This window comes from Stenotrophomonas sp. Ps181, assembly GCF_025697425.1.
Classification (GTDB): Bacteria; Pseudomonadota; Gammaproteobacteria; order Xanthomonadales; family Xanthomonadaceae; genus Stenotrophomonas; species Stenotrophomonas sepilia.
Genome location: NZ_JAHWBI010000011.1, coordinates 1 through 54,619 on the forward strand (window position 1 = coordinate 1; position 54,619 = coordinate 54,619).

Here is a 54,619-nt window from a genome sequence, read left to right on the forward strand (position 1 = left end):
GCCAACTCCACGGCTTGGTGCTTGAACTCATCGGTGTAGCTACGACGGGTGATACGGGACATAAGGGGCCTCCAAGTGCGATCAAAGTATCGCTTCTTGGCGTCCGCTGACGGGGGGCCAGATCAGTGAGCCGCATGGATGCGGCGACCGAGCCTACAGGGACGTATTTACGGCGTCCCCCGCAACCGGACCCACCCCGCCTCCCCACAGGAAACCCGCTTGGGCTGTTGCTGTTGCTGTTGCTTTTGCTGGGGTTGCCGGCCAGCGGCCGGCACTACCGCAGGTGCAGGGCGCAGCCCTGCCGATACCCAACCTACTTGGCAGCAGCGATCTGCTTTTCGATGTCGGCGGCGGTCACCGGACCGAGGAACGTATGCGCCAGCTTGCCCTGCGGGTCCAGCAGATGCGTCAACGGCAAGCCGCGTGGCGTGGCGAAGTCCGCCGGCGGATCGAACGGGTCCACGATCACGATCGGATAGGTCACCGGATGCTTGGTCAGGAACGACTGCATTTCCGGCACTTCGATGTCCTCGTAGGCCAGGCCGACCACTTCGATGTTGCTGCGCATCGCATGCAGGGCCGACAGCTCGGGCATCTCCTTGCGGCACGGCGCGCACCAGGTGGCCCAGAAGTTCACCACCACCCACTTGCCGCGATGCGCGGCCAGGTCGTAGTCGCTGCCGTCCACCGCCTTCATCTTCAGCGTCGGGAACTCGGCGGTGGTACGTTCGGCCGGGGTCTCCTCCACCGCTGCGGGGGTGGCCGGGGTCGGTGCCTGTGCCGGTGGCTGGCTGCTGGCGGGGGTGGGCTCCTGGGCCGGCTTGCAGGCCGACAGCGCCAGCAACAGTGCCAGCGGCAGCAGCAACGGGGTCTTGCGGGTCATGGCATGTCTCCGGAATCGGTGTAGATATCACTGACCTTGCGCTTCAGGCGTTCGCGCAGGGGCAGTCGCAGGTCATCCAGCGCCGCCAAGGCGGCACGGCCCAGGCTGTCGTCGCGGTACGGCAGGTGCTGCTCGGCTACCGGGATGCGCAGCTGGGTGCATTCGTAAAGATCGGCCAGGCTGACCTGGTCCAGGTCGCGCGACAGCAGCCACTCGCCGCGCTCATCGCGGCGCAGCAGGTCGATCTCCTGCAGGTTGCAGATCAGGTCCTGCAGCAGTGAATCGGTCAGCATCGGCTCCAGCCGCAGGATCTCGTCATCGGCCAGGCCCTTGCCCTTGGCCCGTGCATGCTGGAAGCGGCCAAGCAGGCGCAGCAGTCCATAGAACTCATACCCCTGCGGCAGGCGCAGCTCAACCGGCTGGTAGCGGAAGGCGGCCATCGAGGAGGCCAGCGACGCACCCAGCAGCACCGCCACCCAGCACAGGTAGATCCACAGCAGCAGGATCGGCACGAAGGCGACCGTGCCATACAGCTTCTGGTAGGACTGGAAGCTGCCCAGATAGGCGCCGATGCCCCACTTCACCAGCTCCAGGATCACCGCCGCCAGGATCGCGCCGGGTATCGCGTGCCGCCATTTCACGGTGTGGTGCGGCACCACCCGGAACATCAGCGTGATGCAGACGAACTCGATCAGGATCGGCGCCAGCCGCAGGGCCAGTTCGGCCAGCCAACGGCCCTCCTGGGTACCGAACAATGGCAACGCGAACACCCTCGCCGACACCGCCAGCGACGCAGCGGCGAGCATCGCGCCCAGGGTCAGCACGGTCCAGTAGACCAGGAAGCGGGTCAGCTTGGGCCGGGTCGAGCCGACCCGCCAGATCTGGTTGAAGGTCTCTTCCACGCTGTTGAGCGTGATCAGCAGCGATACCACCAGCGCGATGAAGCCGGCGGCGGTGAGCTGGCCAGCACTGGCCGAGAACTGCCGCAGGTAGCCCTCGGCCGCGCGCGCGGCGTTGGGCACGAAGTTGGAGAAGACGTAGTCGCTGAGCTGATCGCTCCAGCGGTCGAAAACGGGAAAGGCCGAGAGCACGCCGAATACCACGATGGCCAGCGGCACCAGCGCGAACACCGTGGTGTACGCCAGCGCCGCCGCTGCCTGGAACAGGCGGTCGTCGAGGAAGCGATGCCACAGGAAGCGGCCGAAACTGATGGCCCGTGCGCGATCCCGCGCGCGCTCCATCCACAGGTTGAGCGTATCCAAAGGTTCCATCGGTGGAAGGGTACCCGATGCGGAATGCTCGCAGGATAGCCATACTGGTGGCCACACGACGAGGAGAAGCGGGCACGATGGGCGAGATTCTGGTGCTGTATTACAGCCGGGGCGGTTCGGTGGCACGGCTGGCGCGCCAGATCGCGCGGGGCATCGGCGAAGTGCCGGGCATGACCGCGCGCCTGCGCACGGTGCCGCCAGTGGCCGCAGTGACCCAGACCGCGCAGCCGCCGGTGCCCGACGATGGCGCCCCCTACGTGAGCGTGCAGGACCTGGTCGAATGCCAGGGCCTGCTGCTCGGCAGCCCGACCCGCTTCGGCAACATGGCCGCGCCGGTCAAGCATTTCCTGGATGGGCTGGGCGCCGAATGGGTCAATGGCACCCTGTCCGGCAAGCCGGCCGGCGTGTTCACCTCCACCGCATCCATGCATGGCGGGCAGGAATCGACCCTGCTGTCGATGCAGGTGCCGCTGCTGCACCATGGCTGCGTGATCGTCGGCATCCCGTTCACCGAACCGGCGCTGAGCCATACCACCAGTGGCGGCACACCCTATGGTGCCAGCCACGTCGCCGGTGCCGCCGACGACCCGCAGCCGACCGACGACGAAGCCGTGCTGGCGCGCGCGCTGGGGCGCCGGGTGGCCGACATCGCGCAGCGGCTGGCCCGATGATCGCCACACCGCGCACGGTCCTGCTGCTGGCCCTGATGGGATTGGCCGCGCTGTTCGCCGGCTGGTTCATCAATGACAAGCACTGGCTGGCGACCCAGCTGGTGTTCACCGCGCCGCCGCTGGCGCTGGCCATCGCCGTGCGCCTGGGCTGGCGCAAGGCCGGATTCTGGGCCTCGGTCCTGGCGCTGGGCTGGTTCAGCCACGGCGTGATGAGCGCCTGGAGCCATCCGGAAACGCGCTGGCTGGCGCTGATCGAGATCGCGCTGGCCCTGCTGGTGATCTTCAGCGCCAGCCTGCCCGGCCTGCGCGCCCGCTTCGGCAAGCAACGCTGACGCTGCGCCCGCTGGGCCGTATCATCTGCATTCCTGGCCCCGCGCCGCAGTACCTGTCCTGGTTTCGCGCATGCACATGATGGAAGAGCTCCTGGTCGTCACCACCGGTGGCACGATCGACAAGATCTACTTCGACGACAAGTCGGACTACCAGATCGGCGATCCGCAGATCGGCATGATCCTGCGCGAGCTGGGCGTGACGTTCCGCTTCAACGTGATTCCGATCCTGCGCAAGGATTCGCTGCACATCAACGATGAGGACCGCGAGCTGATCCGCGCCACCATCGCCGCGCAGCCGACCCGGCACGTGCTGGTGACCCACGGCACCGACTCGATGGTGCAGACCGGCAAGGTGCTGGCGACGATCCCGGACAAGACGATCGTGATGACCGGTGCACTGAGCCCGGCACGCTTCCGCGGCTCGGATGCGGAGTTCAACATCGGCTGTGCGATCGGTGCGGTGCAGTCGCTGCCGAGCGGCGTGTACATCGCGATGAACGGGCGGATCTTCGACCCGCAGCACGTGCGCAAGAACGTGGCTGCGAACCGCTTCGAGTCGGTCTGAGGAACCGCGGCCGACCAAGGTCGGCACCTGCCAGAGCGCTGCCCTTGTAGTGCCGAGCCATACTCGGCAACCGCATGCCAGCGCGGCAGAACGGTCCGCAGCCGGAGCAGCCGAGCATGGGCTTGGCTACAGAAGCAAGAACGCCCCGGCCGGAGCCAGGGCGTGCCCATGGAGAGGGTCTTGGGCTCAGTACTGGGCGTTGAGGGTCAGGCCCGAGAAGGTGCTGTACGCCTTCACCCGCACATACCACGTGCCGGCGGCAGGGCTGTTGATCGTGCAGGTCTCGCTGTTGCCGCTCAGGTAGGGACGGCAGGTGTAGCTGGTATCGGTCGGGGCACTGCCCTGGCGCACGTACAGGTCGGCATCGCCGCTGCCGCCACTGATCGTCACGCGCAGCTGGCTGCTACCGGCCGGAACGGCGACGGTGTAGTTCAGCTCGGCACCGGTTGCAGCGCCCAGGCCGGTCACCGGCACGTTGTTCTGCAGCACGTTGCCACCCGGGTTCGGGTTGCCACCGCCGTTGATCGCCGCAGCCACGGCCGCGTTGGCGTCGACGATGCCGGCGCCGCAGCCACCCGAGCAGGCACCCGGCAGCGGGCGTGCAGTGCTCTTGATGATGCTTTCGACCTGCGCCGGGCTCAGCGGGCTTGGCGCGACCGACTGCATCAGCGCAACCACGCCGGCCACGTGCGGCGCCGCCATCGAGGTGCCGTTGTACGACGCGTAGCTGGCGCTGCCCGGCGTGGTGGTGCCGGTGTTGAGCGTGGACAGGATGCTCTGGCCCGGTGCCGAGATGTCGATGCCGGTGCCGTAGTTGGAGAAGCTGGCACGCGCACCGGCCGAGGTTGTGGCCGCCACGGCAATCACGTTCGGGCAGTTGGCCGGCACCGACGAGGACACGTTGGTGTTGCTGTTGCCGGCGGCGACCACCACGGTGGTGCCACGGCTGACCGCGCCGTTGATGGCGTTCTGGTAGGTGGTGGAGCAGCTGCCGCCACCACCCAGCGACATGTTGATGACTTCGGCCGGATTGGCGTTGGCCGGCACGCCACTGACGGTGCCGCCAGAGGCCCACACGATCGCGTCGGCGATGTCGGAGGTGTAACCGCCGCACTTGCCCAGCACGCGCACCGGGACGACCTTGGCATTGAACGCAGTACCGGCCACGCCGGTGCTGTTGTTGGTCACCGCCGCCACGGTGCCGGCGACGTGGGTACCGTGCCAGCTGGAGTTGGAGGCCGGGATGCCCGAGCCGCACTCGTTGGCGCCGTACCAGTCGCCCTCGTCATTCGGGTTGTTGTCGCGGCCGCCGCCATCGCGCGCCATCGCGGCATCGCTGATGAAGTCATAGCCAGGCAGGATGTTGGCGTTGAGATCGGGATGGTTGGTGATGCCGGTATCGATCACGGCCACCACCACGCCGGTGCCGGTGGCCTTGTCCCAGGCCGGCCGCACGTTGATCGACGCGTTGGAGGTACCGAAGCCCCACTGTTCGCTGAAGCGGGTGTCATTCGGGGTCAGCGTCGCACGCATGATCTGGTCGACTTCGACGTATTCCACGTTCGGGTCGGCGGCGAGCTTGCGCATCAGCAGCTCGGATTCGGCCTGGTCAAGCGGCCGATCGGTCCTGACCAGGGTCGGGCCAACGGCCAGCTTGCGGACCTCCTGCAGGCCCAGCGCGCGGCCCTGGCTGCTGGCCAGGCCGGCGGCGGCACTCTTCAGCGAAGAGGCCAGTGCGGTGGTGTTGGCCACCGGCGCACTACCGTCGCGGTACTTCACGATGAAGCGCTGGTGCGTCGGCGCGGACTGCAGGCCGCTGAGCTGGACGTCACCGGCCAGCGCAGGCGTGGCCAGCAGCAGCGATGACAGAACGGACGCACCAAGGACCACCCACACTCGACGCACACGCGGTTGCGTTACCTGGGACATCGTATTTCCCTTTCTTGTGGTGTGAATGCCGGAATCGGCAGAAGCACCGGCCCGAACCCTGGGCTGGCTTGGGTTGGCGAGGTTCGAAGTCCGGTGAGTCAGCGGATCCCCCTAACGATCCGCCGTGCATATGACGCTAATGGCCAGAACCGGACACCACAAGATTTTCAGCGTCTTTTCAGCAAGATGAAATGTTCGTTCTGAGACTTTTCGGGTCGAGGGTTTGTGAAGGTGAAGGAACTTTCTCGTGTCCTGCACAGACCTGACTGGGGCGTCACGTGTCCTGGAATGACTTTGCCGACATCGGCGTTCGGCCCCGGGCCCACAACGCAGAAAACCCGTCACGGGGACGGGCTTTCCGGAAGAGCAGCCGAGCGTCGGCTCGGCTCTACAGTTCAGCGTTGGGCGATCAGCCCAGCTTGACCAGCCAGTTGTGGCGGTCCGGCAGGCGGCCGTACTGGATATCGGTCAGTTCCTTGCGCAGCGACATGGTCACTTCGCCGGCCGGCGCGTTGATGTCGCCCACCGAGAAGCCGTCGCCCTTCAGCTGGCCGATCGGGGTGACCACCGCGGCGGTGCCACAGGCAAACACTTCGCTGATCGCGCCGGAGGCGACGCCGTCCTTCCACTCGTCGATGCTGACCTTGCGCTCTTCGACCTTCATGCCACGGTCGCGGGCCAGCTGCAGGATGCTCTCGCGGGTGATGCCCTCGAGGATGCTGCCTGACAGTTCCGGGGTGACCAGCGTGCCGTCCTTGTAGACCAGGAACACGTTCATGCCGCCCAGTTCTTCCAGGTACTTGCCTTCGACCGGGTCGAGGAACAGCACCTGCGAGCAGCCCTGCGCCTGCGCCTTCTGCTGCGGGAGCAGCGAGGCGGCGTAGTTGCCACCGCACTTGGCGGCACCGGTGCCGCCCTTGGCCGCACGCGCGTACTCGGTGGACAGCCAGATCGACACCGGGGCAACGCCCTTGGCGAAGTACGGGCCGGCAGGGCTGGCGATGACGTAGTAGCCGGCCTTGTGCGCGCCGCGCACGCCGAGGAAGGCCTCGTCGCCGATCATGAACGGGCGGAAATACAGGCTCGACTCATCGGCCGAAGGCACCCAGTCACTGTCGACGGCGATCAGCTGCTTCAGCGATTCGACGAAGATCTCCACCGGCAGTTCCGGCAACGCCAGGCGCTGCGCCGAACGCTGCAGGCGACGGCCGTTGGCATCCGGGCGGAAGGTCCAGATCGAACCGTCGGCGTGGCGGTAGGCCTTGATGCCTTCGAAGATTTCCTGGCCGTAATGCAGCACGGCGGCGGCCGGGTCCAGCTGCAGCGGGCCGTAGGCGCGCACGTTGGCATTGTGCCAGCCGGCATCCTTGTCCCAGCGCACTTCCACCATGTGATCGGTGAAGTGCAGGCCGAAGCCCGGCTTCTCCAGGATCTTGGCGCGCTCTTCAGCGCTGCGCGGGTGGTCCGAACGGGTGACGGCGAAGCTGGGGATGGACTGGGACACCGGAGGATTCCTGTTCTGGTTGCGGGTAGTGCCGGGCCCACGTCACTGCGGGCCCTGGGTCAAAGCATGCCGGTCTCTAGCCGGGCCGCCTCGGACATCATGTGCTGGTTCCACGGCGGGTCGAACACCAGGTCGACGTCGGCCTCGGCCACCGTCGGGATCATTTCAAGCTTGCTGCGCACATCGTCGACCAGGATCTCGCCCATGCCGCAGCCCGGGGCGGTCAGGGTCATCTTCACGTCGATCTCGCGCTTGCCCTCATCCAGATGCTTGATCTCGACTTCATAGACCAGGCCCAGTTCCACGATGTTGACCGGAATTTCCGGGTCGAAGCAGGTGCGCAGCTGCTGCCACACCAGCTGCTCCACCTGTTCATCGGTGGCGTCGGCCGGCAGTTCCAGCGGTGCCGGTGCCTCCTTGCCGATGGCATCGCCGTCCTTGCCGGCGATGCGGAACAGGTTGCCCTCGACGAACACCGAATAACTGCCGCCCAGCGCCTGGGTGATGTACCCATAGCTGCCGGCGGGCAGGGTCACGGTGTCGCCCTGCGGGACCATCACGGCCTCGCAATCGCGTTCGAAGTGGACAGGTTCGCTGCTACGGGAATACATGGGGACCGATATGGGGCCGTGGCCGAAGCCACGCAAGACGGCATTCTAGCCCAGCCGCCCCCGCACCGCCGGTGCACTGCGGCAAACCACAGTATCCTGTGGGTGATCTTCTGGGAGCTTCGATGTCCTCCAATGCCGCGCGTGCCAGGACCGTGACCTGGCTCTGGCCCCTCATGCTGCTGCTGGGCCTGTTTGTCGCTCCCCTCGCCTGGATGGTCCTGGCGCTGATGACCGGCCGGCAGGTCGGCTGGATGGCGGTGCTGGCCGCCCTGGAACTGGTGTTCATGCTGCGCCTGGGCACGCTGGGCCCAGGCCGGCTGCGCGTCGCCCTGGTCGTGCTCGGCACCCTGCTGGTGGCCGCCGTGGCCAACTGGGCCATCGCCAGCGCCTGGATGGGCGGCTCGATCGGCCTGGACCTGTGGGATGCCACCACGCGGATGGGCCCGCACCTGGCCTGGACCCTGATCAGCCTGGCCAACGGCGCGGTGGAATGGCTGTGGCTGGCCGTGGCCGTGGCCGTAGGTGCCTGGCTGGCGCGCTGAGCGCGTAGAGATTCATGGATTCGGCAGTGCGGGCCGCTGGCCGGCAAAAGCGTGCGGACCAAGGTCCGCACCTACCAGCTGCAGCCGCCACGCACGGATGGGGGTAGTGCCGGCCGCTGGCCGGCAAGGGGGTCAGAGCCCTTTCCTGCGGAAAGGGATCCGACCCCGGTCCTCAACTCAATGCCCGCCGTCGAGCGCCTTCAGCTCGCTCACCAGCGAGGCCGCCGCTTCGGCGCCGTCGCCATAGAGCATGCGGGTGTTGTCGGCGTAGAACAGCGCATTCTCGATGCCGGCAAAACCGGTGCCCTTGCCACGCTTGATCACCACCACGTTGCGCGCGTTGACCACGTCCAGCACCGGCATCCCGTAGATCGGGCTGGCCGGATCGGTTCGTGCGACCGGATTGACCACGTCGTTGGCACCGATCACCAGCACCACGTCGGTATTGGCGAATTCGGGGTTGATGTCGTCCATGTCCGCGATCAGGTCGTAGGGCACGCCCGCCTCGGCCAGCAGCACGTTCATGTGCCCGGGCATGCGCCCGGCCACCGGGTGGATCGCGAACTTCACTTTCACGCCACGCTGGCCCAGCCGCTGCGCCAGTTCCCAGATCTTGTGCTGGGCCTGCGCCACCGCCATGCCGTAGCCGGGCACGATCACCACGCGCTCGGCAAAGGCCATCATCGCCGCGACGTCCGACGCTTCGATGGGCTTCTGCGCGCCGGTGATCGCCTGTGCTTCGCCACCGGCGCCGCCGCCGAAGTTGGAGAACAGCACATTGCGGATCGGCCGGTTCATCGCCTTCGCCATCAACCGGGTCAGCAGGATGCCCGCCGCGCCGACCATCATGCCGGCGATGATCAGCGCCTCGTTGCCGAGCACATAACCTTCAAAGGACACCGCCAGGCCGGTGAACGCGTTGTACAGCGAGATCACCACCGGCATGTCGGCGCCACCGATCGGCAGCGTCATCAGCACGCCCAGTGCCAGCGCCAGCACGAAGAAGGCGACGATCGCCCAGGTGCTGAGCGTGCTGGCGGCGATGATCGCCAGCACCACCACCGCCAGCGCCACCAGCAGGTTCAGCGCCTGCTGGCCGGGCCAGGTCACCCGCTTGTCCAGGCGTCCATCCAGCTTGGCCCAGGCGATCACCGAACCGGACAACGACACCGCACCGATCGCGGCGCCGACCACCGCCAGCAGCAGCACCGTGCCCGACGGCTGGCGCGCGGCCAGGTCGGCCAGCGCCTGCGCGCTCCAGTGGCTGGTATCGCGGTGGGCCAGGAAGGCATAGCGCAGCAGTTCCACCGCACCGATCGCCGCCGCCGAGCCACCGCCCATGCCGTTGTACAGCGCCACCATCTGCGGCATGTCGGTGATGGCCACCTTGCCGGCCGACCACCAGGCCAGGCCCGCGCCCAGCAGCAATGCCACCAGGATCAGCGGTACGTTGTGCAGTTCAGGCAGGAAGAAGGTCGCCACCGTGGCCAGCAGCATGCCCAGCCCGGCCCAGCGGATGCCGCTGCGCGCGGTCAGCGGCGAAGCCATGCGCTGCAGGCCCAGCAGGAACAGCGTAGCGGCGACGAGGTAGCTGGCCTTGACCAGCCAGTCGAGCAGTTCGACGGTGCTGATGTTCAAGCCTGTGGCTCCTTCGGTTCGTCCCTGCCGCCCTTGGGCGCGCTCGGCTTGAACATCTCCAGCATGCGCGCGGTGACCACGTAGCCACCGGCGGCGTTGCCGGCGCCGAGCACCACGGCAAGGAAGCCCAGCGCCTTTTCCAGCGGCGTCTGCGCGTGCCCCAGCACCACCATCGCGCCGATCAGCACGATGCCGTGGATGAAGTTGGAACCCGACATCAGCGGGGTATGCAGGATCACCGGCACCCGCGAAATGATCACGTGGCCGGCGATGGCCGCCAGCATGAAGATGTACAGCGCTACGAACCCGTCACTCACTGGCAACGCTCCCGCTCTGTCTTCGTCGGCCCATCATAACCACGGGCTGAACCCGGCGCGCACCCGGCGTCAACCGCGGCGACGCTCACGCGTTGTCGATGGTGACCCCGAGCGAGGAACCGTACCCTGTGCTGGTGAGCAGCCCCGCCCCCCCGAGCGCCGACACCGATGCCCTGCCGGCATCGCTGGAGGCGTTCCTGGCCAGCGTCGGCCCGCGCGCGTTCCGTTTCGCCGAGGCCGGCCTGCGCCAGCGCGAAGACGCCATGGACGCGGTGCAGGACGCGCTGATGCGCATGCTGGACTACGCCGACAAGCCGGCAGCCGAATGGGCGCCCCTGTTCTGGAGCATCCTGCGCCGCCGCGTGATCGACCTGCAGCGCCGGCGCCGTTTCCGCCTGCCGTTCTGGCGCGACAACCAGGACGCTGACGGAGGCGGGATCGACTGGGCCGACCCCGGCCCGGACCCGGCGCAGGCGCACGAACAGCGCCAGCAGTACCAGCAACTGGTACAGGCGCTGCGTACCCTGCCCGCACGCCAGCGCGAGGCCTTCACCCTGCGCGTGCTGCAGGACTTGGACGGGGCCACCACCGCCCGCGCCATGGGCTGTAGCGAAGGCGCGGTAAAAACCCATCTGGCACGCGCCCGGCAGGCGCTGCAGGACTACCTGGAGACCCACCCGTGAACCGCTCCCTGCCCTCCGATGACATGCTGCGCAACCTGCACGCGCAGTCGCTGCAGGCGCTGTCGCCGGCCACGCTGGCACGGTTGCGCCAGGCTCGCCACGGCGCCAGCGCAGCCCGTCACGGGCGCTGGCGCTGGTGGTTGGCCAGTGCCTGTTCGCTGGTGGTGGCGCTAGGTATCGGCCTGCAGTTCAGCGGCCACAGCCCACTGTCGCCCGCCGCGCCGGCACCGGTGCTGGCCTCGGTGGAAGACAACAGCGTGCTGTACGACGAAAATCCCGATCTGTACCTGTGGCTGGGCGATACCGACCTGGCGATGGAGTGAACCATGTCCCGACTGCATACCCTGCCGCTGCTGTTGACCCTGTTGCTGCTGCCAGCCCTCCCGGCGCCGGCGCAGAGCGCCGCGCCCGCCCCTGCGGCGCGCCCTGCGCCGGCCACGCCGCTGCCGGCCTGGGAACAGTTGAGCGAAGCGCAGCGGGAATCGCTGCTGGCGCCACTGCGCGACCGCTGGAACAGCGCCGATGCCGGCCAGCGCCAGCGGATGCTCTCGCATGGCCAGCGCTGGCAGACGATGAGCCCGGAGGAACGCGACAAGGCCCGCCGCGGCCTGCGCCGCTTCGAGCACATGAGCCCGGAACAGCGTGAGCAGGCCCGCGCCCTGTTCGGTCAGATGCGGGATCTGCCGCCCGCGCAGCGCGACGCACTGCGCGAGCGCTGGTCGCAGATGACGCCGGAGCAACGCAAGGACTGGGTGCGAGAGAATCCGCCGCCGGCGAAGCCGCGGTAAAGGCAGCGTTCAACCCTTTGCAGAGCCGAGCCCACGCTCGGCTGCTTTATCGCGCCTGCGCAAGCCGAGCACGGGCTCGGCTCTACAGGAGGTACATGAGGTTCACGCCTGCCAGCGCGTCTTCGCCAGCAGTTCGTCGTCCCAATCGAAACCGAGCTGCCCGTCGCGCACGAACAGCGCAACGAAGTTGAGCAGGTTCCGTGCATACATCTCGCTGGCCTGGGTCGCGCCGCGGCTGGCCAGGCCCAGCGGACCGTCGATGGTCACGCCCTGGTGTTCGATGCACTGCCCCGGCAGGGTCAGTGCGCAGTTGCCGCCACTTTCCGCCGCCAGATCAACAATGACGCTGCCGGTGGCCATGCCTTCCACCATCGCGGCGGTCACGATGGTCGGTGCCGGGCGGCCCGGTACCGCAGCCGTGCAGATCACCACGTCCACACTGCGCAGGTGGTCGGCCAGCCGACGCTGCTGCTCGGCGCGCTCGTCATCGGTCAGCGCCCGCGCATAGCCTCCCTCGCCCGCCGCGCTGACCCCGAGGTCGAGGAAGCGTGCGCCCAGTGACTGGATCTGCTCGCGGGTTTCCGGGCGCACGTCGAAGCCTTCCACCTGTGCACCGAGGCGGCGCGCGGTGGCGATGGCCTGCAGGCCCGCCACGCCGGCACCGATCACCAGCACCTTGGCCGGCCGCACGGTGCCGGCAGCAGTGGTCAGCATCGGGAAGAAGCGCGGCGCGCGTTCGGCGGCGATCAGCGCCGCCTTGTAGCCGGCCATGCCGGCCTGCGAACTGAGTACATCCATCGCCTGCGCACGGGTGGTGCGCGGCAGCTGCTGCAGCGGGAACAGCTGCAGGCGACCATCGGCCGCCAGCGCGGCCAGCGCCGGATCGCTGGCCGGGGCCAGCAGGCCGACCACGCTGGCGCCGGGCTTGAGCTGTTCCAGCACCGCCGCAGGGGGGGCCTGCACGCACAGCAGGATATCGATCTCGGCCCAGCGGCCCGCGTCGAAGACGCGTGCACCGGCATCGTCATAGGCGGCGTCGGTGAAACCAGCCGCCAAACCCGCGCCCGCCTCATACCAGACGGCAATGCCCAAGGCCCCGAGCCTGCGCGCGGTCTCCGGCGTCAGTGCCACGCGCCGTTCGCCCGGCGCGGTCTCCTTGATCCCCAGCAACGCCACGGCCATGCAGGTCCCCGCTGATCGGTGAGTTTCCCGATCCTAGCAGGCGGCACCCGCTCAGTGCAGCGTGGCGCTGCCCGGGTCGAGGCGATCGATCACGCCCTGCATGGCGCTGTCGAAGGCGCCATCATCAACGTGGGCACGCAGGCGGCCCAGCCGCATCATCACCGCCAGTTCTTCCGGCGAGGCCACGCAGAAGCGCACGCCGCGACGGTTGACGAACAGCAGGCGCGAGGAAATCGGGCTGACCCAGGACAGCTTGCCCGCCTGCACCTTGCCATCCTTGTCGACGAAGTCCAGCCAGTTGCCGATTTCCATGCGGCGGAAGCGGTCGGCATCGGCGTTGTCGAAATCGTCGGCGTCGATCTGCCCGCCAAGCTCAACCGCCGGCGATTCAGCCACTGGCGGGGCCGGCAAGGCAACCTGCGGCAGCTCCGGCAGCGCACGCTGCAGTTCCGGCCGCGACTCGGCGATGCCCTGCAGGGTGTCATGCAGGGCATCGATGGCGGCGGTTGCCGCATCGCCGTGCACGCCGACGCTGGCAAACACCTTGGCCAGCACCGGCTGCCAGGCCTGCAGCCACGGCTTGCCGACGATCTGGCGGCGGGCCTCGGCCACTTCCTCCAGCAAGCCGTCGCCCAGGCTCAATGCCTCGGCCACCGAGGCGCCTTCTTCGCCCTCGCGCAGCAGCGCCAGGGTCAGGTGGTGCTGCCACGGCTGGCGCAGGAATTCGGCAATGGCCGGCGGCAGCGTGGCGTCACCGATGCGGCGGTCCAGTTCCGCACCGGCCCGGCTGCGGGCCATTTCCAGCTTTTCCTGGCCGCGCTGCGTTTCTGCGGCACGACGCTCGGCGATTTCCACGCGGCGGCGATGCTGCACCAGGAACTCGCGGAATTCCTCTTCCAGGGTCAGGAAGATCGCCAGGTTCTCGTTGAACTCGGCCACCAGGCGCTCGATGATCTCTTCGACCTTGGCCATCAGCATGCGCTCGGCCTGGCTCTCGCCGGTGTTGCCCTCGCAGGCCTCGGCCAGCGAGTTGAGCAGCTTGCGCGCCGGGTGGGTCTTCTGCACGAACATGCGGCGGTCGAGCATGGCGACCTTGACGAAAGGCACCACCAGGCGGCCGATCAGTTCGCGCGAGCGGCCTTCCAGTTCACGCTCGTCCAGCATCACGTCGAACAGCATGCCGACCAGGTCGATGGCATCCTCATCCTGCGGGTCCAGCCGGGTCTGGCCCGGATCGACGCCAAGCTGGGTGGCGCTGGACAGCACTTCGCTCTTCAGGCGCTGCGCCAGCGATTCGCCGTCCTCGCCGATGGCCGCGCGCAGGGTGGCGCTGGGCGTGGCCTGCAGCAGCGACAGCACCGACATCATTTCGCGCTGGCTGAGCGGGCGCTGCTGGCCAACCGCCACCTGTGCCGCAGACGTGGCGTCCTCACGCACATGGCGGGTCTGCTGCAGCAGTTCGTGCAGCGCTTCCAGCAGCATGCCCTGCTGGCCAGCGTAGGCCTCGCCGGTGGCGCCGTCATCGCCGCCCAGGTGCTGCTGCATATGCCCGCGGCGCTCGGACCAGCGGGCGGCAAAGCGCTGCGCCCAGGCCGGTGCGGCCTGCTCGTCATCGCTGAACCCCGGATCGACGCCCGCGCCGTGGCGATGCTCGACCAGGTCATCCAGCATCCCGGCCATGCGCGGATCCGGTGCCGGCGGTTGTGGGCGCTGCGGAGCCCCCATCTGCGACATCACGCCGGCTGCGGCCAGCTGCTCGTCCAGCTTCTCGTAGATGCGACCGACCGGTGCACGCAGGTCGCGCTCGCACAGCTTGATCAGCACCAGATGCACTTCCGGGGCCAGTTCACAGCCGGCAAAGGCTTCGTGGATGGCCACGCCCAGGTGTTCGGGGCTGATCGGATTGTGGTCGGCGTCCAGTTCCGCGCCGCCGATCAACCGGCCCAGGCGGCGATCCAGCCGCGCCAGCACCGGCTTGAAGTCACGCAGCAATACAGTGGCGAAATTGCGCACCGCCAACCGTGATTCCAGCACATGCTCGGCCAGCAGGCTGAGCCCATCCTCGGCCGGCCCGGACAGGGTCGCCTCGGCTGACAGCGGCTCACCAGCCTCCAATGCGGCCCAGGCCTGCTGCAGGTGGCCGGCGAAAGCGGCCGCGATGTCCTCACGGCGCCGGCGCAGTTCGCGCATCGCGTCCAGGAACAGCAACTGCGACGAGCCGGCATTGCCGGCGCGGTCGAACAGGGCATCGTCGAAACGCGCCAGTGCCGCCCCGAAGGCCTGGCACAGCGCGGGCAGGACCATGTCCCGGGCACGCTGGAGCTGGGCCGGGTCACGGCCCGGCGATCCCATCGGTGTGGGCACGCTCATCATTCGGGAAGGCTCCCCACCTTCTCTGGTACGACAGACAGCATGGACATCGCGGCTTCCGGCACACCCCATGTACCGGAACGTCGATGGTAGGCCGGCCAGCCCGTCACGGACAGTGAAACAGTCCTCACTTCAAACCTCATGACCGGCGGCCCGGCAAGACAGATATCGTAAGCCGTGCAAGGCCCACGAGGCGAGGGGAAGCGGCTGTCCGTTTCCCGCCAGTGGCATGATGTTCATCACAGTTTGGTACTCAGGGGCCGGACGCGACACAGACGGCGTCATTGACCACCCCGACTATAATCAAACGCCCGTGATGACCGGTTCAGACTCCATGCCCGACCCTGCTGCCCTGCTCGCCCTGGATGCCCGCCGCTCGGTGCCCTCGCGGCAACTGGGCGAGCCCGGGCCGGACCCGGCCACCCTGCAGCGGATGCTGGCCTCGGCGGTGCGCGTGCCCGACCACGGCAAGCGCGTGCCGTTCCGCTTCCTGAAAATCGCAGGCGATGCACGTCACACTCTGGGCGACTTCCTGGCTGAACGCAGCCGCCAGCGCGACCCACATGCGGGCGAGGCCGTGTTCGAGAAGGACCGCCAGCGTTTCAGCCACGCACCGCTAGTGATCGTGGTGGTGGCCAGCCCGCGGCCGGACCCGAAGGTGCCCGAGCAGGAACAGCTGATGACCGCCGGCTGCGTCTGTTTCGCCCTGCTGCAGGCCGCGCAGGCGCTGGGTTTCGGCGCGCAGTGGCTGACCGCCTGGATGGCCTTCGATCCGGCCGTGCAGGCCCACCTGGGCCTGGTCGACGGCGAACGCATCGCCGGCTTCATCCACATCGGTACGCCCAAGGCCGACGTACCCGAGCGCGAGCGCCCCGACCCGGCAACCCTGCTGCGGGACTGGACGCCGCCGGCATGACCCTGCCGGCACCGCCGCCGTCGCTGTACCTGGTCGATGCCAGCATCTACGTGTTCCGCGCCTGGCACTCGCTGCCGGACCAGTTCCAGGACGCGCAGGGCTGGCCGACCAATGCCGTGCACGGCTTCGCCCGCTTCCTGCTGGACCTGCTGGAACGCGAGCGCCCGCAGCACATCGCCATCGCCTTCGACGAAGCGCTCGACAGCGGTTTCCGCCACCGCCTGTATCCGGCCTACAAGGCCAACCGTGATCCGGCACCGGAGGCGCTCAAGCGCCAGTTCGTGCACTGCAAGGCGCTGTGCGCGGCGTTGGGCCTGGCGGTCCTGGCCCATCACGACTACGAGGCCGACGACCTGATCGGCAGTGCCCTGCACGTCCACCGCAGCAGCCATCGCGGGGTGATCATCTCCGCCGACAAGGACCTGTCGCAGCTGCTGGCCGACCATGACGAGCAGTGGGACTACGCCCGCAACCAACGCTGGAACGTGGCCGGGGTGAAGGCCCGGCACGGCGTGCATGCGCACCAGATCGCCGACTACCTGGCGCTGTGCGGTGATGCGGTGGACAACATTCCCGGGGTCAGTGGTGTCGGCAGCAAGTCCGCCGCCGTGCTGCTGGCCCATTTCGGCAGCATGGATGCGCTGTTCGAACGCCTGGACGAGGTACCGTTCCTGCGCCTGCGTGGCGCTGCACAGATGGCGGTGCGCCTGCGCGAGCAGCGCGAGCACGCCCAGCTCTGGCGCCAGCTGACCACCATCGCGCTGGACGCGCCGTTGGAGGGCAGCGAGCCCGGCCTGCTGCGCCAACCGGCCGACCCGGAACTGCTCGATGGCCTGTGCCAGACCCTGCGCTTCGGCCCGATGACCCGCCGCCGGCTGTTCGGTGCCGCCGGCGTGGCCGACCCCGTTCCCACTCCTTCCTTTTCCAATTCCAGCGAGCCCGCATGAGCCAGCGCAACACCGAAGCCCCGCGTGTCGTCTATGAAGGCAAGTACCAGCGCATGGTGGTGCGCGGCACCTGGGAATACAGCGAACGCACCCATGCCGGTGGCCTGGCCGCGATCATCATCGCCGTCACCCCGGAGGACAAGGTGCTGTTCGTCGAACAGTTCCGTGTACCGCTGCAGGCGCCCACCATCGAGATGCCGGCCGGCCTGGTCGGCGACATCCACGCCGGCGAATCGATCGAAGTCTCGGCCGTGCGCGAGCTGGAAGAAGAAACCGGCTGGACCGCCGACCATGCCGAAGTGCTGATGATCGGCCCGACATCTTCCGGCGCCAGCAGCGAGAAGATCGCCTTCGTGCGCGCTACCGGCCTGCGCCGCATCGGCGAAGGTGGCGGCGATGACAGCGAGGACATCACCATGCACGAGATTCCGCGCAATGAGGCTGCAGCGTGGCTGGTGCAGAAGATGGGCGAAGGCTACGAGCTGGACGCCAAGCTCTGGGCTGGGCTGTGGATGATCGAGCACCACCTGGACGGGCGCCCGCGTGGCTGACGCTGACCTGCACAGGCTGCCTGCGTTGCTCGGCGCCGACGACCCGGCGATCTACGCGATCCACCGGGCGCAGGGCGCCTCGCCATACCTGCTGCTGGCCGACCACGCCGGCCAGCAGGTGCCGCGTGCGCTGACCGCGCTCGGCCTGCCCCAGGCCGAGCTGGACCGCCATATCGGCTGGGACATCGGCATCGCCGGCACCACCCGTGCACTGGCTAAACGGCTCGATGCCTGGGCGATCGAACAGACCTACTCGCGGCTGCTGATCGACTGCAACCGTCCACTGGCCTCACCGACGCTGATTCCGGAGGTGAGCGACCACACCGTGATCCCGGGAAATGCAGGGCTATCGGCGGCGCAGCGGCAGCAGCGCATCGATGCGATCCACGCGCCCTACCATGCACGCATCGAGACCGAGCTTGATGCGCGCCGTGATGCCGGCCAGCCGACCCTGCTGGTGATGATGCACAGCTTCACCCCCGTGATGAACGGCACGCAGCGACCGTGGCATGCCGGCGTGCTGTATCACCAGGACACACGTTTTGCCCATGCCCTGCTGCAGGCACTGCGCGAGGAAGGCGACCTGGTGGTGGGTGACAACGAACCGTATTCGGTCAGCAGCACCAGCGACTACGCGGTCCCGGTGCATGGCGAAGGCCGCGGCCTGGTGCATGTGGAACTGGAGATCCGCCAGGACCTGATCGCCGATGCCGCCGGGCAGCAGGCGTGGGCGGAGCGGCTGGCGCGGATCTTCGGCGCGCTGCAACCGGAGTTGCTGGCGCTGGGTTGAACGCGCGTGGTTCCATCCCGTATCGGTAGTGCCGGCCGCTGGCCGGCAACCCCAATGATCCAACCACCCCGAGGTTGCCGGCCAGCGGCCGGCACTACCACAGGCGAGGCACATCCGCCACGGCAGCGCCCTCAATCATGCCTCGTTGGCCGGGCAGACGGTGGCGGCCGATTCGGCCGGCGCCGGGCGCAGGCCCAGCGCGATCACCACGCCGAACAGTGAAAACAAGGCGGCACCGTACTCGGCGCGCACCAGCCCGGCCAGTGCGCTCGGCGAACCGGCTGCACCCGCATCGGCATTGGCTACCATCACCAGCACCGCCAGGCCCAGCGCACCACCGATCTGCTGCGCGGTCGCCGCCATGCCAGATGCAACGCCCTGCTGTGCGGACGGCACGCCCTGCCCGGCCACGATCCACATCGAGGTCCAGGTCATGCCCTGGCCGATGCTCAGCACTACCACGCCGGGCAGCAGCGGCCAGAAGTTCGCGCCGTGCGGCAGCGTCGCGGCCACCCAGGCGATGCCGACGGCGCCGGCCAGCTGGCCGAGCACCAGCACCTTGCCTGCACTCCAGCGCTTCAGCGCCCACTCGGCCAGCTGGATGCCGACCGTGCACACCGCCGTCGCCGGCAGGAACGCCAGGCCGGCCTGCAGCGGGCTCCAGCCGTAGCCATCCTGGAAATACAGCGCCATGAAGTAGTACTGCACCCCATAGCTGCTCATGAACGCGAAGGTCAGGCCCAGTGCCGCGCGCAGGCCGGGCAGGCGCAGCAGCGCGAACTGCATCAGCGGATCGCGGCTGCGTTCTTCGATCTGCACGAACGCCACCAGCAGCAGCGCCGACAGCAGCAGGCAGCCCAGCGTGGCCGGCGCCGTCCAGCCCCACTCCGGCCCTTGCACGAGGGTAGTGACCAGCAGGCTGCCGCCGGCAGTGACGGTGATGCAGCCGGCCAGATCGAACGAGCGGCCCTGCGCACGCGGGCCATCGGCCGGCAACCACGCGCCCGCAGCGACCGCGCAGGTGGTGGCCAGCGGCACGATCACCGCCAGCACCGCCGGCCAGCCGAACGCCTGGGTCAGCACGCCACCGAGCAGCGTGCCCAGCGCCAGGCCCACCGCGCTGGCCATGCTCCAGATCGCAAGTGCGCGGTTGCGCACCGGACCTTCCGCATACAACGTGTTGATCAGCGCCAGCGTGGCCGGGAACAGCAGTGCCGCGCCGATGCCCTGCGCCGCACGCGCGATGATCAGCAGGGTGGCGTTCGGCGCCAGCGCGCCGAGCAGCGACGCCAGTGCGAACAGCAGCATGCCCAGCCGGTAGAAGCGGCGACGGCCGATCAGGTCGGCGGCGCGGCCACCCAGCAGCAGGCTGCCGCCGAACGCCACGGTGTAGGCACTGACCACCCATTGCAGCTGCTGTGCGTTGATCTCCAGCGCACGCCCCATGTCATGCAGGGCGACGAAGATGATGGTGGCGTCCAGGGCGATGATCAGCTGGGCGGTGGCCAGCAGGGCCAGCGCCCAGCGCGGGTACTTGAGGGGAGGCATCGACGGTCCGGTGCTGTGGGGGAGCGCAGTCTCATTGATGCAGAGCTATCAATAAACCCCTTTACAGCCATATCTGTCATGATTTTCAGCATGAATGGAACCTCGATGGACCTCAATGCCGTGCGCATGCTGGTGCAGGTGGCCGAAGCACGCAGTTTCACCGTCGCCGCCGGGCAGCTGGGCCTGAGCCAGTCAGGCCTGTCGCGCGCGATCAGTCGGCTGGAGGCCATGCTGGGGGTGAAGCTGCTGCAGCGGAACACCCGCAACGTGGCACTGACCCCGGATGGTCGCCAGTTCGTCGATCAGGTCGCTCCTCTGCTGTGCGGTCTCGAGGACGCCGAACGCCAGTTGGCCGACCGTCCGTGCACACCCTCGGGCACTCTGAAGATCAGTGCGCCCTCGATGTTCGGGCGCAAGGTGCTGGTACCGCTGCTGGGGCCGATGCTGCAGCAGCACCCACAACTGCAGGTGGAAGCCGTGCTCAACGACCGCCTGGTCGATCTGGTCGAGGAAGGCTTCGATGCCGCCCTGCGCACCGGCGTCATCGCCGACCAGCGCATCGTCGCGCGGCCACTGCGGCCGCTGCGCTGGGTGACGGTGGCCAGCCCGGACTACCTCGACCGCTGTGGCGCGCCCGACGATGTGGCCGCCCTGCGGGATCATGCCTGCCTGGCGGTACGCAACCTGCGCAGTGGCCGGCTGGTGGACTGGCAGTTCCTGCAGGACGGGCAGCTGCGTGAGTTCACGCCACCGACGCGGATGGTGTTCGACAGCGGCGATCCGCTGGTGGAAGCGGCCATCGCCGGTATCGGCATCGTGCAGGTGATGGATTTCGCCGTGGCCGACGCGCTGGCTGACGGCCGCCTGCAACGCGTGCTGCAGCCGTTCGAGGGCTGCAGCCGTGCGCTGTCGCTGATCTACCCACCGTCGCGCCAGCACTCGCCGAAGCTGCAGGTGCTGGCCGACGCGTTGCTGGCCGGGGATTGGTAGCGCCGGCCGCTGGCCGGCGTCTGCGTGGATCCAACCGTTTCCGGGTTGCCGGCCAGCGGCCGGCACTACCGCTCAGGCGAAGCTATCGGTGGCGCGCACCAGCGCGTCCACGTTCTCGGCCTCGAACGCCGAGTGGCCCGAGGCCGGGGTGATTTCCAGCTTCGCCTTCGGCCACACCTTGGTCAGGTCCCAGGCGTTGGCCAGCGGGCAGACCACGTCGTAGCGGCCGTGCACGATCACGCCCGGGATGTCGGCGATGCGGTGCGCGTCGCGCAGCAGCTGGTCTTCCACCTCGAAGAAGCCGCCGTTGACGAAGTAGTGGTTCTCGATGCGTGCAAACGCCAGCGCGAAGTGCGGGTCTTCGTGGCTGTTGATGAAGTCGTCATCGACATGCAGGAAGCTGGTCGCGCCTTCCCACACCGCCCACGCCTTGGCCGCTTCCAGGCGGGTGGTTTCGTTTTCACTGGTCAGGCGGCGGTGGAAGGCCGAGATCAGGTCATGACGCTCCACCGGCGGAATCGGCTTGAGGTAATGCTCCCACGCATCCGGGAACAGGCGGTTGGCGCCTTCCTGGTAGAACCATTCCAGCTCCCAGCGACGCAGCATGAAGATGCCGCGCAGGACCAGTTCGGTCACGCGCTGCGGGTGGGTTTCGGCATAGGCCAGGGCCAGGGTCGAGCCCCAGCTGCCACCGAACACCTGCCAGCGATCGACCTTCAGGTGCTCGCGCAGCTTCTCGATATCGGCGACGAGGTCCCAGGTGGTGTTGTCCACCAGATCCGCGTGCGGGGTGGAACGGCCAGCACCGCGCTGGTCGAACAGGATGATGCGGTACTTGGAGGGGTCGTGGAACTGGCGCATCTTGTCGCTGCAGCCGCCGCCCGGGCCACCATGCAGCATCACCACCGGCTTGCCTTCCGGGTTACCGCACTGTTCGAAGTACAGCGTGTGGCGGTCGTCGACCTTCAGGGTGCCGACGTCGTAGGGGGTGATGGCGGGGTACAGCGTACGCATGCTTGCAGCTCCAGGGTGATGCCCTGCCGGGGCAGGAGAACCTCCATTCTAGGCCGGACGCTGGCCCAGGGTGATGCGGTCGCGCTGCTCCAGGTCCTGCACGGTCTGCACCTCGACAAATCCCGTCGCCTCGAACAGTGCCCGGATCGCGGCGCCCTGGTCCCAACCGTGCTCGATCAGCAACCAGCCGCCGGGCCGCAGGTGGGCCTGGCCACCATCGACGATGCGGCGGATGTCATCCAGGCCGTCCATGCCCGAGGCCAGCGCGGTAGACGGTTCGAAGCGCAGGTCGCCCTGTTCCAGGTGCGGGTCGTCGCTGGCGATGTACGGCGGATTGCTGGCGATCAGGTCGAAGCGCACGCCCTGCAGCGGCGCATACCAGTCGTGCCCGCCCTCGGCGAAACGGACGTTGCCCAGTTCATGGCGGGCGGCATTGCGCGCGGCCACGGCCAGCGCGCCCGTGCTGGCATCGGTGGCGAGCACCTGTGCCCGGGGCCGTTCGCTGGCCAGTGCCAGTGCGATCGCACCGCTGCCGGTACCGAGGTCGGCCAGCTGCAACGCCTGGTCCGGCGGCAGTCGCTCCAGCGCCAACTCGACCAGCAGCTCGGTTTCCGGGCGCGGGATCAGCGTGGCCGGGTCGACCTCCAGGTCCAGCGTCCAGAAACCGCGACGCCCGATCAGGTAGGCAACCGGCTCACCGGCCACACGGCGGGCCAGCAAGGCTTCGAAGGTGGCCTGGTCGGCGGCGGCCAGCGGATCGGTGGCATGGGCGAACAGCCAGCTGCGCGGGCGGTCCAGTACATGCAGCAGCAGCAGTTCGGCTTCGTGGCGGGCGTCGATGCCGCCCAAGCGAGCAGTGGCGTCGGCTACGACCTGACGCAGGGTGGGTTGGGCTTGAAAGGACATGCTGCAATTGTAGAGCCGAGCCTGTGCTGGGCTGCTTCTGGCGCAGCCCAGCACAGGCTCGGCACTACAAAACCGGAATCCGTTCAGGTTCCGCCGGGCGGGATAAGGAGGGGCTATCGACCCCAGGCAGCGGTCTGGCGAGATTTCCCTTGTCACACAGTCAGTTGCAGGATGGCGATGGCAAGGTTCAGTGCCTGCTCATGGCTATTTGATAGGCTGCATCTATCAAATAGATGCAATCAATGGATTGTTCTTATCGCGAGCGAATGGGTAACCTAGCTCCTGTCGATTCACCCACTCCCCTTCACCAAGAGGAAAAATGATGTCCCTCATCAACACCCAGATCCAGCCGTTCGAAGCCAACGCCTACCACAACGGCGAGTTCATCAAGGTTTCCGACGCCAGCCTGAAGGGCCAGTGGTCCGTTCTGATCTTCATGCCGGCCGCCTTCACCTTCAACTGCCCGACCGAGATCGAAGACGCCGCTGACCACTACGCCGAGTTCAAGAAGGCCGGCGCCGAGGTCTACATCGTCACCACCGACACCCACTTCTCGCACAAGGTGTGGCACGAAACCTCGCCGGCCGTCGGCAAGGCCCAGTTCCCGCTGGTCGGCGACCCGACCCACCAGCTGACCAACGCCTTCGGCGTGCACATTCCGGAAGAAGGCCTGGCCCTGCGCGGCACCTTCATCATCAACCCGGAAGGCGTGATCAAGACCCTGGAGATCCACTCCAACGAGATCGCCCGTGACGTGTCCGAGACCCTGCGCAAGCTCAAGGCTGCCCAGTTCACCGCCGCCAATCCGAACCAGGTCTGCCCGGCCAAGTGGAAGGAAGGCGAGAAGACCCTGACCCCGTCGCTGGACCTGGTCGGCAAGATCTAACGCAGTACCGGCCTGCCGTGGCCCCACGCCACGACGCGCCCTTCATCCCCGTGCCGGTCCCCCCGCCGGCGTGGGGGTGAACCCAAGACAGCCAACGCGCGCCCGCCTTGGCCAGCCAGCCCCTTCCACGGTCGCTGTCTTGGGTTCACCCCTACCCCCAGCTGGTCCGCTACCTTGTATAGCGGTGCCACGCCCCCTGTTTGCCTGAAGCCAGGAGATGACCCGATGTTGGACGCCAACCTGCAGTCGCAGCTGAAGACCTATCTGGAGCGCGTGACCCGCCCGATCCAGATCACCGCGCACGCCGACGACGGCGCCAAGTCGCAGGAAATGCTGGACCTGCTGCAGACCCTGGAAAGCCTGTCGGACAAGATCACGCTGCGGGTCCTGCGCGATGGCCAGGGCCGCGTGCCGTCCTTCGACCTGGGCACGCCGGGCCAGGACATCCACCTGACCTTCGCCGGCCTGCCGATGGGCCACGAGTTCACCTCGCTGGTGCTGGCGCTGCTGCAGGTCGGCGGTCACCCGTCCAAGGCCACCGCCGAGCTGATCGAGCAGGTGCAGAACCTGGAAGGTGAGTACAGGTTCGAAACCTACTTCTCGCTGTCCTGCCAGAACTGCCCGGACGTGGTGCAGGCGCTGAACCTGGCCGCGGTGCTCAACCCGCGCATCCAGCACGTGGCCATCGACGGCGCGCTGTTCCAGGACGAAGTCGAGAAGCGCGAGATCATGTCGGTGCCGACCGTGTACCTCAACGGTGAAGTGTTCGACCAGGGCCGCATGACCCTGGAGCAGATCGTGGCCAAGCTGGACACCAATGCCGGCAGGCGCGATGCCGAGAAGATCGCCGCCAAGGACGCCTTCGACGTGCTGGTGGTCGGCGGTGGCCCGGCCGGTGCAGCAGCGGCGATCTACGCCGCGCGCAAGGGCATCCGTACCGGCATCGCCGCCGAGCGTTTCGGTGGCCAGGTGCTGGACACCATGGCCATCGAGAACTTCATTTCGGTGAAGGAGACCGAGGGCCCGAAGCTGGCCACGGCGCTGGAGCAGCACGTGCGCGAGTACGACGTGGACATCATGAACCTGCAGCGCGCAAGTGCGCTGGTGCCGGCCGGCGAAGACGGCCTGGTGCAGGTGCAGCTGGAGAACGGCGCGGTGCTCAAGTCGCGTTCGGTGATCCTGTCCACCGGCGCGCGCTGGCGGCAGATGAACGTGCCGGGCGAGGACCAGTACCGCAACAAGGGCGTGGCCTACTGCCCGCACTGCGATGGCCCGCTGTTCAAGGGCAAGCGCGTGGCGGTGATCGGCGGCGGCAACTCCGGTGTGGAAGCGGCCATCGACCTGGCCGGCATCGTGTCGCATGTAACCCTGCTGGAGTTCGATTCCAGCCTGCGTGCCGACGAAGTGCTGCAGAAGAAGCTGCGCAGCCTGGGCAACGTCACCGTGCTGACCAGCGCACAGACCACCGAAGTGCTCGGCGACGGCAGCAAGGTCACCGGCCTGGTCTACAAGGACCGCATCGGCGGCGATGCCCACCGCGTCGAGCTGGAAGGCATCTTCGTGCAGATCGGACTGCTGCCCAACACCGAGTGGCTGAAGGATGTGGTGGCGCTGTCGCCGCGTGGCGAGATCGTCATCGACGATCGCGGCCAGACCAACCTGCCGGGTGTATTTGCTGCTGGCGATTGCACGACGGTGCCCTACAAGCAGATCATCATCGCCATGGGCGCCGGTTCCACCGCCGCACTGAGCGCGTTCGACCACCTGATCCGCTCGTCGGTGAGCAACAGCAGCGGTGCCGTTGCTGAAGCGGCCTGATCCACCGTTCCCAGATCACCGGGAACATTGTCTGCCTGTCGGGTAACCACGCCGTCAGCCGGTCCGTTACCCCTGGGGTGTAAGGATGAACCTACGTGATCTGAAGTACCTGGTAGCCCTGGCCGACCACAAGCATTTCGGCCGGGCTGCCGCTTCCTGCTTTGTCAGCCAGCCGACGTTGTCCACGCAGATCCGCAAGCTGGAGGAAGAGCTCGGCCTGCCGCTGGTGGAACGCGCACCGCGCAAGGTGATGCTGACCCCCGCTGGCCAGGAAGCAGCAGCACGGGCACGGGTGATCGTCTCCGAAGTGGAACAGCTGAAGGAAGCGGCGCGACGCAGCCGCGATCCGGAAGCCGGCACGGTGCGCCTGGGGATCTTCCCGACCCTCGGCCCATACCTGCTGCCGCATGTGATCCCGCGCATCCGCGAGCGCTTCCCGGAGCTGGAACTGCTGCTGGTCGAGGAGAAGAGCGACGTGCTGCTGGACCGCCTGCGCGAAGGCAAGCTCGATGCTGCATTGCTGGCGCTGCCGGTGATCGACGACCAGCTGCATGCCGAGTTCCTGTTCGAGGAACCGTTCCTGCTGGCCGTCTCCGGTCGCCACCCGCTGGCCAGTCGCGAGCACCTGGATGTGCAGGAACTGGCCACGCAGAAGCTGCTGCTGCTGGAGGACGGCCATTGCCTGCGCGACCAGGCGCTGGAAGTCTGTCGCCTGTTCGGCGCCAACGAGAAGTCCGAGTTCCGCGCCACCAGCCTGGAAACGCTGCGGCAGATGGTCGCCGCCGACGTCGGCATCACCCTGCTGCCGAGCCTGTCGGTGCAGCCGCCAGTGCCGCGCTCGAACAACATCCGCCTGCTCGACTTCACCGGCGAAGGCCGTCCCAGCCGCCGCATCGCCATGATCTGGCGCCGCAGCTCGGCCATGAACGACTTCCTGATGGACCTGGCCGACCAGTTCAAGCGTCTGCCGCAGGCGCTGTTCACGCTGGAAGCGCTCGATGCCGGCAGCGATGCACCGGCCCTGCCCGGCCCCGCGCTGAACGGCTGAGCCCCCGCAGTACCGGCCTGGAATCGGCAGGAGTCGATTCCGGCCGCATTTGTCCCCACAATACAGACAGGCGGCGCCAGCAGGTGCCGCCTTTTGCATGGTTTTCAACCAAGGAGCTTCACCATGAACACCGCCAGCGGCCTGCCGCCGTCGATCACCGTTTCTACCTTCGACATGGACCGCCTGGACGCCATGCTCGAATCTCCCGCGCTGAGCCAGACGCCTGCCGCGCTCGCGCTTGCTGAAGAACTCAACCGGGCCACCGTGCTGGCACCGGACCAGATTCCCGAAGGCATCGTCATGATGCATTCGCGCGTGGAGTGCGAAGATGAGGTGTCGGGCGAGAAGCACGTCCTGACCCTGGTCTTCCCCCGCGAAGCCAACGTCGCTGAAGGCAAGGTTTCCGTGCTGGCCCCGGTCGGCAGTGCCCTGCTCGGCCTTTCGATCGGCCAGAGCATCGACTGGAACGCGCCCGGCGGCCGCAAGCTGCGCCTGCGCGTGACCGCGGTCCACAACGACCGCCCCTGATTACCGCTGCGCACCGCGCGCGATTCGATCCCCCTGCCCCAGGAGCCGTAATGAGTAACCCGTCCAAACTGTCCCAGCTGCGCGAACTGTCCGTGGTCGTTGCCGATACCGGTGACTACGAGGCGATCAAGCGCCTGCAGCCGGTGGACTGCACCACCAACCCGACCCTGGTGAAGAAGGCGCTGGACCTGCCGGTCTACGCCGAGCTGATCGAACGCGAACTGGCCTGGGGCCGCCAGCAGACGGGCGACCGCGAAGCCGTGGTGCACGCCGTGGCCGACCGCCTGACCATCGGCGTCGGCGCGCTGCTGAGCACGCTGGTACCGGGCCGGGTGTCCACCGAGGTGGATGCCGACCAGGCGCACGACACCACCGCCACCGTGGCCAAGGCCCGCCAGTTCATCCAGATGTACGCCGACGCCGGCGTGCCGCGCGAGAAGATCCTGATCAAGATCGCCGCGACCTGGGAAGGCGTGGAAGCCGCGCGCATCCTGCAGGCCGAGGGGATCGACTGCAACCTGACCCTGATCTTCAACCCGACCCAGGCGCTGGCCTGCAGCGAGGCCGGCGCGTTCCTGATCTCGCCGTTCGTCGGCCGCATCCTGGACTGGTACGTGGCCAACGGCCAGGCCCCGGCCACCATCGACGAAGACCCGGGCGTGAAGTTCGTGCGTGGCGTGTACGCCGAATTCAAGCGTCGCGGTTCGCCGACGGTGGTGATGGGCGCCTCGTTCCGTTCTACCGCGCAGATCGAAGCGCTGGCCGGCTGCGACCGCCTGACCATTTCGCCGGACCTGCTGGAGAAGCTGGACGCCGACCACGGCGCGCTGCCGCGCAAGCTGGTGGCCGGTGCAGCGGACGGCGCGGCGGTGACCCCGATCGACGCGGCGAAGTTCGCAGCAGACCTGGCAGCCGATCCGATGGCCACCGAGAAGCTGGCGACCGGTATCGATGCGTTTGCCAAGGATCTGCAGGCGCTGCGCGAGCGGATCCGCGCGGCACTGTGATTCCGGCCAACGGCTGAGCCCCTCGTGGCGGGGGCCTGGTCGCGAAGAGCGGGTCATGCGGTTGGCAGGGTGGGTAGGCCGTGCAGGGGACGCTGCAAGTACGTCCATGTAAGCTCGGTCGCCGCATCCATGCGGCTCACGCCCCTGCACGGCCTACCCACCCTGCCTTCGACAGTTTCCTGCGGCCGCCCACCACGGAAGAAAGAAAGAAGAGCAACAGCGGGTCGCGCGCTTCGCTTGCTCGCAGCCGAGCATGGCTCCGCTCTACAGAAAGCACTGCAGGACCAAACAAAAAGGACGCGGCGAACGCCGCGTCCTTTTTCTTTTCCATCAGTTCGTCACCAACCAATGCTCTTGCCCACCGTCACCGGGAAACTGTCGAAGGTGGGACGGGGGCGGCTGGCAGGACCGTTGGAGCCTTGGGCCCGAGGCATGCCTCGGGCGGGTTGGGCAGGACGCCCAACCCCGGTCTTGCCGTGTGCGCAGGACAGCGCACACGAGCAAGGCGCCATCGAGCCCCCAGGGATGGGTTTACGGCGTGTCCTGCCAGCCGCCCCCGTCCCGCCAAACCGTCAGCAACCCAGAGCCGCTTTGGCCTTGGCCTTGGCTTTCAGCGGTTGACGTTGCCCGCCGCAGGCGGACCACCGCGCGTCAGCGCGGCGCCTCCACATCCAACCCGATCGGGCAGCTCACGCCGGTGCCGCCGATGCCGCAGTAGCCGTTCGGGTTCTTCGCCAGGTACTGCTGGTGGTAGTCCTCGGCGTAGTAGTACGCCGGTGCCGGGTACACGATCTCGGTGGTGATCGGGCCGTAACCGGCCGCGGCCAGCTGCGCCTGGTAGGCCTCGCGGCTGGCCAGCGCGGCCTTGTACTGGGCTTCGTCGGTGGCATGGATCGCCGAACGGTACTGGGTGCCGGTGTCGTTGCCCTGACGCATGCCCTGGGTCGGGTCGTGGCTTTCCCAGAACAGCTGCAGCAGCCGCTCCAGGCTCACCACCGCCGGGTCGAACACCACCTGCACCACTTCGGTGTGGCCGGTCAGGCCCGAGCAGACCTCTTCATAGGTCGGGTTCGGCGTGATGCCACCTGCATAGCCGACCGAGGTGCTGTACACGCCCGGCTCGGTCCAGAACTTGCGCTCGGCGCCCCAGAAACAGCCCAGCGCAAAGCGGATCTGCTGCAGGCCGGCGAAACGGTCCTTCAACGGATGGCTGTTCACGAAGTGCTGGTTGCTGTGCAGCGGCAGCGGCTGGTCACGCCCCGGTAGCGCCTCTTCCGGACGGGGCAGGCGCTGCTTGAAGGCGCCGATGCCGAGGATGCCCTGGCCAATTCCCAACATGATGCGCTCCTACGCCGGAAGGCCGGCAATGTCGTCTGCATCGGAAATGGGGTCGGACGGGGCCTGGCCCAAGTCCAGCGCCGCCACGATGTCCTCGGCCTGCGGCCGCGCCGCATCGGGGATGCCGACCCGCAACACGCCAAACAGCGGCAGCTCTCCCATCCCGCCCAGCAGCTGCTCGCCGAACACGAAGGCCGGGATGCCGGCGTCTTCCAGGGCGTGCTTGACCAGATGGGCGTCGAACAGGTTGTCGGCCTTGTACACGATGTGCATGTGGCGGCTCCTCGGGGCAAGGGTCCAGCATACGCCTGGGGGCTGAATGGTGGCGGTGACAGCCGATGCCGGCCATGCAGGTAGTGCCGGCCGCTGGCCGGCATCCCATACCCCGCCGGGCAACCCCGCCCGGTACGCGCTAGACTGTTGGTCTTTCTGCCTTTCTTTTCGCCGACTCATGTCCGAGCACACCCCCGCCAGCCCCGAGACCCCCGCCGACAGCCACGAGAAGCGCGATTTCATCCGCCAGATCGTGCGCGAGGACCTGGCCAGCGGAAAGCACCAGGCGATCAAGACCCGCTTCCCGCCGGAGCCGAACGGCTACCTGCACATCGGCCATGCCAAGTCGATCTGCCTGAACTTCGGCATCGCCGGTGAATTCAGCGGCGTCTGCAACCTGCGCTTCGACGACACCAATCCGGCCAAGGAAGATCCCGAATACGTGGCCGCGATCCAGGACGACGTGCGCTGGCTGGGCTTCGAGTGGAACGAGCTGCGCCATGCCTCGGACTACTTCCAGGCCTATTACCTGGCCGCCGAGAAGTTGATCGAACAGGGCAAGGCTTACGTCTGCGACCTGTCGGCCGAAGAAGTGCGTGCCTACCGCGGTACCCTGACCGAGCCGGGCCGTCCGTCGCCGTGGCGCGACCGCAGCGTCGAGGAAAACCTCGACCTGTTCCGCCGCATGCGCGCCGGTGAATTCCCGGATGGCGCGCGCACCCTGCGCGCGAAGATCGACATGGCCAGCGGCAACATCAACCTGCGCGATCCGGCGCTGTACCGCATCAAGCACGTCGAGCACCAGAACACCGGCAACGCGTGGCCGATCTACCCGATGTACGACTTCGCCCATGCGCTGGGTGATTCGATCGAGGGCATCACCCACTCGCTGTGCACGCTGGAATTCGAAGACCACCGCCCGCTGTACGACTGGTGCGTGGACAACGTCGATTTCGCCCATGACGACGCGCTGACCCAGCCGCTGGTCGATGCCGGGCTGCCACGCGAAGCGGCCAAGCCGCGCCAGATCGAGTTCTCGCGCCTGAACATCAACTACACGGTGATGAGCAAGCGCAAGCTGATGGCGCTGGTCACCGAACAGCTGGTGGACGGCTGGGAAGACCCGCGCATGCCGACCCTGCAGGGCCTGCGTCGCCGTGGCTATACCCCGGCCGCGATGCGCCTGTTCGCCGAGCGCGTGGGCATCAGCAAGCAGAATTCGCTGATCGACTTCAGCGTGCTGGAAGGCGCACTGCGCGAGGACCTGGACAGCGCCGCGCCGCGCCGCATGGCGGTGGTCGATCCGGTCAAGCTGGTGCTGACCAACCTGCCGGAAGGCCACGAAGAACTGCTGACCTTCAGCAACCACCCGAAGGACGAGAGCTTCGGCAGCCGCGAAGTGCCGTTCGCCCGCGAAGTGTGGATCGATCGCGAGGACTTCGCTGAAGTACCGCCGAAGGGCTGGAAGCGCCTGGTGCCGGGGGGGGAAGTGCGCCTGCGCGGCGCCGGCATCATCCGCTGCGACGAAGTGATCAAGGATGCCGACGGCACCATCACCGAGCTGCGCGGCTGGCTCGATCCGGAATCGCGTCCGGGCATGGAAGGCGCCAACCGCAAGGTCAAGGGCACCATCCACTGGGTCAGCGCCGTGCACGGCGTGCCGGCCGAGATCCGCCTGTACGACCGCCTGTTCTCGGTGCCGAACCCGGACGACGAATCGGAAGGCAAGACCTACCGCGACTACCTGAACCCGGAATCGCGCCGTACCGTCACCGGCTATGTCGAGCCGGCCGCAGCCAGCGCCGCTCCGGAACAGTCGTTCCAGTTCGAGCGCACCGGCTATTTCGTTGCCGATCGCCGCGACCACACCGAAGCCAAGCCGGTGTTCAACCGCAGCGTGACCCTGCGCGACACCTGGTCGGCCTGAGGACCTGCGCGGGCGCCGGGATGGCGCCCGCACGACCGCGACCATGATCACCGCCCTGTCCGCCCTGCTCTGGTTCATCTCGCAGCATCCGCTGCTGACGTTCTTTTCGGCAATGGTGCTGGCCGGGCTGGTCTCGTGGTGGCGGCGCTTTCCGGGCTACGCCATCGTGGTGTTCCCGCTGGCGATGCTCAACATGTTCCTCGGCCACTTCCTCAACGCCACCTTCCTCAACCTGGTGGGCGAGCGCGGCGAAGCGGTGATCGTCAAGGCCGAGCGAACCAGCTCGACGCTCAACGAACAGTACATCTGGCGCTACGAAGGGGTGCTGCGTACCGCCGAGGGCCGCGATGTGGAAGTGGTGTTCCACACCAACACCGCCTCGCTGTGGCCGCTGGAAAACGCCATCCGCATCCCGGCGCGCGACCAGCCGTTCGTGGTCAAGTACACGCCGGGTTTCCCGCGCAACTTCGTCATCCTCACCAACGAATCACCCCACGGCATTGCCCAGGCCCAGGCCAGTGCGCGCGAGCGCGTAGAGGTAGCGGCGCGCAAGCTGCACTTCAGCCCGGGCAATGCCGAGTTCCGCGCGGACTATCGCCGCGAACTCGAAAGCTGGCTGCGCGACCACGGCAACGACCCGCAGCAGCAGTCTGACGCGCAGCGGTATCGCGCCGAACTTGACGCGCTCGACCGCTAGCACCAGGCCCGGCCTGGATGCTCCACCCGATCCATCCAAAGGCCTGACATGACCACGACGTCCATCGCCCTCCTCCCACTGCTGCAGCAGGCCCTGCAGGACGCCGGCACCGCCAGCCGCGTCGACGGCAACGCGCTGCTGCTGGACAGCGGACTGCGCCTGACCCCGCATGCGATGGCCGCACACGCGCGCGACAACGGCGGCTGGCAGACCTCCACCGTCGTCGAAAGCCAGCATCCGCGGCTGTTCGCCGATGGCCTGTTCGAGTACCAGCACGCCAACGGTACCGATGAACAGGCATCGCTGCTGGCCGGCTTCCAGGCCTGGGCACGGGTGGACCTGGTGACCCTGCAGACCGCGATCGGCGCCGAAGACGCACAGGGCCTGCCGATGATGGGCCTGACCTATCCGGCCGGCGATGACGGCCAGGAACACGAACGCACCGTGGTGCTGGGTCCGCTGGCGCATTACCGCGAGCACGAGGTGGACGCCAGCAGCTGCAGCGAGGACGACCATGGGTCCTGTCCGTGCTGCCTGTTCACCAGGAGCATGGACGCCTTCGACGAGCTGCTGAAGGCGCGCCCGTTCCTGGCCATCCGCCTGTTCGCCTCGCGCGATGCCGATGGCCTGTGCGAGGCCGATTGCCGGGTCAACGGCCACGACTTCGCCGCCGCCCTGCCCCTGCTGCGTGCCTATGCGGCCAGCTGGCCGCAGGCCGGGCTGGAATTCCGCAAGCAGTACGTGGTGATCCGCACCGGCTCGCCCGGCTGACTCACCGCCACTCCCGGTACAGGCCGGTGCGGCTACACTGCGCGCCGGTTTCCCAAGCAACCGCACTTTTCCCATCCCACACGAGGCACCCCCGCGATGCTGTACGCGCAAGTCCACCTGACCCTTCCCGCCTGGATCCACGACCAGATCGACCTGGATCGTCGATATCCGGGCGATGAGGCCAAGGTCGCGCTGGCGATCGAGCTGTCGCGGCTGAACGTCGAGCACGCCAGTGGCGGCCCGTTCGGCGCCGTGGTGTTCGGCCCGGATGACAAGGTGATCGCCGCCGGCGTGAACCGGGTGATGCCGCACGCCACTTCGCTGGCGCATGCCGAGAACATGGCCTACATGCTGGCCCAGCAACGCCTGCAGACCCCGCGCCTGAACGCGGTGCTGTCGCCGGTCACCCTGGCCACCAGCTCGCAGCCGTGCTGCCAGTGCTACGGCGCCACCGTGTGGGCCGGCATCGACCGCCTGCTGATCGGTGCCAGTGCAGCCGATGTCGAAGAACTGACGCCGTTCGACGAAGGCCCGCTGCCGGCCGACTGGGTCGGCGAGCTCAACAAGCGTGGCATCGAAGTGGTGCAGGGCCTGAACCGCGACGCCGCGCGCAGCGTGCTGCGTGCCTATGGGGAAAGCGATGGCGCCCGTTACTGAAACCGGCATCGGCCTGCTGTGCCTGTGCCGGCAGGGTTTCGAGCCCGAGCTGGCCGGCGAACTGCAGTTCCGTGCCGGCGAAGCCGGTTTCGCCGGTTATGCCCGCACCCAGCGCAATGACGGCTACGTGCTTTTCATGTGCGACGAGGCCGCGGCGCTGGCACCGCGCCTGCGCTGGCGCGAACTGATCTTCGCGCGCCAGAAGCTGGTGGTGCTGGCCGAGCTGCCACAGCTGGATCCGGCTGACCGCATCACGCCGATGCTGGAGGTGCTGGCCGATGCGCCGCGCTTCGGCGACCTGTGGGTGGAGCATCCCGATTCCGACGCTGGCAAGCCGTTGTCCGGGCTGGCGCGTGCCTTTGGCAATGCACTGCGCCCGGCGCTGCGCAAGGCCGGCAAGCTCAGCGACAAGCCGAACACCCGCCTGCCGCGCCTGCATGTGGTGTTCGTCGACGGTACCCATGCCTTCATCTGCGTGGCCGACCCGGCCGACAGCGCGCCGTGGGCACTGGGCATTCCGCGCCTGAAGCTGCTGCCCGAAGCGCCTTCGCGTTCGGCGCTGAAGCTGGACGAAGCGCTGCTGACCCTGCTGACGCCGGAAGAACGCGAGACGCTGGCCAAGCCCGGCATGCGTGCGGCCGACCTGGGCGCCGCCCCCGGCGGCTGGACCTGGGTGCTGACCCGCCAGCACATGCACGTGCTGAGCATCGACAATGGCCCGCTGCGCCAGCACGTGCTGGACACCGGCCTGGTCGAGCACCTGCGCGCCGATGGCTTCCACTGGCATCCGGAACAACCGCTGGACTGGATGGTCTGCGACATGGTCGAGCAGCCGCGCCGCGTCGCCGAACGCATGGCCACCTGGTTCCGCGAAGGCTGGTGCAGGCATGCGATCTTCAATCTGAAGCTGCCGATGAAGAAGCGCTGGGACGAGACCCGGCTGTGCCTGGACCTGTTCCAGGACCAGGCCGGGAAGGCGCTGGTGGTGCGTGCCAAGCAGCTGTATCACGATCGGGAAGAAATCACGGTGCTGGCCTCGCCGCTGCGCTGATCCGTCATCGGCGGCACAGGTTGCCGGGAGTACGCTCCCGGTACCCTCTGGCAAGGAGCCTGTCATGAACATTCCCCGTTCCGCCGTGCTGGCGGCCACCCTGCTGGCCTCGGTACCGGCGATGGCCCAGCATGGCCCGTCCCCCCCCGCGCAGAGCCAGCCGCTGGGCCCGACCGGCGGCGCGATCCGTCAGCAGCCGCTGGATGCCGGCCGGGTCACCGGCAGCGTCGACATTCCGCAGCCGGTCGGCGAGGCACAGGTGACCGTGCGCTCGCTGGAACCCAGCAGCGTGGTTGGCCAGTACCGCATCCGCTTCAGCGACCTCGACGTGAATGGCGACGGTTTCATCAGCCGCGAGGAAGCACAGGCCAATCCGGCGCTGGCCGACGAATTCAATTCGCTGGACCGCAGGCACCGCGGCAAGCTGGACCGCACCGACCTGGCCGGCTGGCTGGTGGATTGAAAAAGGGGACGGAGGGGATTAAGTCGTATGTGCACAAACGACTTAATCCCCTCCGTCCCCTTTTTGCTTCAGACGCCGGCGGCGCGCTTCCAGAACGCCTGCACCAGCGGCGGCCATCGGCCGACGCAGCCCAGCGCACGGCCCCGGGCCAGGGTCAGGTGCATTTCGTCGTTGGAGAACAGGCGGTTGATCGCATCGAAGCTGTAGGCGGCGATGTGGTTGTCGCTGCGCCGTTCGCGTGCCCAGCGCTGCAGGCGCTGCGGCGACAGCCGCGGTTGGCCGCGGCGCTCTGCCGAGGGCGCCAGCCACTGCTGCAGGGCGGCGACATCACGCAGCCCCAGGTTCACGCCCTGCCCGGCCAGCGGATGCACCACATGCGCCGCGTCACCCAACGCCAGCACACGACCGGCCACGTAGTGACGGGCCAGCTGGCGGCGCAGCGGGAATGCCGCACGCGGTGAGGCCAGCCGCAGCTCACCCAGGCGTGCCGCGAAGGCGCGGGTCAGTTCGCGGTTGAAGCTGTCCTCGTCCAGTGCCAGGACACGCGCCGCCTCGTCCTCGGGCAGGGTCCAGACGATCGAGCTGCGGCGCTCGGCCACCGGCAGCAACGCCAGCGGCCCGCTCGGCAGGAAGCGCTGCCAGGCCGTGGCCTGGTTGGGGAGATCGCTGTCGACGTAGGCCACCACGCCACGCTGGTGGTAGTCATGGCGCTCCACCTCGATCCCGGCCAGCTGGCGCAGGGTCGATTCGGCGCCGTCGGCGGCCACCGCCAACGCCGCTTCCAGGCGACGCCCGTCGTCCAGGCGCAGGCGCACGCCATCCTCATCCTGCTCCAGCGCGTCCACCCGTGCCGGGCAGTGCAGCTGCACACCCGCCGCCGGCAGCGCCGACCACAGGCGGTCCTGCAGCAGCCCGTTCTCGACGATGTAGCCCAGTTCGCGACGGCCGAAGCGATCGGCGTCGAACAGCAGATCCTCGCCACCGGCCGCGTCCCACACCTGCATGCGCCGGTAGGGCCATGCACGGGCCTGCGCGATCGCCGGCCACACGCCCAGGCGGTTCAGCAGCTGTACGTTGTCGGCAGCGAAGGCGAACACGCGCAGGTCCGGCTGTGCGGCCTGCCACGGCGCCGGTTCGCGACCTTCCACCAGCGCGACCGACAGGCCAGCATCAGCCAGCGCCAGCGCACAGGCGGCACCGACCACGCCACCGCCAACGATGGCCACATCAAGACGCGCACGCCGGCTCATGCCGCTTCTCCACGGCACAGCCGCGGCACCTCGCCGCGGAAGCCCATCGCGCCACCGACCAGCATCGACTGCACCGAGGCGCGCTGCGCGGCCACCAGGCCGAGACTGCGCAGCGGCCGCATCAGCGGCGCCGGATTGCTGGTCAGGCGCGCCAGCCCGCCGGAGAATGCCACCGTCTGCCGGCGGTCCTCCTCGCGGCGCGTGACATAGGCCTGCAGCAGTGCATCGCTGCCGGCATCCTCATGCGCATCCTCCAGCAGTTCGGCCAGGGTCAGCGCATCGCGCAGGCCCAGGTTGAAGCCCTGCGCACCCAGCGGATGGATGGTCTGCGCGGCATTGCCGAGCAGCACCGCGCGCTCTCCGGCCAGTGCGCGCGCCAGCACCTGGATGAGCGGATACGCACTGCGCGGGCCGGATTCGAGCAGCCGGCCTGCGCGCCAGCCGATCGCGTTCTGCAGGCGTTGCAGCCAAGCCGCATCGTCCAGCGCCATCACCGCATCGGCCTGGTCGCGCGCAACACCGTGCACGGTGCCGAAGTGGCGATCGCCACGCGGCAGCAGGGCGGTCGGGCCGGTATCGGTGAAGCGCTCCCAGGCGGTGCCGTCCGGCGCACGCTGGCTGCGCACGCGGGCCACGAACAGGGTCTGCCGGAAATCATGGCGGTCGACCTCGATGCCCAGCGCGCCGCGCACGCCACTGGTCGTGCCATCGGCCCCCACCACCAGCCGGGCCAGCAGCACGCGCTCGCCGGTCTCGTCGGCCACCCGCACCTGGCGGTAGCCGTCGACCACCTCGCCCAGGCCCAGGAAGCGCATCGGCCGGTAGCGCCGCAGCCGCGGCAGCTCCTGCAGGCGCGCTTCCAGCGCCTGGCCGAAGTCCCGCGCCACCACTACCTGGCCGAACCACGGCCGGTCGTAGTCGGAAGCCTCCAGCTGCACGCGGCCGAAGTCGCCGGCGCGGCTGACGTGGATGCGGCGGATCGGGCCCGGCGCCATCGCCAGCTTCTGCATGACCCCCAACGCGGTCAGCGCATTGACCGTGGCAGCGGCAAAACTGAGGTTGCGCTGGTCGAACACCGCCGGCAGCTCGCCGGCCGGGCTGGCCTCGAGCAGGCCCACATCGCGGCCCAGGCGGTCCAGGGCGATGGCCAGGCTGGCACCGACCAGGCCACCACCGACGATCAGCACGTCATGTCGTTCACTCATGATGTTCATGATACGCGCTCGCCCCGCCCGAACACCCAACACCACCCGACCTGCGCCAACCGGCGCGGCGGGCTAGAATGAAACCTGAATCCGCTCCGGGCCCGCTGCCATGTCCGCCACCGCCAACCGCGCCTTCGTCCTGTCCGTCCTCGTGCTGTTGCTGGCGGCGACCCGGGTCAACCACTTCGCGGCGATCCCCGATGCCTCCTGGGCGGTGTTCTTCATCGGTGGCTTCTACCTGGCCACGTGGACACGCTGGGCGTTTCCGCTGCTGATGGTGTTCGCCGTGCTGGTGGACTGGATCGTGATCCGCAGCAGCGGCCTGGATTTCTGGCAGCACTACTGCGTGTCGCCGGGTTACTGGCTGCTGCTGCCGGCGTACTTCTCGCTGTGGGCCGGCGGCATGCTGCTGGGCCGCAACTACCAGGGCGCGCGCTGGCCGGTGCTGGCCAAGGGTGCGCTGCTGCTAGTGGCGTCGGTGGCGGTCTGCCACCTGCTGGCGCAGGGCGGCTTCTACTGGACCACCCGCAACGTCGCCGAGCCGACGCTGGCCGGCTGGGCGCAGAACTACGCACAATGGTTCGGCCCCTACCTGCGCACCACCGCGATCTACGTGGCGCTGGCGGCGGCATTGCAGCTGGCGGTGGAGCAGGTACTGAAGCTCCAGCAGGCCCGCCGCGACATCCGGCACTGAGCCGCGCCATGGGTCATCGCCTCTCGCGCATCTACACCCGCACCGGCGACGACGGCAGTACCGGCCTCGGCGACGGCCAGCGCGTCGCCAAGGACGACGCCCGGGTGGCGTCCTACGGCACCGTCGATGAAGCCAACGCTGCGCTCGGCCTGCTGCTTGCCACCGCGCTGCCCGAGGATGTCCGCGCGCTGGTGGTGCATCTGCAGCACCAGCTGTTCGACCTGGGCGCCGAGCTCTGCATCCCGGGCCACGCCGCCATCCACGCCGCCGATGTCTCGGCACTGGAACAGCAGCTGGACCACTACAACGCCCACCTGCCGATGTTGAAGGAGTTCATCCTGCCGGCCGGGGGCGAGGCCGCCGCACGCTGCCACCTGGCCCGCACCATCGTCCGCCGCGCCGAGCGCGAGACGGTCACCCTGGCCCGCCACGAAGCCGTGCGCAGCGAGGCGTTGCAGTACCTCAACCGGCTGTCGGACCTGTTGTTCGTGCTGGCCCGCGTACTGGCCCGCGCCGACGGCCATGGCGAAGCGCTGTGGCAGCCACAGCAGCGCCAGCGCTGAGTCGGCACGATGCTGGTCTTCACCCATCCGTCCTGCCTGCTGCATGACCCCGGCCCTGGCCATCCGGAGTGCCCGCAACGCCTGCAGCATGTGCTCGATGCCCTGCACACCGCGTTCCCCGGCCAGCTGGACTGGCGCGAGGCGCCGCCGGCCAAGTTCGGCGAACTGACCCGGGTCCACGACAGCGCCCTGCTCGACTTCGTGCTGCAGCCGCAGACCGCGCCGCTGCGCCAGCTGGACATGGACACCTGGACCTCGCCGGGCTCGGCCAGTGCCGCCGTGCACGCCGCCGGCGCCGGGGTGGCGGCGGTCGATGCGGTGATGCTGGGCGAGGACCCGCTGGCCTTCTGCGCGGTGCGGCCCCCGGGCCACCACGCTACCAGCAGCACGGCGATGGGCTTCTGCCTGCTCAACAACATCGCCATCGCCGCCGCCTATGCCCGTGACCGCCATGGGCTGGAGCGGATCGCAGTGGTCGATTTCGATGTCCACCATGGCAACGGCACCCAGGACATCTTCCAGCACGACGCCCGGGTCTCCTACTACAGCACCCACCAGGCCGGGCTGTTCCCCAATTCGGGCCTGCGCCGCGACCGCGGTGCCGGCAACCTGATGAACATCCTGCTGCCCCCCGGCAGTGGCGGTTTCCGCTTCCGCAACGTGTGGGCCGACGAGATGCTGCCGGCCATCGACGACTTCCGCCCGCAGCTGCTGCTGATCTCGGCCGGCTTCGATGCCCACCTGCGCGACCCGCAGGCCGACCTGATGCTGGAAACCGACGATTTCGCCTGGATCACCCGGGAACTGCATGCGCTGGCGCGGCGCCATGCGGCCGGCCGGGTGGTCTCGATGCTGGAAGGCGGCTATGACCTGCAGGCGCTTGCCGAGTGCAGCGTGGCCCATGTCCGGGCCCTGCTGCCGCCCCCTCCCGGCAGCGTCTCCGGATGAACCCGAACCGGCAGGCTCCGGCGTCCTTCATTGCCCCTATGCAAGGGATGGGGCAAGCTACCGTCCGTTTTCGCCCGAATCCGAACCGCGTGCGCCGAGCCCTCCGCCTGCTTCCCCTGCCTCTGAGCATCGCCATCTGCCTGCCGGCAATGGCCGATGAAAAGCCGCTCAACTGGGGCCTGTGCCCGGCTACCGACGTGATTCCCGCGTTCACCGATGCCCCCACCCCGGTCCCGGGGCAGGACAAGGCCGCCGCCAGCGCTGCGCGCGAGCAGCAGCCGACCGACATCGAGGGTGACCAGCTGCTGGGCACGACCACCGTGCCGCAGTACGAAGGCAACGTGGCCCTGCGCCGCGGCGACCAGTTCGTCGGCACCGACAAGCTCAGCTTCGATACCGAGAGCGGCAACTACATCGCCGACGGCAATGTCCGCTACCAGGACTCCTCGATCCGCATGGTCGCCAAGCGCGCCGAGGGCAACCAGGAAAGCGACACCCACAAGATCACCGACATCAAGTACCAGCTGGTGTCGCGCCGCGGCAACGGCGATGCCGAGTCGGTCGACCTGCAGGGCGCGGTCGGCCAGATGCACCGCTCCACCTACACCACCTGCGACCCGTCACAGCCGGTGTGGAAGCTGTCGGCGCCGCAGATCGAAGTGGACAACGACGAGGGCTTCGGTACCGCCCGCAACGCCGTGCTGCGGATCGGCAAGGTGCCGGTGCTGTGGGCACCGTACTTCAAGTTCCCGATCGATGACCGGCGCAAGACCGGCCTGCTGTTCCCGCAGCTGGGCATGTCCGGACGCAACGGTTTCGACTACGCACAGCCGATCTACTTCAACCTGGCGCCGAACTACGACGACACGTTGACCCCGCGCTACATGAGCCGGCGCGGCCTGATGCTCGACAACGAGTTCCGCTATCTCTACAACGGCGGCCGCGGCGAACTGCTGACCGCGTTCATGCCCAATGACAAGCTGCGCGACCGCGACCGCGGCCGGGTGATGTTCAGCGGTTACCACAACGTGGACAGCCACTGGCAGGCCCGCGCCAACCTGGCCTGGGTCAGTGACGAGCGCTATGTCGAGGACTTCGCCAACCGCCTGGTCGGGGTGACTGCCTCGAACCTGCAGAGCACCGTGGGCCTGTACGGCACCGGCAGGAACTGGACGGCCGGCATCATGGCCGACCGCTGGCAGCTGACCGACTACACGCTCAATGAAAGCGCGCTGCCGTACAACCGCCAGCCGCGCCTGTACCTCAACTGGGACAAGCCGGTCCTGCCGTGGCTGGAAACCGGCATCTATGCCGAAGCCGTGCGCTTCACCCACGACGACATCAACTTCAAGTACGGCGCCGATGCGGGGCCCGACCTGCAGTACACGCGCAACGGCCAGACCCAGCGCATGTACGGCGGCTCGCGCCTGGACGTGAAGCCGTACGTGTCGTTCCCGATCAGTGGCGCGGCCTGGTACGTCACCCCGACCCTGGCCTACCGCTACACCGGCTACGACCTGGACCAGGGCCTCGCTGACAGCGTCCGCCGCAACGTGCTGGCCTCGCAGGGCATCGACCCGAACACCGCCACGCCGGAGCAGCTGCGCGGCAACAAATCGCCCAGCCGCAGCCTCCCGATCGGCAGCATCGACGCCGGCCTGTTCTTCGATCGCGAGACCACCATCGGCGGCAAGTCATTCCTGCACACGCTGGAACCGCGCCTGTTCTACCTGCGCACGCCGTACCGCAACCAGGACGAGCTGCCGATCTTCGATACCCGTGACTTCACCTTCAGCTGGGGCCAGCTGTTCCGCGACTCGCGCTACACCGGCGCCGACCGCCAGAACGATGCCAACCAGCTGACCCTGGCACTGGGCACCCGCTTCATCGACCAGACCACCGGCAAGGAACGCTTCTCGGCTGCCATCGGCCAGATCCAGTACTTCGACGAGTCGCGGGTGACCGTCACCCCGGGCGGCGCGCCGGTGGAAAAGGGCAAGTCGGCGTGGATCGCCGACGGCAACTACATGATCAACGACCGCTGGACCCTGGGTGCCACCTACCAGTGGGACCCGAAGTACAAGCGCGAGGATCTGGCCAGCGTCCGTGCCCGCTACCTGATGCCCAACGATGGCGTGATCAACCTCAGCTACCGCTACCGCATCAACTCGGGCGCCCCGGCCACCGCCAACAAGCACGACCGTACCCTGCTGGAACAGGCCGACCTGTCATTCCTGTACCCGCTGAATGCGCGCTGGAGCCTGGTCGGCCGCTACTACTACTCGCTGCAGGACAAGGAACCGCTGGAAATCATCGCCGGCGTCCAGTGGGACAGCTGCTGCCTGGCCGTGCGTGCGGTCGCCCGCCGTTACGTCCGCAACCGCGAAGGCGAGATGAACAACGCCATCCAGCTGGAGTTCGTGCTCAAGGGCCTGAGCTCCCTGGGGCAGGACACGGACCGTACCCTGCGCCGTGCTATCCTCGGCTACAACCGCGACGACCTCTATCTCGTGCCGCCGAGCAACACCGGGGCGACCCGGGATGACTACGATCCGAACCTGATCCCATGACCAAGCGCTTCCCCGTTCTTCTCGCCTCGCTGCTGGCGGTGTCCAGCGTGTCCGCCCCCCTGCAGGTGCTTGCCCAGGAGGCGCAGCCGCTTGACCGCATCGCTGCCGTCGTCGATGAGGACGTGATCCTGCAGAGCGAGCTCCAGCGCGCGATCGCCAACATCAAGGCGCAGTACGCCGGCCGTGAAAACCAGCTGCCGCCGGAAGACGTGCTCAGCCGCCAGGTGCTCGAACGCCTGGTGCTGGTCAAGCTGCAGGTGGCCCGCGCCCAGGGCAGCGGCATCCGTGTCAGCGACCAGGAGCTGAACCAGGCGATGAACGCCATCGCCCAGCAGAACGGTTCGAACCTGGATGCCCTGCGCCAGCGCCTGGCTCAGGACGGTATCGATTTCAACGATTTCCGCGCGTCGGTGCGTGACGAGATCACCGTGCAGCGCCTGCGCCAGAGCTTCGCGCAGAGCCGCATCAGCGTCAGCGAGGGTGAAGTCGACGCCGCGCTGAAGCAGCAGGCCACGGTAGGCAACCAGTACCACCTGGCGCACATCCTGATCGCCCTGCCCGACGGTGCCAACGCCGACCAGATCGCCACCGGCCAGAAGAAGGCCGATGGCGTGAAGGCCCTGCTGGACAAGGGCGAGCTCGACTTCAACGCGGCGGCCGTGCGCTATTCGGACAGCCCGAACGCACTGGAAGGCGGCGATCTGGGCTGGCGCAGCCTGGATGAAATCCCGCAGGCCTTTGCCCAGTTGATGGAAAAGATGAAGCCGGGCGAAGTGGTCGGCCCGATCCGCGGCCCGAGCGGCTTCCAGCTGCTGAAGCTGGTGGAAGTGCGTGACAGCAGTTCCGCCGCCGGTGAGCAGACGGTTACCGAGTTCCACGGCCGCCACATCCTGGTCCGCGTGGACGACCACCAGACCGATGCCGCTGCCAAGGCCAAGATCGACACCCTGCGTGCCCGCATTGCCGGCGGCGCCGACTTCCAGACCGTTGCCAGGGAGTCCTCCGAGGACAACAACAGCAAGGGCCAGGGTGGTGATCTCGGCTGGTTCCCGGCTGACGCGTTCGGCCCGGCCTTCGGCCAGCAGGTGAGTGGCCTGCAGGATGGTGGCGTCAGCCAGCCGTTCCGCACCGACGCCGGTTGGCACATCGTGCAGCGCGTGGCGACCCGCCAGACCGACGTGACCACCGACAACCAGCGTGCCCAGGTCCGCGAAACCATCGGCCGTCGCAAGCTGGAAGACGAGTACAACCGCTTCCTGCAGGAACTGCGTGGCGAAGCCTACGTCAGTTTCCGCAGCGGCGACCGCGCGGAAAACACCGCCACTCCGCCGCAGTCCTGACCGATGCGCCCCGAGCTCGCTCTGGTACCGGGCGAGCCCGCTGGGATCGGCCCGGAGCTGTGTGTCCGCCTCGTCCAGCAGCCGCGTGAAGATTGCCGGCTGCTGGCCTTCGCCGACCCGGACACCCTGCGCGCGGCCGCAGCCGCGCTGAACCTGCCCCTGCAACTGCTGCCCGAGGACGCCGAAGCACGCGCCCCGGGCGATCTGCGCCTGCGCGCCGTCCGCAACGCGGCGCCCAGCCACTTCGGCCAGGCCGATCCGGCCAATGCCAGCGCGGTCATCGGTGCCCTGCTCGGCGCCGGCCAGGCCTGCCTGTCCGGTGAGCTGCACGGTGTGGTGACCGGCCCGGTACACAAGGCAGTCATCAACGAAGGCGGCATTGCCTACAGCGGTACCACTGAACTGCTGGCCGACCAGGCCGGAGTGAAGGTGGTGATGATGCTGGCCAATCACATTGTCCGCGTTGCGCTGGCCACCACCCACCTGCCGCTGCGCGAGGTGGCCGATGCGATCACCGCGCCCAGCCTGGAACACACCCTGCGCACGGTGCATGCCGCGCTGCGCCGCGAGTTCGGCCTGCCTGCGCCGCGCATCGCGGTGCTCGGCCTGAACCCGCATGCCGGCGAAGACGGCCACCTGGGCCGCGAAGAACTGGACCTGGTCATCCCGCTGCTGCAGCGCCTGCGTGCGGAGGGCATGGACCTGGTCGGGCCGCTGCCGGCCGACACCGCCTTCCTGCCGGCCAAGCTGGCCGGTTTCGACACCGTGCTGGCGATGTACCACGACCAGGGCCTGCCGGTGCTGAAGTATTCCGGCTTCGAGCAGGCGGTGAACCTGACCCTGGGCCTGCCCTACCCGCGCGTGGCGGTCGACCATGGCACCGCGCTGGACCTGGCCGGCCGCGGCATCGCCGATCCTTCCAGCCTGCAGGCGGCAACGACGCTGTGTGCGCAGCTGGCGCGGCAACGTACACTGAGCGCATGAATTCCCCGCATTCCCCCTCCGGCCCAGTGTTCACCGCACCGGCCAAGAAGCAGCTTGGCCAGCATTTCCTGGCCGATCGCCACTACATCGACAAGATCGTGATGGCGGTCAATCCGAAAGATGGTGACCGCCTGGTCGAGATCGGACCCGGCCAGGGCGCCATCACCCTGCCGCTGCTGCGCGTGCACCCGAAGCTGACGGTGATCGAGTTCGACCGCGACCTGATCGCGCCACTGACCGCTGCCGCCGAGCCGCTGGGCGAGCTGACCATCGTCCATCGCGACGTGCTGCGCGTGGACCTCACCGAACTGGCCGACGGCCAGCCGATCCGCCTGGTCGGCAACCTGCCCTACAACATCTCCTCGCCCATCCTGTTCCACGCGCTGGAGCATGCCGCGGTGATCCGCGACATGCACTTCATGCTGCAGAAGGAAGTGGTCGACCGCATGGCCGCCGGCCCCGGCAGCAAGGTGTATGGCCGCCTCAGCGTGATGCTGCAGGCCTACTGCCAGGTGACCTCGCTGTTCGTGGTGCCGCCGGGCGCGTTCCGGCCGCCGCCGAAGGTCGATTCGGCCGTGGTGCGGCTGGTGCCGCGGGATCCGGCCTCGATCAACATCAACGACCACACGCGCTTCGCCGAGGTGGTCAAGGCCGCCTTCGGGCAGCGCCGCAAGACCCTGCGCAATGCCCTGAACAACGTGGTGTCCGCCGAGCAGTTCATCGCCGCCGGCGTGCGTCCCGATGCCCGCGCCGAACAGCTGGACGTGGCCGAATTCATCGCTTTGGCCAATGCCTCCTGATTACACTGCCGGTATGGAAGACGCTGACGTATATGCCATCTCCGTCGAAGTCGCGCCACGCTTCCTCGACGATCAATCCGCGCCGGAAGACGGTCGCTTTGCGTTCGCCTACACGATCCGCATCCACAACCAGGGGCGGGTCGCCGCACGCCTGGTCGCACGCCACTGGCGCATCACCGATGCCAACGGCCGTGTCGAGCATGTCGATGGCGACGGGGTGATCGGCGAGCAGCCGCGGCTGCGCCCCGGTGAAGACTTCCGTTACACGTCCGGTGTCATGCTGGGGACCGATCACGGGACGATGCAGGGGCACTACGACATGGTCGCCGACGATGGCACCGAATTTGCCGCGCCGGTCGCACCGTTCGTGCTGGCCGTGCCGCGTACCCTGCACTGACACGGAGGCCGAACGATGAGTGTGTGGGCGATCGGCGACCTGCAGGGCTGCTACGACGTTACCCAGCGGTTGCTGGAGAAGATCCGCTTCGACCCGGCGCAGGACACCCTGTGGTTCTGCGGCGACCTGGTCAACCGTGGCGGCCAGTCGCTGGAAACGCTGCGGCTGGTGCATTCGCTGCGCGAGCACAGCGTGGTGGTGCTGGGCAACCATGATCTTTCGCTGCTGGCCGTCGGTGCACGCACCGAAGAGGAGCAGCGCAAGGTCAACCCGGACCTGCTGCGCATCGTGCAGGCCGAGGACCGCGACGAACTGCTGGACTGGCTGCGCCTGCAGAAGCTGGTGCATGTGGATCGCGAGCTGGGCTGGATGATGGTGCACGCCGGCCTGGCGCCGAAGTGGACCACGCAGATGGCAGAGAAGCACGCTGCCGAAGTCGAGGTGCAGCTGCACGGCGCCGGCTACCGCAAGCTGTTCCGCAACATGTACGGCGACAAGCCAAGCTGGGCGCCGAACCTGTCCGGCTACGACCGTTCGCGCGCGATCATCAACGTGCTCACCCGCATGCGCTACTGCACCCCGCGCGGGCGCATCGGCATCGAGGACAAGGGCACCCCCGGCACGCAGGAACAGGGACTCTACCCCTGGTTCGAAGTACCGGGCCGGGTCGAGCGCGACCTCAAGATCGTCTGCGGCCACTGGTCGGCGCTGGGCCTGACCATCACCCAGGGCGTGCACGCCATCGACACCGGCGCAGTCTGGGGCGGCAAGCTGACCGCGATCCAGCTCGATACCGACGAGCTGCGCGTGGTGCAGGTGCCGGGCCGCGATGTACCGGCACCCGTACCCCACGCCCGCCCGCCGGCGCGACCGGCGCACGAGCGCCCCGCCGCTGCGGTGCAGGGCAAGGAACCGGGCGGCGGCAACGCCGCTGCTGCCAACCCGGGCAACCGTGGTCCGCGCCGTCGTCGCCGTCGAGGTGGTGGCGGTGGGGGCTCCGGTGGACCCCACAACAACGGCGCCGCGCCGCAGGCATGACGCGACGCGGCTGGGCACCATGGAGGGTGCTGCTGCTGACGCTGGCCCTGGCCAGCGGCTGCCAGCCTGCTTCGGCCCCGGCTCCCACCGGCGGCGGAAATGCCGCCGCCACGCCATCGCAGCCACAGGCGCCTTCGCCGCCACTGGTGGCTGCAGCGCGCGCGCAGATCGGCGTCACCACCCGTTACGATCCCGCCTACCAGGTCCTGTCCTATCCTGGCGGCGACGTCCCGCTTGATCGCGGCGTGTGCACCGACGTGGTGGTGCGCGCCCTGCGCAGCCAGGGCCTGGACCTGCAGGCGCGCCTGCACGAAGACATGCGCGGCAACTTCAGCGCCTATCCGGCGATCTGGGGCCTGTCACGACCGGACCGCAACATTGATCATCGCCGCGTACCGAACCTGATGCGCTGGTTCGAACGGCAGGGCTGGCAGCAACCGATCACCGCCCTCGCCGCCGACTATGCGGCCGGTGACATCGTGGCCTGGAAGCTCAACGGCAACGGTCTGCTGCATGTCGGCATCGTCTCCGACCGGAGGCTGGCCAATGGCACACCGCTGGTGCTGCACAACATCGCACGCGGCACGCGTGAAGAGAACCTGCTGTTCCAGCACGCGATCATCGGGCACTACCGCATGCCGTAGGCAGGGCCACGCTCACCTACGGGAGGGGTCAGGCAACAGCAGCCGAGCATGGCTCGGCTCTACAGGAAACCATCCTCAGCGGCGCACGTAGTGCACGAAGCGGAACGCGTAGGCATGGCGTTCGTCGGCCGGGTGCGGCTCGCTGCTCACTTCCCGCCAGTCCTGCACGTCCACCTCGGGGAAATGGGTATCCGCGGGGACTTCGGCATCGACCCAGGTCAGGTACAGGTCGCTGGCCTGGTCGAGCAGCTGACGGAAAATCTCACCGCCGCCGATGATGCACAGCTCGCTGGCGCCCTCGCCTTCGGCAATCGCCTTCGCCTCGTCCAGCGACGCCACCGCGCGCATGCCCGCGAACGGCACCTGGCCGCTGCGGGTCAGCACCAGGTTGGTCCGCCCCGGCAGTACGCGGCCGATCGACTCGGCCGTCCTGCGCCCCATCAGGATCGGCTTGCCCAGGGTGAGCGCCTTGAAGTGCTTGAAATCATCCGGCAGGTGCCAGGGCATGGCATTGCCCTGGCCGATGCCCCAGTTGCGGTCCAGCGCCACGATCATCGAGAGCTTCATGGCACTCACACCGCCACCGGCGCCTTGATCGCCGGGTGCGGGTCATAGCCGTCGATGCGGATGTCGTCGAACCGGAAGCCGAACAGGTCGGTCACCTCCGGGTTCAACCACAGCCTCGGCAGCGCGCGCGGTTCACGCGAAAGCTGCTCGCGCGCCTGCTCGAAGTGGTTCGAATACAGGTGCGCGTCGCCCAGCGTATGCACAAAGTCGCCCACGCCCAGGCCGGTGGCCTGCGCCACCATGTGGGTCAGCAGCGCATAGCTGGCGATGTTGAACGGCACGCCGAGGAAGATGTCGCCGCTGCGCTGGTAGAGCTGGCAGCTGAGCTTGCCGTCCACCACGTAGAACTGGAACAGGTTGTGGCACGGCATCAGCGCCATCTGCGAAAGCTCGCCCACGTTCCAGGCGCTGACCACCAGCCGGCGCGAATCGGGGTTGCGCTTGATCTCGTCCACCAGCCACTGCATCTGGTCGATCTCGCGGCCATCGGCGGTGGCCCAGCTGCGCCACTGCTTGCCGTAGACCGGACCGAGGTCGCCGTTCTCGTCGGCCCACTCGTCCCAGATGCGTACCTGGTTGTCCTTCAGGTAGCCGATGTTGGTATCGCCCTTCAGGAACCACAGCAGCTCGTGGATGATCGAGCGCAGGTGCAGCTTCTTGGTGGTGACCAGCGGGAAACCTTCATTGAGGTCGAAGCGCATCTGCCAGCCGAACACGCTGCGGGTGCCGGTGCCGGTGCGGTCGCTCTTCTGCGCGCCATGTTCCAGCACATGCGCGAGCAGGTCCAGGTAGGCCTTCATGCCTTGCCCTCCGCAGCCATCACCGGTTGCGGCTGCAGCACCGGCGCGCGGCGCGACATCGCCAGCAGCACCAGGCCGAAGGCGATGAGCGGCAGGCTGAGGATCTGACCACGGGTCAGCCAGTCGAAGGCCACGTAGACGCCGTTGTCGGGCATGCGTACGAATTCGACGGCGAAGCGGAACAGGCCGTACATCAGCGCGAACAGGCCGCCGACCAGATAACGGTGGCGCGGCCTGGCCGACACCGTCCACAGCACCACGAACATCACCAGGCCTTCCAGGAACGCTTCATACAGCTGCGAGGGATGGCGGGCGAACTGGTTCAGCGCGCCGGTGGCGAACTGCGCCTGCAGGGTCGCGTGGTCCAACTGGTTCAGCGGCGCCGGCAGGCCCGACGGGAACACCACGCCCCACGTGCCGTCGGTGTACTTGCCCCACAGCTCGGCGCCGATGAAGTTGCCGATGCGACCAAAACCCAGGCCCAGCGGTACCAGCGGCGCCATGAAATCCATGGTGTCGAAGAAGTGCAGCGCGTGCTTGCGCGACCACCACCAGCAGGCACCCAGCACGCCCAGCAGGCCGCCATGGAAGCTCATGCCACCGTCCCACACCTTGAACAGCAGCAGCGGGTTGTGCAGGAAATCGCCCAGCGCGTAGAACAGCATGTAGCCGATGCGGCCGCCCAGCACCACGCCGAGCATGGCGTAGAACAACAGGTCGGAGAAGCCGTTGGCATCGACGCCCGGCAGGCGCCCGGCCGCGATGCGCGTGCGGCCCAGCAGCCAGGCCGCAGTGAAGCCGAGCAGGTACATGATGCCGTACCAGTGCACCTTGATCGGCCCCAGCGAGAGGGCGATGGGGTCGATGTCGTGGAAATAGATCATGGAAGGTGCCTTGCGGTTGAACGCCTATTCTCGGGCCAGTGCCGCCCCGGCTCAACCAAGAAGCTGGGGCGAGTTCGGCAACGCGTCATCGTTCGACCGCGTCGAGGCCGGAAAGTGCCCTTCGATCAGGCTGGAGACCTCGTCGATGGCATCCTGCAGCGCTTCCACCGGATTGGAACCACGCAGGCCCTCGCGCAGATGGGTGCAGACCCGCTGCCACTGCGCCGGGCTGACCCGGCCATGCAGGCCTCGGTCGGCGACGATCTCGATGGCATGGTCGGCCAGCAGCAGGTAGATCAGCACGCCGTTGTTGTGGGCGGTATCCCAGGTGCGCAGGCGTGCGAAGGCATGCTCGGCGGCCTGCCTCGGGGTGACCTTGTGCCACAACGCGGCCAGCGGCAGATCGGCCTCCACAGCGAACATCACCTGACCGCCGTGGCGCTGCTCACCGGCGGCGATGGCCTCGGTGATCGCCTGCAGCGTGGCTGGCGGGAAGGCACGCCGCACCGAGGGCGAGAATACATGGCGGAACAGACGTTGGATCATCACCAGCCTCCCGAAGCGCCACCGCCACCGGAACGGCCACCGCCGCCGCCCCAGCCGCCACCACCGCCGAATCCACCACCACCGCCGAAGCCGCCTCCCCCGCCCCAGCTGCCGCCGCCCCAGCCACCACCGCCGGCAAAGCGCCCCGGATGGCCGGACAGCATCGCCACGATCAGGCCAACCACGCCGGCCAGGCCACTGGCCAGCAGGGTGGAGGTGAACAGGAACGCCGCCACGGCTGCGCCAGCGCCGCCGAGCAGGCCACGCAGCGGGCGCGGCACGCGCGCGAACACGCCGCGCAGGATGCTGCCGGCGAACACACCGATGAACAGCGCCAGAAACCAGGCATCGCCGCCGGCACCCGGCTCGCGCCCACGATGGCCACTGACCGGTGCCGGCAGCGTTTCGCCATCGATCAGCTTGACCAGCACGGCGGTGGCATCGGTGATGCCCCCGGCGTAGTCGCCGGCGCGGAAGCGCGGCACCAGGTACTCCTGGATGACCCGGTTGGCGATGGCATCGGGAATCGCGCCTTCCAGGCCGTAACCCGGCTCGATCCGCACGCGCCGGTCCTCCTTGGCCACCACCAGCAGCACGCCGTCATCCACGCCCTTGCGGCCGATCTGCCACTGGTCGAAGACCCGCGTGGTGTACTGCGCGATGTCCTCCGGCTGGGTGGTGGGTACCACCAGCACCTGCAGCTGGCTGCCCTTGCGCTGTTGCAGGTCCAGCGCCTGCTGCACCAGCGCCTGCTTCTGCGCAGCATCCAGCGTGCCGGTGGTATCGACCACCGGCGAATCCAGCGCCGGAACCGGCGCCAGCTGCTGGGCCTGTGCCGCCAGCGGCAGCCACAGCAGCAGGGCCAGCAGCGCAGTGGCCAGGCGCATCGGTCAGTGGCCCGGCTGCGGTGCCGGCTGCTGCTGCGGCGCGTTGCCGAAATCCACCGCCGGTGCGTTGGAGATCTGCGCTTCGTTGTCCACGGTGAAGTTCGGCTTGGTCTTGTAGCCGAAGATCTTGGCGGTGATCACCTGCGGGAACGAACGGATGTAGGTGTTGTAGTCCTGCACCTGCTGGATGTAACGACCACGCGCAACCGTGATCCGGTTTTCGGTGCCTTCCAGCTGGGCCTGCAGGTCGCGGAAGTTCTGGTCGGACTTCAGCACCGGGTAGTTCTCGGTCACCACCAGCAGCCGCGACAGCGCGCTGCCGAGTTCGCCCTGGGCCTGCTGGAACTGCTTGAGCGAGGCTTCGTCGTCGGCGTTGACGTTGATCTGGCCGACACGCGAGCGGGCGTTGGTGACTTCGGTCAGCACGCGCTCTTCCTGGCTGGCGAAACCTTTGACTGTCTGCACCAGGTTGGGCACCAGGTCGGCGCGGCGCTTGTACTGGTTGAGCACTTCGGACCAGCTGGCCTTGACCGCCTCATCCTTCTGCTGGATGGCGTTGTAGCCGCAGCCGGACAGCAGGCAGGCCAGCAGCATCAGGGGCAGGACACGGGTGAACAGGCGCATGGCGGAGGTTCCGGGTGGGCTTGGCGCCGAGCATGCCATGGTTCGGGTGAAAGACCGGCCATCGGGCGCCGCCCCCTCCGTGGTGGCCATGCTCATGGATCGCCTGAGTAGTCCGGGCGGGTGGACATGGCGGGGGACGCCGTGAATCCGTCCCTGGAGGCTTAGCCGCGCCATCCATGGCGCGGATACCCCGCCACGCCCACCCGCCCGGCCTCATACGGTTTCCTGCGCACCGCGGGAAGATCAAAAGAAAAAAACAAAGCAAAAGCCGGTTCTTCAGGCATTCGTGTCGACCAAGGTCGACACCTACCAGAGCGGAACGCCGTTACGACAGATCGCGGGAATCTGTCGAAGGCGGGGTGGGTCCGGTTGAGGGGGCGTGAGCCGCATGGATGCGGCGACCGAGCTTACATGGACGTACTTGCAGCGTCCCCCTCAACCGGACCCACCCCGCCGACCCACGGAATGCAGGCTTTTGCCGTTGACGTTGACGTTGATTCGGCGGGTGCAGGGCTGCAAGCCCTGCCGGAAACCCTCTCCCCTCAGCAGGCCTCAGCCACCGCAGTGCGGGGACGCCCCAGCCACGCCAGCAGCAGGCCCGATGCCGCCAGCAGGCCACCGGCCACCGGAATCGCGGCATAGCCCAGGCCCGAGCTGATCACCGCACCGCCCAGCGCGGCACCCACGGCATTGCCCAGGTTGAACGCACCCACGTTGATCGACGACGCCAGGCCCGGCGCCTCGCTGGCCACCTGCATCACCCGGATCTGCAGCGGCGGCACGAGGGCGAAGGTCGCCGCACCGAACAGCAGTACACCCAGCGCCGCAGTGGCGTGGCTCATGAAGGCCAGCGGCAGCACGAACATCAGCACCGCCAGGGCAGCCAGCAGGATGCGGGTGGCGCCATCGAGCGACCAGTCAGCCATGCGCCCGCCGATGCCGTTGCCGAGGGTGAAGCCGATGCCGATCAGGGCCAGCGACATCGCGATGAAGGCATTGGACGCACCGGTCAGCTCGGTCAGCACCGGTGCGACGTAGGTGTACAGCGTGAACATCGCGCCCGCGCCCAGCACGGTGGTGGCCATCGCCAGCAGCACCTGCGGCTGCAGGATCGCCTTCAGTTCGCGGCGCACGTCCGGGCGCGGCCCCGGTGCGGACGCCGGCAGCGCCAGGCCCAGCGCAGTGATCGCGACCAGGCCCAGCGCCGCAGTACCGGCGAAGGACAGGCGCCAGCCCAGCTGCTGGCCGACCCAGGTCGCCAGCGGCACGCCGCCGATGTTGGCAATGGTCAGGCCCATGAACATGGTGGCCACGGCCGCAACCTGCTTTTCCTTCGGCACCAGGCTGGCGGCGACCACCGCACCAATGCCGAAGAAGGCACCATGGTTGAGGCTGGTGACCAGGCGCGACATCAGCAGCAGTCCGTAGTTCGGGGCCAGCGCGGACAGCAGGTTGCCGACCACGAAGATCGACATCAGCAGCATCAGCGCGGTGCGCTTGCCGAAACGCCCCATCAGCAGGGTCATCACCGGCGCGCCCAGCATCACGCCCACGGCATAGGCGGTGATCAGCATGCCCGCAGTGGGGATGCCAACGCCGACGCCGTCGGCGATGACCGGCAACAGGCCCATCGGGGCAAACTCGGTGGTTCCGATGGCGAAGGCGCCAACGGCAAGCGCCAGCAAGGCGGCTCTGGAATTCATGGGGGAGTCCTGGGGGGGCGGGAATCGGGAGTGCGTAGCCTGCGCGCTTTGCTGCGCCGGATTAAGCCTCGCCCCGGGAAAACACTGTTGATCCTGATTCACAAGTGGAGGCCGGAACGCAGCCACAAGTGCAAAAACCGCAGTGCCGCTGCAGAGCCAAACCTCCCCCCACAACGCAGAACCCCCGGCATGCCGGGGGTTCTGAGGGACTCACACGCCTGTGGCGCGCTTACCAGTTGCCGGCGCCCGGCACGTTGTGCTCGCGGGCGCGGCGGCGCATCAGCAGGTTCAGCCACTCCACCAGCACCGAGAAGCCCATCGCGGCATAGATGTAGGGCTTGGGCACGTGTACGTCCAGGCCATCGAGGATCAGCACCGCGCCGATCATCAGGATCAAGGCGAGCGCCAGCATCTTCACGGTCGGGTTGGCATCGATGAAGCGGCCCAGCGGGTTGGCGGCCAGCAGCATCACCATCACCGACAGCAGGATCGCGGCGACCATCACCGGAATGTGGTCGGCGATGCCGACGGCGGTGATCACCGAGTCCAGCGAGAACACGATGTCGATGATCGCGATCTGCAGGATGACCATGCCGAACACGCCCGACGCCTTGCTGGTGGCCGGGTTCTCGTCTTCGCCACCGGTGATCAGTTCCTTGATCTCCATGTAGCCCTTGATGATCAGGAACAGGCCACCGACGATCAGCACCAGGTCGCGGATGGAGATGCCCATGCCGGCCACGGTGAACAGGTTGGCCGACAT

Annotated in this window: 57 protein-coding genes and 1 pseudogene (1 of these 58 cut by a window edge); 33 read left to right on the plus strand and 25 right to left on the minus strand. The window is 68.0% G+C overall.

What is annotated here, in order from left to right; translation table 11 throughout:
• Positions 1–313 precede the first annotated feature (313 nt).
• Complete coding sequence (locus KXV01_RS18820) at positions 314–883, minus strand: TlpA disulfide reductase family protein (RefSeq protein ID WP_099591109.1); 570 nt, start codon at positions 881–883, stop codon at positions 314–316.
• Entirely contained in the window at positions 880–2,154 is a 1,275-nt protein-coding gene (locus tag KXV01_RS18825) for a YihY family inner membrane protein (RefSeq protein WP_099494730.1), read from the minus strand. Before KXV01_RS18825 ends, KXV01_RS18820 begins: the two co-directional genes overlap by 4 nt.
• Before the next feature lie 77 nt (positions 2,155–2,231).
• Here KXV01_RS18825 and wrbA point away from each other — a divergent pair, with 77 nt between their 5' ends.
• The 3 genes from wrbA to KXV01_RS18840 all read left to right on the plus strand — a co-directional run bounded on the left by wrbA (position 2,232) and on the right by KXV01_RS18840 (position 3,722).
• The gene (gene wrbA / locus KXV01_RS18830; protein ID WP_012510135.1) at positions 2,232–2,825 is read left to right on the plus strand and encodes an NAD(P)H:quinone oxidoreductase; all 594 of its coding nucleotides are present in this window, start codon (positions 2,232–2,234) and stop codon (positions 2,823–2,825) included.
• Positions 2,822–3,157 (plus strand): DUF2069 domain-containing protein, encoded by a 336-nt coding sequence (locus tag KXV01_RS18835; protein ID WP_099494729.1) that lies wholly within the window; start codon positions 2,822–2,824, stop codon positions 3,155–3,157. Before wrbA ends, KXV01_RS18835 begins: the two co-directional genes overlap by 4 nt.
• Before the next feature lie 79 nt (positions 3,158–3,236).
• Positions 3,237–3,722, plus strand: a complete 486-nt coding sequence (locus KXV01_RS18840) for an asparaginase domain-containing protein (RefSeq protein ID WP_010481766.1) — start codon at positions 3,237–3,239, stop codon at positions 3,720–3,722.
• Positions 3,723–3,908: 186 nt separating this feature from the next.
• Here the strand turns inward: KXV01_RS18840 and KXV01_RS18845 are convergent, their stop codons facing one another.
• From KXV01_RS18845 to sufT, 3 genes are all read right to left on the minus strand, one after another.
• Positions 3,909–5,651 (minus strand): S8 family peptidase, encoded by a 1,743-nt coding sequence (locus KXV01_RS18845; RefSeq protein ID WP_049414943.1) that lies wholly within the window; start codon positions 5,649–5,651, stop codon positions 3,909–3,911.
• A gap of 409 nt (positions 5,652–6,060) precedes the next feature.
• Positions 6,061–7,155, minus strand: a complete 1,095-nt coding sequence (locus KXV01_RS18850) for a branched-chain amino acid aminotransferase (protein WP_049414944.1) — start codon at positions 7,153–7,155, stop codon at positions 6,061–6,063.
• 59 nt (positions 7,156–7,214) lie between these two features.
• Positions 7,215–7,766 (minus strand): putative Fe-S cluster assembly protein SufT, encoded by a 552-nt coding sequence (gene sufT / locus KXV01_RS18855; RefSeq protein WP_005415385.1) that lies wholly within the window; start codon positions 7,764–7,766, stop codon positions 7,215–7,217.
• Positions 7,767–7,888: 122 nt separating this feature from the next.
• Here sufT and KXV01_RS18860 point away from each other — a divergent pair, with 122 nt between their 5' ends.
• Complete coding sequence (locus tag KXV01_RS18860) at positions 7,889–8,308, plus strand: membrane protein (RefSeq protein ID WP_032953950.1); 420 nt, start codon at positions 7,889–7,891, stop codon at positions 8,306–8,308.
• Positions 8,309–8,485: 177 nt separating this feature from the next.
• Here the strand turns inward: KXV01_RS18860 and KXV01_RS18865 are convergent, their stop codons facing one another.
• Together KXV01_RS18865 and KXV01_RS18870 are read right to left on the minus strand one after the other, a co-directional pair.
• The gene (locus KXV01_RS18865; protein WP_111097373.1) at positions 8,486–9,946 is read right to left on the minus strand and encodes an NAD(P)(+) transhydrogenase (Re/Si-specific) subunit beta; all 1,461 of its coding nucleotides are present in this window, start codon (positions 9,944–9,946) and stop codon (positions 8,486–8,488) included.
• A complete protein-coding gene (locus KXV01_RS18870; RefSeq protein WP_005415382.1) occupies positions 9,943–10,263 on the minus strand; it encodes an NAD(P) transhydrogenase subunit alpha in 321 nt (106 codons plus the stop codon). The genes KXV01_RS18865 and KXV01_RS18870 overlap by 4 nt, the downstream gene beginning before the upstream one ends.
• Before the next feature lie 98 nt (positions 10,264–10,361).
• Between KXV01_RS18870 and KXV01_RS18875 the strand changes: the two genes are divergently transcribed.
• The 3 genes from KXV01_RS18875 to KXV01_RS18885 are packed head-to-tail and all read left to right on the plus strand — an operon-like array spanning position 10,362 to position 11,734.
• Positions 10,362–10,946 carry an RNA polymerase sigma factor gene (locus tag KXV01_RS18875; RefSeq protein WP_080352983.1) on the plus strand — a complete coding sequence of 195 codons (585 nt, stop codon included), beginning with the start codon at positions 10,362–10,364 and terminating at the stop codon, positions 10,944–10,946.
• The gene (locus KXV01_RS18880; RefSeq protein ID WP_263468003.1) at positions 10,943–11,269 is read left to right on the plus strand and encodes a DUF3379 domain-containing protein; all 327 of its coding nucleotides are present in this window, start codon (positions 10,943–10,945) and stop codon (positions 11,267–11,269) included. Before KXV01_RS18875 ends, KXV01_RS18880 begins: the two co-directional genes overlap by 4 nt.
• Before the next feature lie 3 nt (positions 11,270–11,272).
• Positions 11,273–11,734, plus strand: a complete 462-nt coding sequence (locus tag KXV01_RS18885; protein WP_263468004.1) for a DUF3106 domain-containing protein — start codon at positions 11,273–11,275, stop codon at positions 11,732–11,734.
• A gap of 102 nt (positions 11,735–11,836) precedes the next feature.
• Here the strand turns inward: KXV01_RS18885 and KXV01_RS18890 are convergent, their stop codons facing one another.
• Complete coding sequence (locus KXV01_RS18890; protein ID WP_005415378.1) at positions 11,837–12,916, minus strand: NAD(P) transhydrogenase subunit alpha; 1,080 nt, start codon at positions 12,914–12,916, stop codon at positions 11,837–11,839.
• Between the two features lie 51 nt (positions 12,917–12,967).
• On the minus strand, positions 12,968–15,289 hold the full coding sequence (locus KXV01_RS18895) for a DUF1631 domain-containing protein (protein ID WP_032953949.1): 2,322 nt from the start codon (positions 15,287–15,289) through the stop codon (positions 12,968–12,970).
• 331 nt (positions 15,290–15,620) lie between these two features.
• Here KXV01_RS18895 and KXV01_RS18900 point away from each other — a divergent pair, with 331 nt between their 5' ends.
• Genes KXV01_RS18900 through KXV01_RS18915 form a run of 4 tightly spaced genes read left to right on the plus strand, consistent with a single transcriptional unit; the run spans position 15,621 to position 18,490 of the window.
• Entirely contained in the window at positions 15,621–16,202 is a 582-nt protein-coding gene (locus tag KXV01_RS18900; protein ID WP_049414519.1) for a nitroreductase, read from the plus strand.
• Complete coding sequence (locus KXV01_RS18905) at positions 16,199–17,149, plus strand: 5'-3' exonuclease H3TH domain-containing protein (RefSeq protein WP_049414515.1); 951 nt, start codon at positions 16,199–16,201, stop codon at positions 17,147–17,149. The genes KXV01_RS18900 and KXV01_RS18905 overlap by 4 nt, the downstream gene beginning before the upstream one ends.
• The gene (locus KXV01_RS18910) at positions 17,146–17,700 is read left to right on the plus strand and encodes an NUDIX hydrolase (RefSeq protein WP_263468005.1); all 555 of its coding nucleotides are present in this window, start codon (positions 17,146–17,148) and stop codon (positions 17,698–17,700) included. The genes KXV01_RS18905 and KXV01_RS18910 overlap by 4 nt, the downstream gene beginning before the upstream one ends.
• Positions 17,693–18,490: an N-formylglutamate amidohydrolase gene (locus tag KXV01_RS18915; protein WP_134709487.1), complete on the plus strand. Its 798-nt coding sequence runs from the start codon at positions 17,693–17,695 to the stop codon at positions 18,488–18,490. Before KXV01_RS18910 ends, KXV01_RS18915 begins: the two co-directional genes overlap by 8 nt.
• A 135-nt stretch (positions 18,491–18,625) precedes the next feature.
• Here the strand turns inward: KXV01_RS18915 and KXV01_RS18920 are convergent, their stop codons facing one another.
• A complete protein-coding gene (locus KXV01_RS18920; protein WP_263468006.1) occupies positions 18,626–20,038 on the minus strand; it encodes an MFS transporter in 1,413 nt (470 codons plus the stop codon).
• A 105-nt stretch (positions 20,039–20,143) separates the two neighbouring features.
• Here KXV01_RS18920 and KXV01_RS18925 point away from each other — a divergent pair, with 105 nt between their 5' ends.
• The gene (locus KXV01_RS18925) at positions 20,144–21,028 is read left to right on the plus strand and encodes a LysR family transcriptional regulator (protein ID WP_099494724.1); all 885 of its coding nucleotides are present in this window, start codon (positions 20,144–20,146) and stop codon (positions 21,026–21,028) included.
• Positions 21,029–21,100: 72 nt separating this feature from the next.
• On the opposite strand, the gene pip is transcribed toward KXV01_RS18925, so the two are convergent.
• Complete coding sequence (gene pip / locus KXV01_RS18930) at positions 21,101–22,042, minus strand: prolyl aminopeptidase (RefSeq protein WP_049414509.1); 942 nt, start codon at positions 22,040–22,042, stop codon at positions 21,101–21,103.
• 48 nt (positions 22,043–22,090) lie between these two features.
• Positions 22,091–22,948 carry a peptide chain release factor N(5)-glutamine methyltransferase gene (gene prmC, locus KXV01_RS18935; RefSeq protein WP_099494723.1) on the minus strand — a complete coding sequence of 286 codons (858 nt, stop codon included), beginning with the start codon at positions 22,946–22,948 and terminating at the stop codon, positions 22,091–22,093.
• A gap of 322 nt (positions 22,949–23,270) precedes the next feature.
• Between prmC and ahpC the strand changes: the two genes are divergently transcribed.
• The 5 genes from ahpC to KXV01_RS18960 all read left to right on the plus strand — a co-directional run bounded on the left by ahpC (position 23,271) and on the right by KXV01_RS18960 (position 28,235).
• Positions 23,271–23,834 (plus strand): alkyl hydroperoxide reductase subunit C, encoded by a 564-nt coding sequence (gene ahpC, locus KXV01_RS18940; protein WP_005408159.1) that lies wholly within the window; start codon positions 23,271–23,273, stop codon positions 23,832–23,834.
• Positions 23,835–24,059: 225 nt separating this feature from the next.
• Entirely contained in the window at positions 24,060–25,652 is a 1,593-nt protein-coding gene (ahpF, locus tag KXV01_RS18945) for an alkyl hydroperoxide reductase subunit F (protein ID WP_049414507.1), read from the plus strand.
• A gap of 85 nt (positions 25,653–25,737) precedes the next feature.
• Positions 25,738–26,700 carry a LysR substrate-binding domain-containing protein gene (locus KXV01_RS18950; protein WP_263468007.1) on the plus strand — a complete coding sequence of 321 codons (963 nt, stop codon included), beginning with the start codon at positions 25,738–25,740 and terminating at the stop codon, positions 26,698–26,700.
• 123 nt (positions 26,701–26,823) lie between these two features.
• Positions 26,824–27,228 carry a nucleoside diphosphate kinase regulator gene (gene rnk, locus KXV01_RS18955; RefSeq protein ID WP_263468008.1) on the plus strand — a complete coding sequence of 135 codons (405 nt, stop codon included), beginning with the start codon at positions 26,824–26,826 and terminating at the stop codon, positions 27,226–27,228.
• A 50-nt stretch (positions 27,229–27,278) separates the two neighbouring features.
• Positions 27,279–28,235: a transaldolase gene (locus KXV01_RS18960; protein WP_164284250.1), complete on the plus strand. Its 957-nt coding sequence runs from the start codon at positions 27,279–27,281 to the stop codon at positions 28,233–28,235.
• Positions 28,236–28,371: 136 nt separating this feature from the next.
• Here KXV01_RS18960 and KXV01_RS18965 read toward each other — a convergent pair whose 3' ends face one another.
• From KXV01_RS18965 to KXV01_RS18975, 3 genes are all read right to left on the minus strand, one after another.
• The gene (locus KXV01_RS18965; protein ID WP_146256757.1) at positions 28,372–28,566 is read right to left on the minus strand and encodes a hypothetical protein; all 195 of its coding nucleotides are present in this window, start codon (positions 28,564–28,566) and stop codon (positions 28,372–28,374) included.
• A 320-nt stretch (positions 28,567–28,886) separates the two neighbouring features.
• Positions 28,887–29,552: a peptide-methionine (S)-S-oxide reductase MsrA gene (msrA, locus tag KXV01_RS18970; protein ID WP_032953954.1), complete on the minus strand. Its 666-nt coding sequence runs from the start codon at positions 29,550–29,552 to the stop codon at positions 28,887–28,889.
• A gap of 30 nt (positions 29,553–29,582) precedes the next feature.
• Complete coding sequence (locus KXV01_RS18975; RefSeq protein ID WP_005415362.1) at positions 29,583–29,846, minus strand: DUF2007 domain-containing protein; 264 nt, start codon at positions 29,844–29,846, stop codon at positions 29,583–29,585.
• A 178-nt stretch (positions 29,847–30,024) separates the two neighbouring features.
• On the opposite strand from KXV01_RS18975, the gene KXV01_RS18980 reads away from it, so the two are divergent.
• The 6 genes from KXV01_RS18980 (at position 30,025) to KXV01_RS19005 (ending at position 35,412) form a co-directional block, all read left to right on the plus strand.
• Positions 30,025–31,773, plus strand: a complete 1,749-nt coding sequence (locus KXV01_RS18980) for a glutamine--tRNA ligase/YqeY domain fusion protein (protein ID WP_100477608.1) — start codon at positions 30,025–30,027, stop codon at positions 31,771–31,773.
• A gap of 43 nt (positions 31,774–31,816) precedes the next feature.
• A complete protein-coding gene (locus KXV01_RS18985; RefSeq protein ID WP_049440165.1) occupies positions 31,817–32,470 on the plus strand; it encodes a membrane protein in 654 nt (217 codons plus the stop codon).
• A 48-nt stretch (positions 32,471–32,518) separates the two neighbouring features.
• Entirely contained in the window at positions 32,519–33,241 is a 723-nt protein-coding gene (locus tag KXV01_RS18990; protein WP_049440164.1) for a DUF6348 family protein, read from the plus strand.
• Positions 33,242–33,337: 96 nt separating this feature from the next.
• Positions 33,338–33,898 carry a nucleoside deaminase gene (locus KXV01_RS18995; RefSeq protein WP_005415358.1) on the plus strand — a complete coding sequence of 187 codons (561 nt, stop codon included), beginning with the start codon at positions 33,338–33,340 and terminating at the stop codon, positions 33,896–33,898.
• Complete coding sequence (gene rlmM, locus KXV01_RS19000) at positions 33,882–34,949, plus strand: 23S rRNA (cytidine(2498)-2'-O)-methyltransferase RlmM (RefSeq protein ID WP_111097376.1); 1,068 nt, start codon at positions 33,882–33,884, stop codon at positions 34,947–34,949. Before KXV01_RS18995 ends, rlmM begins: the two co-directional genes overlap by 17 nt.
• 64 nt (positions 34,950–35,013) lie before the next feature.
• Positions 35,014–35,412 (plus strand): hypothetical protein, encoded by a 399-nt coding sequence (locus tag KXV01_RS19005; RefSeq protein ID WP_049414486.1) that lies wholly within the window; start codon positions 35,014–35,016, stop codon positions 35,410–35,412.
• 68 nt (positions 35,413–35,480) lie between these two features.
• Here KXV01_RS19005 and KXV01_RS19010 read toward each other — a convergent pair whose 3' ends face one another.
• Both KXV01_RS19010 and ubiH read right to left on the minus strand, forming a co-directional pair.
• A complete protein-coding gene (locus KXV01_RS19010) occupies positions 35,481–36,662 on the minus strand; it encodes a UbiH/UbiF family hydroxylase (RefSeq protein ID WP_049414487.1) in 1,182 nt (393 codons plus the stop codon).
• On the minus strand, positions 36,659–37,867 hold the full coding sequence (gene ubiH, locus KXV01_RS19015; protein ID WP_111097377.1) for a 2-octaprenyl-6-methoxyphenyl hydroxylase: 1,209 nt from the start codon (positions 37,865–37,867) through the stop codon (positions 36,659–36,661). The genes KXV01_RS19010 and ubiH overlap by 4 nt, the downstream gene beginning before the upstream one ends.
• Positions 37,868–37,976: 109 nt before the next feature.
• Here ubiH and KXV01_RS19020 point away from each other — a divergent pair, with 109 nt between their 5' ends.
• The 10 genes and pseudogenes from KXV01_RS19020 to KXV01_RS19065 all read left to right on the plus strand — a co-directional run bounded on the left by KXV01_RS19020 (position 37,977) and on the right by KXV01_RS19065 (position 47,845).
• Positions 37,977–38,561 carry a hypothetical protein gene (locus KXV01_RS19020; protein ID WP_005415353.1) on the plus strand — a complete coding sequence of 195 codons (585 nt, stop codon included), beginning with the start codon at positions 37,977–37,979 and terminating at the stop codon, positions 38,559–38,561.
• Between the two features lie 8 nt (positions 38,562–38,569).
• Complete coding sequence (locus tag KXV01_RS19025) at positions 38,570–39,124, plus strand: cob(I)yrinic acid a,c-diamide adenosyltransferase (protein WP_049414489.1); 555 nt, start codon at positions 38,570–38,572, stop codon at positions 39,122–39,124.
• Between the two features lie 9 nt (positions 39,125–39,133).
• The gene (locus tag KXV01_RS19030) at positions 39,134–40,072 is read left to right on the plus strand and encodes a histone deacetylase family protein (protein WP_099487841.1); all 939 of its coding nucleotides are present in this window, start codon (positions 39,134–39,136) and stop codon (positions 40,070–40,072) included.
• An 89-nt stretch (positions 40,073–40,161) separates the two neighbouring features.
• Entirely contained in the window at positions 40,162–42,642 is a 2,481-nt protein-coding gene (lptD, locus tag KXV01_RS19035) for an LPS-assembly protein LptD (RefSeq protein ID WP_080352929.1), read from the plus strand.
• Positions 42,639–43,967: pseudogene (locus KXV01_RS19040) on the plus strand (peptidylprolyl isomerase); the annotation flags it as partial. The gene lptD and the pseudogene KXV01_RS19040, both read left to right, overlap by 4 nt.
• Before the next feature lie 18 nt (positions 43,968–43,985).
• A complete protein-coding gene (gene pdxA / locus KXV01_RS19045; RefSeq protein ID WP_099487843.1) occupies positions 43,986–44,966 on the plus strand; it encodes a 4-hydroxythreonine-4-phosphate dehydrogenase PdxA in 981 nt (326 codons plus the stop codon).
• The gene (rsmA, locus tag KXV01_RS19050) at positions 44,963–45,766 is read left to right on the plus strand and encodes a 16S rRNA (adenine(1518)-N(6)/adenine(1519)-N(6))-dimethyltransferase RsmA (RefSeq protein ID WP_049414494.1); all 804 of its coding nucleotides are present in this window, start codon (positions 44,963–44,965) and stop codon (positions 45,764–45,766) included. Before pdxA ends, rsmA begins: the two co-directional genes overlap by 4 nt.
• A 13-nt stretch (positions 45,767–45,779) precedes the next feature.
• Entirely contained in the window at positions 45,780–46,163 is a 384-nt protein-coding gene (apaG, locus tag KXV01_RS19055; protein ID WP_008268668.1) for a Co2+/Mg2+ efflux protein ApaG, read from the plus strand.
• A gap of 15 nt (positions 46,164–46,178) precedes the next feature.
• Complete coding sequence (locus tag KXV01_RS19060; protein ID WP_111201128.1) at positions 46,179–47,201, plus strand: symmetrical bis(5'-nucleosyl)-tetraphosphatase; 1,023 nt, start codon at positions 46,179–46,181, stop codon at positions 47,199–47,201.
• A complete protein-coding gene (locus KXV01_RS19065; RefSeq protein WP_263468009.1) occupies positions 47,198–47,845 on the plus strand; it encodes a DUF1287 domain-containing protein in 648 nt (215 codons plus the stop codon). The genes KXV01_RS19060 and KXV01_RS19065 overlap by 4 nt, the downstream gene beginning before the upstream one ends.
• A 75-nt stretch (positions 47,846–47,920) precedes the next feature.
• Here KXV01_RS19065 and KXV01_RS19070 read toward each other — a convergent pair whose 3' ends face one another.
• From KXV01_RS19070 to KXV01_RS19105, 8 genes are all read right to left on the minus strand, one after another.
• Positions 47,921–48,412, minus strand: a complete 492-nt coding sequence (locus KXV01_RS19070; RefSeq protein WP_099494712.1) for a dihydrofolate reductase — start codon at positions 48,410–48,412, stop codon at positions 47,921–47,923.
• Positions 48,413–48,417: 5 nt separating this feature from the next.
• Positions 48,418–49,212 carry a thymidylate synthase gene (locus KXV01_RS19075; RefSeq protein WP_099494711.1) on the minus strand — a complete coding sequence of 265 codons (795 nt, stop codon included), beginning with the start codon at positions 49,210–49,212 and terminating at the stop codon, positions 48,418–48,420.
• Complete coding sequence (gene lgt, locus KXV01_RS19080; RefSeq protein WP_099494710.1) at positions 49,209–50,096, minus strand: prolipoprotein diacylglyceryl transferase; 888 nt, start codon at positions 50,094–50,096, stop codon at positions 49,209–49,211. The genes KXV01_RS19075 and lgt overlap by 4 nt, the downstream gene beginning before the upstream one ends.
• Positions 50,097–50,147: 51 nt before the next feature.
• Positions 50,148–50,642: a TPM domain-containing protein gene (locus tag KXV01_RS19085; RefSeq protein WP_099494709.1), complete on the minus strand. Its 495-nt coding sequence runs from the start codon at positions 50,640–50,642 to the stop codon at positions 50,148–50,150.
• The gene (locus KXV01_RS19090; RefSeq protein WP_263468010.1) at positions 50,642–51,529 is read right to left on the minus strand and encodes a TPM domain-containing protein; all 888 of its coding nucleotides are present in this window, start codon (positions 51,527–51,529) and stop codon (positions 50,642–50,644) included. The genes KXV01_RS19085 and KXV01_RS19090 overlap by 1 nt, the downstream gene beginning before the upstream one ends.
• A 3-nt stretch (positions 51,530–51,532) precedes the next feature.
• On the minus strand, positions 51,533–52,153 hold the full coding sequence (locus KXV01_RS19095; RefSeq protein ID WP_164284757.1) for a LemA family protein: 621 nt from the start codon (positions 52,151–52,153) through the stop codon (positions 51,533–51,535).
• Positions 52,154–52,695: 542 nt separating this feature from the next.
• Entirely contained in the window at positions 52,696–53,856 is a 1,161-nt protein-coding gene (locus tag KXV01_RS19100; protein WP_263468011.1) for an MFS transporter, read from the minus strand.
• Positions 53,857–54,085: 229 nt separating this feature from the next.
• Positions 54,086–54,619: the 3' portion of a TerC family protein gene (locus KXV01_RS19105; RefSeq protein ID WP_263468012.1), read on the minus strand. Its footprint extends 216 nt past the window's final position; 534 of the gene's 750 nt are visible here — the last part of the coding sequence; its start codon lies off the right edge, out of view — the gene reads right to left on this strand; it ends in the stop codon at positions 54,086–54,088.

What these genes read in the sequence shown, in the direction of transcription:
- KXV01_RS18820 (WP_099591109.1), bottom strand. Translation starts at nt 883, where the DNA reads ATGACCCGCAAGACCCCGTTGCTGCTGCCGCTGGCACTGTTGCTGGCG.
- KXV01_RS18825 (WP_099494730.1), bottom strand. Translation starts at nt 2,154, where the DNA reads ATGGAACCTTTGGATACGCTCAACCTGTGGATGGAGCGCGCGCGGGAT.
- wrbA (WP_012510135.1), top strand. Translation starts at nt 2,232, where the DNA reads ATGGGCGAGATTCTGGTGCTGTATTACAGCCGGGGCGGTTCGGTGGCA.
- KXV01_RS18835 (WP_099494729.1), top strand. Translation starts at nt 2,822, where the DNA reads ATGATCGCCACACCGCGCACGGTCCTGCTGCTGGCCCTGATGGGATTG.
- KXV01_RS18840 (WP_010481766.1), top strand. Translation starts at nt 3,237, where the DNA reads ATGGAAGAGCTCCTGGTCGTCACCACCGGTGGCACGATCGACAAGATC.
- KXV01_RS18845 (WP_049414943.1), bottom strand. Translation starts at nt 5,651, where the DNA reads ATGTCCCAGGTAACGCAACCGCGTGTGCGTCGAGTGTGGGTGGTCCTT.
- sufT (WP_005415385.1), bottom strand. Translation starts at nt 7,766, where the DNA reads ATGTATTCCCGTAGCAGCGAACCTGTCCACTTCGAACGCGATTGCGAG.
- KXV01_RS18860 (WP_032953950.1), top strand. Translation starts at nt 7,889, where the DNA reads ATGTCCTCCAATGCCGCGCGTGCCAGGACCGTGACCTGGCTCTGGCCC.
- KXV01_RS18875 (WP_080352983.1), top strand. Translation starts at nt 10,362, where the DNA reads ATGGTGACCCCGAGCGAGGAACCGTACCCTGTGCTGGTGAGCAGCCCC.
- KXV01_RS18885 (WP_263468004.1), top strand. Translation starts at nt 11,273, where the DNA reads ATGTCCCGACTGCATACCCTGCCGCTGCTGTTGACCCTGTTGCTGCTG.
- KXV01_RS18890 (WP_005415378.1), bottom strand. Translation starts at nt 12,916, where the DNA reads ATGGCCGTGGCGTTGCTGGGGATCAAGGAGACCGCGCCGGGCGAACGG.
- KXV01_RS18895 (WP_032953949.1), bottom strand. Translation starts at nt 15,289, where the DNA reads ATGATGAGCGTGCCCACACCGATGGGATCGCCGGGCCGTGACCCGGCC.
- KXV01_RS18900 (WP_049414519.1), top strand. Translation starts at nt 15,621, where the DNA reads ATGCCCGACCCTGCTGCCCTGCTCGCCCTGGATGCCCGCCGCTCGGTG.
- KXV01_RS18905 (WP_049414515.1), top strand. Translation starts at nt 16,199, where the DNA reads ATGACCCTGCCGGCACCGCCGCCGTCGCTGTACCTGGTCGATGCCAGC.
- KXV01_RS18910 (WP_263468005.1), top strand. Translation starts at nt 17,146, where the DNA reads ATGAGCCAGCGCAACACCGAAGCCCCGCGTGTCGTCTATGAAGGCAAG.
- KXV01_RS18920 (WP_263468006.1), bottom strand. Translation starts at nt 20,038, where the DNA reads ATGCCTCCCCTCAAGTACCCGCGCTGGGCGCTGGCCCTGCTGGCCACC.
- KXV01_RS18925 (WP_099494724.1), top strand. Translation starts at nt 20,144, where the DNA reads ATGGACCTCAATGCCGTGCGCATGCTGGTGCAGGTGGCCGAAGCACGC.
- pip (WP_049414509.1), bottom strand. Translation starts at nt 22,042, where the DNA reads ATGCGTACGCTGTACCCCGCCATCACCCCCTACGACGTCGGCACCCTG.
- prmC (WP_099494723.1), bottom strand. Translation starts at nt 22,948, where the DNA reads ATGTCCTTTCAAGCCCAACCCACCCTGCGTCAGGTCGTAGCCGACGCC.
- ahpC (WP_005408159.1), top strand. Translation starts at nt 23,271, where the DNA reads ATGTCCCTCATCAACACCCAGATCCAGCCGTTCGAAGCCAACGCCTAC.
- ahpF (WP_049414507.1), top strand. Translation starts at nt 24,060, where the DNA reads ATGTTGGACGCCAACCTGCAGTCGCAGCTGAAGACCTATCTGGAGCGC.
- KXV01_RS18950 (WP_263468007.1), top strand. Translation starts at nt 25,738, where the DNA reads ATGAACCTACGTGATCTGAAGTACCTGGTAGCCCTGGCCGACCACAAG.
- rnk (WP_263468008.1), top strand. Translation starts at nt 26,824, where the DNA reads ATGAACACCGCCAGCGGCCTGCCGCCGTCGATCACCGTTTCTACCTTC.
- KXV01_RS18960 (WP_164284250.1), top strand. Translation starts at nt 27,279, where the DNA reads ATGAGTAACCCGTCCAAACTGTCCCAGCTGCGCGAACTGTCCGTGGTC.
- KXV01_RS18965 (WP_146256757.1), bottom strand. Translation starts at nt 28,566, where the DNA reads ATGGAAAAGAAAAAGGACGCGGCGTTCGCCGCGTCCTTTTTGTTTGGT.
- KXV01_RS18975 (WP_005415362.1), bottom strand. Translation starts at nt 29,846, where the DNA reads ATGCACATCGTGTACAAGGCCGACAACCTGTTCGACGCCCATCTGGTC.
- KXV01_RS18980 (WP_100477608.1), top strand. Translation starts at nt 30,025, where the DNA reads ATGTCCGAGCACACCCCCGCCAGCCCCGAGACCCCCGCCGACAGCCAC.
- KXV01_RS18985 (WP_049440165.1), top strand. Translation starts at nt 31,817, where the DNA reads ATGATCACCGCCCTGTCCGCCCTGCTCTGGTTCATCTCGCAGCATCCG.
- KXV01_RS18990 (WP_049440164.1), top strand. Translation starts at nt 32,519, where the DNA reads ATGACCACGACGTCCATCGCCCTCCTCCCACTGCTGCAGCAGGCCCTG.
- KXV01_RS18995 (WP_005415358.1), top strand. Translation starts at nt 33,338, where the DNA reads ATGCTGTACGCGCAAGTCCACCTGACCCTTCCCGCCTGGATCCACGAC.
- rlmM (WP_111097376.1), top strand. Translation starts at nt 33,882, where the DNA reads ATGGCGCCCGTTACTGAAACCGGCATCGGCCTGCTGTGCCTGTGCCGG.
- KXV01_RS19005 (WP_049414486.1), top strand. Translation starts at nt 35,014, where the DNA reads ATGAACATTCCCCGTTCCGCCGTGCTGGCGGCCACCCTGCTGGCCTCG.
- KXV01_RS19010 (WP_049414487.1), bottom strand. Translation starts at nt 36,662, where the DNA reads ATGAGCCGGCGTGCGCGTCTTGATGTGGCCATCGTTGGCGGTGGCGTG.
- ubiH (WP_111097377.1), bottom strand. Translation starts at nt 37,867, where the DNA reads ATGAGTGAACGACATGACGTGCTGATCGTCGGTGGTGGCCTGGTCGGT.
- KXV01_RS19020 (WP_005415353.1), top strand. Translation starts at nt 37,977, where the DNA reads ATGTCCGCCACCGCCAACCGCGCCTTCGTCCTGTCCGTCCTCGTGCTG.
- KXV01_RS19025 (WP_049414489.1), top strand. Translation starts at nt 38,570, where the DNA reads ATGGGTCATCGCCTCTCGCGCATCTACACCCGCACCGGCGACGACGGC.
- KXV01_RS19030 (WP_099487841.1), top strand. Translation starts at nt 39,134, where the DNA reads ATGCTGGTCTTCACCCATCCGTCCTGCCTGCTGCATGACCCCGGCCCT.
- pdxA (WP_099487843.1), top strand. Translation starts at nt 43,986, where the DNA reads ATGCGCCCCGAGCTCGCTCTGGTACCGGGCGAGCCCGCTGGGATCGGC.
- rsmA (WP_049414494.1), top strand. Translation starts at nt 44,963, where the DNA reads ATGAATTCCCCGCATTCCCCCTCCGGCCCAGTGTTCACCGCACCGGCC.
- apaG (WP_008268668.1), top strand. Translation starts at nt 45,780, where the DNA reads ATGGAAGACGCTGACGTATATGCCATCTCCGTCGAAGTCGCGCCACGC.
- KXV01_RS19060 (WP_111201128.1), top strand. Translation starts at nt 46,179, where the DNA reads ATGAGTGTGTGGGCGATCGGCGACCTGCAGGGCTGCTACGACGTTACC.
- KXV01_RS19065 (WP_263468009.1), top strand. Translation starts at nt 47,198, where the DNA reads ATGACGCGACGCGGCTGGGCACCATGGAGGGTGCTGCTGCTGACGCTG.
- KXV01_RS19070 (WP_099494712.1), bottom strand. Translation starts at nt 48,412, where the DNA reads ATGAAGCTCTCGATGATCGTGGCGCTGGACCGCAACTGGGGCATCGGC.
- KXV01_RS19075 (WP_099494711.1), bottom strand. Translation starts at nt 49,212, where the DNA reads ATGAAGGCCTACCTGGACCTGCTCGCGCATGTGCTGGAACATGGCGCG.
- lgt (WP_099494710.1), bottom strand. Translation starts at nt 50,096, where the DNA reads ATGATCTATTTCCACGACATCGACCCCATCGCCCTCTCGCTGGGGCCG.
- KXV01_RS19085 (WP_099494709.1), bottom strand. Translation starts at nt 50,642, where the DNA reads ATGATCCAACGTCTGTTCCGCCATGTATTCTCGCCCTCGGTGCGGCGT.
- KXV01_RS19090 (WP_263468010.1), bottom strand. Translation starts at nt 51,529, where the DNA reads ATGCGCCTGGCCACTGCGCTGCTGGCCCTGCTGCTGTGGCTGCCGCTG.
- KXV01_RS19095 (WP_164284757.1), bottom strand. Translation starts at nt 52,153, where the DNA reads ATGCGCCTGTTCACCCGTGTCCTGCCCCTGATGCTGCTGGCCTGCCTG.
- KXV01_RS19100 (WP_263468011.1), bottom strand. Translation starts at nt 53,856, where the DNA reads ATGAATTCCAGAGCCGCCTTGCTGGCGCTTGCCGTTGGCGCCTTCGCC.